52 protein-coding genes (1 of these 52 cut by a window edge) are annotated in these 55,258 nt (G+C 67.2%); 23 read left to right on the top strand and 29 right to left on the bottom strand.

From position 1 onward, the window contains the following. Both AC1RLU_RS22310 and AC1RLU_RS22305 read left to right on the top strand, forming a co-directional pair. Positions 1-793, top strand: the 3' portion of a protein-coding gene (locus AC1RLU_RS22310) for an ABC transporter ATP-binding protein (RefSeq protein ID WP_492798294.1). 197 nt of this gene lie to the left of the window's left edge; the window shows 793 of its 990 coding nt (coding positions 198-990); its start codon lies beyond the left edge, outside the window; it ends in the stop codon at positions 791-793. Then, the gene (locus AC1RLU_RS22305) at positions 786-1,790 is read left to right on the top strand and encodes an ABC transporter ATP-binding protein (protein WP_492798292.1); all 1,005 of its coding nucleotides are present in this window, start codon (positions 786-788) and stop codon (positions 1,788-1,790) included. Before AC1RLU_RS22310 ends, AC1RLU_RS22305 begins: the two co-directional genes overlap by 8 nt. A 4-nt stretch (positions 1,791-1,794) precedes the next feature. On the opposite strand, the gene AC1RLU_RS22300 is transcribed toward AC1RLU_RS22305, so the two are convergent. From AC1RLU_RS22300 to AC1RLU_RS22265, 8 genes are all read right to left on the bottom strand, one after another. Then, positions 1,795-2,226 carry an OsmC family protein gene (locus AC1RLU_RS22300; RefSeq protein ID WP_113587160.1) on the bottom strand — a complete coding sequence of 144 codons (432 nt, stop codon included), beginning with the start codon at positions 2,224-2,226 and terminating at the stop codon, positions 1,795-1,797. A 190-nt stretch (positions 2,227-2,416) separates the two neighbouring features. Then, positions 2,417-4,075, bottom strand: coding sequence for an OFA family MFS transporter (locus AC1RLU_RS22295; RefSeq protein ID WP_091858331.1), 1,659 nt, complete (start codon positions 4,073-4,075; stop codon positions 2,417-2,419). Positions 4,076-4,172: 97 nt separating this feature from the next. After that, positions 4,173-4,445: a formate dehydrogenase subunit delta gene (locus AC1RLU_RS22290; protein WP_091858328.1), complete on the bottom strand. Its 273-nt coding sequence runs from the start codon at positions 4,443-4,445 to the stop codon at positions 4,173-4,175. Then, complete coding sequence (gene fdhD / locus AC1RLU_RS22285; RefSeq protein WP_492798290.1) at positions 4,442-5,284, bottom strand: formate dehydrogenase accessory sulfurtransferase FdhD; 843 nt, start codon at positions 5,282-5,284, stop codon at positions 4,442-4,444. Before fdhD ends, AC1RLU_RS22290 begins: the two co-directional genes overlap by 4 nt. Further along, positions 5,271-8,153, bottom strand: a complete 2,883-nt coding sequence (fdhF, locus tag AC1RLU_RS22280) for a formate dehydrogenase subunit alpha (protein ID WP_492798288.1) — start codon at positions 8,151-8,153, stop codon at positions 5,271-5,273. Before fdhF ends, fdhD begins: the two co-directional genes overlap by 14 nt. Before the next feature lie 10 nt (positions 8,154-8,163). Further along, on the bottom strand, positions 8,164-9,744 hold the full coding sequence (locus AC1RLU_RS22275) for a formate dehydrogenase beta subunit (RefSeq protein ID WP_492798287.1): 1,581 nt from the start codon (positions 9,742-9,744) through the stop codon (positions 8,164-8,166). Beyond that, entirely contained in the window at positions 9,741-10,217 is a 477-nt protein-coding gene (locus AC1RLU_RS22270; protein ID WP_492798285.1) for an NAD(P)H-dependent oxidoreductase subunit E, read from the bottom strand. Before AC1RLU_RS22270 ends, AC1RLU_RS22275 begins: the two co-directional genes overlap by 4 nt. Positions 10,218-10,444: 227 nt before the next feature. Further along, on the bottom strand, positions 10,445-11,359 hold the full coding sequence (locus tag AC1RLU_RS22265) for a LysR family transcriptional regulator (protein WP_248309238.1): 915 nt from the start codon (positions 11,357-11,359) through the stop codon (positions 10,445-10,447). Between the two features lie 209 nt (positions 11,360-11,568). Here AC1RLU_RS22265 and AC1RLU_RS22260 point away from each other — a divergent pair, with 209 nt between their 5' ends. Further along, positions 11,569-12,600: an LLM class flavin-dependent oxidoreductase gene (locus AC1RLU_RS22260; protein WP_492798283.1), complete on the top strand. Its 1,032-nt coding sequence runs from the start codon at positions 11,569-11,571 to the stop codon at positions 12,598-12,600. 51 nt (positions 12,601-12,651) lie between these two features. Here AC1RLU_RS22260 and AC1RLU_RS22255 read toward each other — a convergent pair whose 3' ends face one another. Further along, positions 12,652-13,149, bottom strand: coding sequence for an Lrp/AsnC family transcriptional regulator (locus AC1RLU_RS22255; protein ID WP_061968714.1), 498 nt, complete (start codon positions 13,147-13,149; stop codon positions 12,652-12,654). Between the two features lie 228 nt (positions 13,150-13,377). On the opposite strand from AC1RLU_RS22255, the gene AC1RLU_RS22250 reads away from it, so the two are divergent. The 5 genes from AC1RLU_RS22250 (at position 13,378) to AC1RLU_RS22230 (ending at position 18,896) form a co-directional block, all read left to right on the top strand. Continuing rightward, a complete protein-coding gene (locus AC1RLU_RS22250) occupies positions 13,378-14,637 on the top strand; it encodes a 3-methyl-2-oxobutanoate dehydrogenase (2-methylpropanoyl-transferring) subunit alpha (RefSeq protein ID WP_091858827.1) in 1,260 nt (419 codons plus the stop codon). 4 nt (positions 14,638-14,641) lie between these two features. After that, on the top strand, positions 14,642-15,658 hold the full coding sequence (locus AC1RLU_RS22245; RefSeq protein ID WP_492798280.1) for an alpha-ketoacid dehydrogenase subunit beta: 1,017 nt from the start codon (positions 14,642-14,644) through the stop codon (positions 15,656-15,658). Further along, positions 15,658-16,956: a dihydrolipoamide acetyltransferase family protein gene (locus tag AC1RLU_RS22240; protein WP_492798278.1), complete on the top strand. Its 1,299-nt coding sequence runs from the start codon at positions 15,658-15,660 to the stop codon at positions 16,954-16,956. The genes AC1RLU_RS22245 and AC1RLU_RS22240 overlap by 1 nt, the downstream gene beginning before the upstream one ends. Before the next feature lie 10 nt (positions 16,957-16,966). Next, positions 16,967-18,364: a dihydrolipoyl dehydrogenase gene (gene lpdA, locus AC1RLU_RS22235; protein ID WP_492798277.1), complete on the top strand. Its 1,398-nt coding sequence runs from the start codon at positions 16,967-16,969 to the stop codon at positions 18,362-18,364. Between the two features lie 124 nt (positions 18,365-18,488). Further along, positions 18,489-18,896 (top strand): DUF983 domain-containing protein, encoded by a 408-nt coding sequence (locus tag AC1RLU_RS22230; RefSeq protein WP_492798275.1) that lies wholly within the window; start codon positions 18,489-18,491, stop codon positions 18,894-18,896. Positions 18,897-18,909: 13 nt separating this feature from the next. Here AC1RLU_RS22230 and AC1RLU_RS22225 read toward each other — a convergent pair whose 3' ends face one another. Further along, positions 18,910-20,268 carry an aminotransferase-like domain-containing protein gene (locus AC1RLU_RS22225; RefSeq protein ID WP_492798273.1) on the bottom strand — a complete coding sequence of 453 codons (1,359 nt, stop codon included), beginning with the start codon at positions 20,266-20,268 and terminating at the stop codon, positions 18,910-18,912. A gap of 169 nt (positions 20,269-20,437) precedes the next feature. On the opposite strand from AC1RLU_RS22225, the gene AC1RLU_RS22220 reads away from it, so the two are divergent. After that, positions 20,438-20,926, top strand: a complete 489-nt coding sequence (locus AC1RLU_RS22220) for an Lrp/AsnC family transcriptional regulator (RefSeq protein WP_113587173.1) — start codon at positions 20,438-20,440, stop codon at positions 20,924-20,926. A 153-nt stretch (positions 20,927-21,079) separates the two neighbouring features. Here the strand turns inward: AC1RLU_RS22220 and mgrA are convergent, their stop codons facing one another. The 3 genes from mgrA to AC1RLU_RS22205 form a co-directional block, all read right to left on the bottom strand. Then, entirely contained in the window at positions 21,080-22,102 is a 1,023-nt protein-coding gene (gene mgrA, locus AC1RLU_RS22215; protein WP_492798272.1) for an L-glyceraldehyde 3-phosphate reductase, read from the bottom strand. A gap of 95 nt (positions 22,103-22,197) precedes the next feature. Beyond that, positions 22,198-23,628, bottom strand: a complete 1,431-nt coding sequence (locus AC1RLU_RS22210; protein WP_492798270.1) for an aldehyde dehydrogenase family protein — start codon at positions 23,626-23,628, stop codon at positions 22,198-22,200. A 249-nt stretch (positions 23,629-23,877) separates the two neighbouring features. Continuing rightward, entirely contained in the window at positions 23,878-24,315 is a 438-nt protein-coding gene (locus AC1RLU_RS22205; protein WP_091858294.1) for an Lrp/AsnC family transcriptional regulator, read from the bottom strand. 128 nt (positions 24,316-24,443) lie between these two features. On the opposite strand from AC1RLU_RS22205, the gene ocd reads away from it, so the two are divergent. Further along, positions 24,444-25,502: an ornithine cyclodeaminase gene (gene ocd, locus AC1RLU_RS22200; protein WP_492798268.1), complete on the top strand. Its 1,059-nt coding sequence runs from the start codon at positions 24,444-24,446 to the stop codon at positions 25,500-25,502. Positions 25,503-25,690: 188 nt separating this feature from the next. Here the strand turns inward: ocd and AC1RLU_RS22195 are convergent, their stop codons facing one another. Together AC1RLU_RS22195 and ilvA are read right to left on the bottom strand one after the other, a co-directional pair. After that, positions 25,691-26,569 carry a LysR substrate-binding domain-containing protein gene (locus tag AC1RLU_RS22195; RefSeq protein WP_492798266.1) on the bottom strand — a complete coding sequence of 293 codons (879 nt, stop codon included), beginning with the start codon at positions 26,567-26,569 and terminating at the stop codon, positions 25,691-25,693. A 22-nt stretch (positions 26,570-26,591) separates the two neighbouring features. Beyond that, entirely contained in the window at positions 26,592-28,211 is a 1,620-nt protein-coding gene (gene ilvA, locus AC1RLU_RS22190; protein ID WP_492798590.1) for a threonine ammonia-lyase, biosynthetic, read from the bottom strand. A gap of 97 nt (positions 28,212-28,308) precedes the next feature. On the opposite strand from ilvA, the gene ggt reads away from it, so the two are divergent. Both ggt and AC1RLU_RS22180 read left to right on the top strand, forming a co-directional pair. Continuing rightward, positions 28,309-29,904 carry a gamma-glutamyltransferase gene (ggt, locus tag AC1RLU_RS22185; RefSeq protein WP_492798265.1) on the top strand — a complete coding sequence of 532 codons (1,596 nt, stop codon included), beginning with the start codon at positions 28,309-28,311 and terminating at the stop codon, positions 29,902-29,904. 89 nt (positions 29,905-29,993) lie between these two features. After that, positions 29,994-31,007: a Gfo/Idh/MocA family protein gene (locus AC1RLU_RS22180; RefSeq protein ID WP_492798589.1), complete on the top strand. Its 1,014-nt coding sequence runs from the start codon at positions 29,994-29,996 to the stop codon at positions 31,005-31,007. A gap of 9 nt (positions 31,008-31,016) precedes the next feature. Here AC1RLU_RS22180 and AC1RLU_RS22175 read toward each other — a convergent pair whose 3' ends face one another. The 5 genes from AC1RLU_RS22175 to pdxH form a co-directional block, all read right to left on the bottom strand. Further along, entirely contained in the window at positions 31,017-31,286 is a 270-nt protein-coding gene (locus AC1RLU_RS22175; RefSeq protein ID WP_348521636.1) for a hypothetical protein, read from the bottom strand. A gap of 183 nt (positions 31,287-31,469) precedes the next feature. After that, on the bottom strand, positions 31,470-31,913 hold the full coding sequence (locus AC1RLU_RS22170; RefSeq protein ID WP_091858284.1) for a TIGR02301 family protein: 444 nt from the start codon (positions 31,911-31,913) through the stop codon (positions 31,470-31,472). Further along, complete coding sequence (locus tag AC1RLU_RS22165) at positions 31,910-32,392, bottom strand: NUDIX hydrolase (protein WP_492798263.1); 483 nt, start codon at positions 32,390-32,392, stop codon at positions 31,910-31,912. The genes AC1RLU_RS22170 and AC1RLU_RS22165 overlap by 4 nt, the downstream gene beginning before the upstream one ends. A gap of 73 nt (positions 32,393-32,465) precedes the next feature. Beyond that, on the bottom strand, positions 32,466-33,188 hold the full coding sequence (locus AC1RLU_RS22160; protein WP_082617531.1) for an SDR family NAD(P)-dependent oxidoreductase: 723 nt from the start codon (positions 33,186-33,188) through the stop codon (positions 32,466-32,468). 67 nt (positions 33,189-33,255) lie between these two features. Beyond that, entirely contained in the window at positions 33,256-33,870 is a 615-nt protein-coding gene (pdxH, locus tag AC1RLU_RS22155; protein WP_091858281.1) for a pyridoxamine 5'-phosphate oxidase, read from the bottom strand. A gap of 124 nt (positions 33,871-33,994) precedes the next feature. Between pdxH and AC1RLU_RS22150 the strand changes: the two genes are divergently transcribed. The 5 genes from AC1RLU_RS22150 to AC1RLU_RS22130 all read left to right on the top strand — a co-directional run bounded on the left by AC1RLU_RS22150 (position 33,995) and on the right by AC1RLU_RS22130 (position 37,192). Beyond that, positions 33,995-34,465 carry an RT0821/Lpp0805 family surface protein gene (locus AC1RLU_RS22150; protein WP_492798261.1) on the top strand — a complete coding sequence of 157 codons (471 nt, stop codon included), beginning with the start codon at positions 33,995-33,997 and terminating at the stop codon, positions 34,463-34,465. A 152-nt stretch (positions 34,466-34,617) separates the two neighbouring features. After that, entirely contained in the window at positions 34,618-35,556 is a 939-nt protein-coding gene (locus AC1RLU_RS22145; protein WP_492798259.1) for a DnaJ C-terminal domain-containing protein, read from the top strand. A gap of 155 nt (positions 35,557-35,711) precedes the next feature. After that, positions 35,712-36,551, top strand: coding sequence for an enoyl-ACP reductase FabI (gene fabI / locus AC1RLU_RS22140; protein WP_061968686.1), 840 nt, complete (start codon positions 35,712-35,714; stop codon positions 36,549-36,551). A 72-nt stretch (positions 36,552-36,623) separates the two neighbouring features. Then, positions 36,624-36,878 (top strand): AbrB/MazE/SpoVT family DNA-binding domain-containing protein, encoded by a 255-nt coding sequence (locus AC1RLU_RS22135; RefSeq protein WP_492798257.1) that lies wholly within the window; start codon positions 36,624-36,626, stop codon positions 36,876-36,878. Next, positions 36,872-37,192 carry a type II toxin-antitoxin system PemK/MazF family toxin gene (locus AC1RLU_RS22130; protein ID WP_492798255.1) on the top strand — a complete coding sequence of 107 codons (321 nt, stop codon included), beginning with the start codon at positions 36,872-36,874 and terminating at the stop codon, positions 37,190-37,192. The genes AC1RLU_RS22135 and AC1RLU_RS22130 overlap by 7 nt, the downstream gene beginning before the upstream one ends. Positions 37,193-37,205: 13 nt before the next feature. On the opposite strand, the gene folK is transcribed toward AC1RLU_RS22130, so the two are convergent. From folK to folP, 3 genes are read right to left on the bottom strand one after another with little or no spacing between them, the layout of a single operon-like run. Next, a complete protein-coding gene (gene folK, locus AC1RLU_RS22125; protein WP_492798253.1) occupies positions 37,206-37,721 on the bottom strand; it encodes a 2-amino-4-hydroxy-6-hydroxymethyldihydropteridine diphosphokinase in 516 nt (171 codons plus the stop codon). After that, positions 37,711-38,085 (bottom strand): dihydroneopterin aldolase, encoded by a 375-nt coding sequence (gene folB, locus AC1RLU_RS22120; protein WP_061968682.1) that lies wholly within the window; start codon positions 38,083-38,085, stop codon positions 37,711-37,713. The genes folK and folB overlap by 11 nt, the downstream gene beginning before the upstream one ends. After that, positions 38,082-38,924: a dihydropteroate synthase gene (folP, locus tag AC1RLU_RS22115; RefSeq protein WP_492798252.1), complete on the bottom strand. Its 843-nt coding sequence runs from the start codon at positions 38,922-38,924 to the stop codon at positions 38,082-38,084. Before folP ends, folB begins: the two co-directional genes overlap by 4 nt. A gap of 150 nt (positions 38,925-39,074) precedes the next feature. On the opposite strand from folP, the gene AC1RLU_RS22110 reads away from it, so the two are divergent. Both AC1RLU_RS22110 and AC1RLU_RS22105 read left to right on the top strand, forming a co-directional pair. Next, positions 39,075-39,671, top strand: coding sequence for a histidine phosphatase family protein (locus AC1RLU_RS22110; RefSeq protein WP_061968679.1), 597 nt, complete (start codon positions 39,075-39,077; stop codon positions 39,669-39,671). Positions 39,672-39,910: 239 nt separating this feature from the next. Beyond that, positions 39,911-43,930: a Pls/PosA family non-ribosomal peptide synthetase gene (locus AC1RLU_RS22105; protein ID WP_492798250.1), complete on the top strand. Its 4,020-nt coding sequence runs from the start codon at positions 39,911-39,913 to the stop codon at positions 43,928-43,930. A gap of 13 nt (positions 43,931-43,943) precedes the next feature. Here AC1RLU_RS22105 and AC1RLU_RS22100 read toward each other — a convergent pair whose 3' ends face one another. Further along, complete coding sequence (locus AC1RLU_RS22100) at positions 43,944-44,729, bottom strand: pseudouridine synthase (protein WP_492798248.1); 786 nt, start codon at positions 44,727-44,729, stop codon at positions 43,944-43,946. Between the two features lie 375 nt (positions 44,730-45,104). On the opposite strand from AC1RLU_RS22100, the gene aroC reads away from it, so the two are divergent. Then, positions 45,105-46,223 (top strand): chorismate synthase, encoded by a 1,119-nt coding sequence (aroC, locus tag AC1RLU_RS22095; RefSeq protein WP_142114671.1) that lies wholly within the window; start codon positions 45,105-45,107, stop codon positions 46,221-46,223. A gap of 104 nt (positions 46,224-46,327) precedes the next feature. Next, positions 46,328-47,608, top strand: a complete 1,281-nt coding sequence (gene ribB / locus AC1RLU_RS22090; protein ID WP_492798246.1) for a 3,4-dihydroxy-2-butanone-4-phosphate synthase — start codon at positions 46,328-46,330, stop codon at positions 47,606-47,608. Between the two features lie 16 nt (positions 47,609-47,624). On the opposite strand, the gene AC1RLU_RS22085 is transcribed toward ribB, so the two are convergent. Further along, positions 47,625-48,554, bottom strand: a complete 930-nt coding sequence (locus tag AC1RLU_RS22085) for a histone deacetylase family protein (RefSeq protein ID WP_492798244.1) — start codon at positions 48,552-48,554, stop codon at positions 47,625-47,627. A gap of 222 nt (positions 48,555-48,776) precedes the next feature. Here AC1RLU_RS22085 and AC1RLU_RS22080 point away from each other — a divergent pair, with 222 nt between their 5' ends. Beyond that, a complete protein-coding gene (locus AC1RLU_RS22080) occupies positions 48,777-49,373 on the top strand; it encodes a L,D-transpeptidase (RefSeq protein ID WP_061968670.1) in 597 nt (198 codons plus the stop codon). A 136-nt stretch (positions 49,374-49,509) separates the two neighbouring features. Here the strand turns inward: AC1RLU_RS22080 and AC1RLU_RS22075 are convergent, their stop codons facing one another. The 4 genes from AC1RLU_RS22075 to AC1RLU_RS22060 form a co-directional block, all read right to left on the bottom strand. Next, positions 49,510-49,719, bottom strand: coding sequence for a hypothetical protein (locus AC1RLU_RS22075; RefSeq protein WP_113587189.1), 210 nt, complete (start codon positions 49,717-49,719; stop codon positions 49,510-49,512). 198 nt (positions 49,720-49,917) lie between these two features. Next, positions 49,918-51,294 (bottom strand): aspartate aminotransferase family protein, encoded by a 1,377-nt coding sequence (locus tag AC1RLU_RS22070; RefSeq protein ID WP_061968668.1) that lies wholly within the window; start codon positions 51,292-51,294, stop codon positions 49,918-49,920. A gap of 156 nt (positions 51,295-51,450) precedes the next feature. Beyond that, complete coding sequence (locus tag AC1RLU_RS22065) at positions 51,451-52,914, bottom strand: amidase (protein WP_492798241.1); 1,464 nt, start codon at positions 52,912-52,914, stop codon at positions 51,451-51,453. Between the two features lie 6 nt (positions 52,915-52,920). Next, positions 52,921-53,385 carry a MarR family winged helix-turn-helix transcriptional regulator gene (locus AC1RLU_RS22060; RefSeq protein ID WP_061968665.1) on the bottom strand — a complete coding sequence of 155 codons (465 nt, stop codon included), beginning with the start codon at positions 53,383-53,385 and terminating at the stop codon, positions 52,921-52,923. A 134-nt stretch (positions 53,386-53,519) separates the two neighbouring features. Between AC1RLU_RS22060 and AC1RLU_RS22055 the strand changes: the two genes are divergently transcribed. Further along, a complete protein-coding gene (locus AC1RLU_RS22055) occupies positions 53,520-55,148 on the top strand; it encodes a long-chain-fatty-acid--CoA ligase (protein ID WP_492798239.1) in 1,629 nt (542 codons plus the stop codon). Positions 55,149-55,258 lie beyond the last annotated feature (110 nt).

Here is a 55,258-nt window from a genome sequence, read left to right as displayed (position 1 = left end):
GGGCCGTATCGCCGGCGGCGAGATCCATCTCTCCGGCCAGCGCATCGACAACCTCCCGGCGGAGCCGATGCGCAAGCTGCGCGGCCGACGCATCGGCGCGATCTTCCAGGACCCGCTGACCTCGCTGCATCCCTTGCTCAAGGTCGGCGACCAGCTCGTCGAGACCATACTGACGCATCTGCCGGTCAGCCGGGCGGAGGCGCGCAAGCGCGCGCTCGACCTGCTCAAGGAGGTCGGCATCCCCGCCGCCGAGACGCGGATCGACCATTTCCCGCACCAGTTCTCGGGCGGCATGCGCCAGCGCGTCGTCATCGCGCTCGCGCTCTGCGCCGAGCCCTCGCTGATCATCGCGGACGAACCGACGACGGCGCTCGACGTCTCGATCCAGGCGCAGATCACCACTTTGCTGAAGCGGCTCTGCCGTGAGCACGGCACGGCGATCATGCTGGTCACCCACGACATGGGCGTCATCGCCGAGACGGCCGATCGCGTCGCGGTGATGTATGCCGGCCGCATCGTCGAGATCGGCCCCGTCGAGGACGTGACGCGCCGGCCAAGCCATCCCTATACCGCAGGCCTGATGGCCTCGATCCCGAGCGTCCATGTCCGCCACGAGCATCTCAACCAGATCGACGGCGCCATGCCGCGCCTCAATGCCATTCCGCCGGGATGCGCCTTCAATCCGCGCTGCGGCCGGGCGGAGGATTTCTGCCGCGAGCACAAGCCCGGCCTGCCTCTCTCGGGTCATGCCGCCGCCTGCCATTTCCCCCTGAAGGAGGCGGCCCATGCTTGAGCAGGTTTCGACGCTCGCCCCCGCCAAGGCAGCGGGTGACGACATCATTCTCGACGTCGCTGCCGCCTGCTGCCGCTTCGATGTGTCGGCGCCGGCTTTGTCCCGACTGTTCTCGCACGAGCCGCGGCGCATCCTGCGTGCGGTCGAGAACGTCTCCTTCACGGTCAGGCGTGGCACCACCTTCAGCATCGTCGGCGAATCCGGCTGCGGGAAATCGACGCTCGCCCGCATGGTCGTCGGCCTGCAGCGGCCGACCGAGGGCCAACTCAGCTTCCGTGATATTCGCCGTGCCGACGGCACCATCGGCCCGCCGCGCGTGCAGATGATCTTCCAGGACCCCTATGCCTCGCTCAATCCGCGCTGGCGCGTCGGCGACATCATCGCCGAGCCGATCCGCGAACTGAGGCTCAGGTCCGACGAGGCGGCGGTCCAGCAGCGCGTCGGCGACCTGCTGGAAGTGGTCGGCCTGTCGCGTACCGATGCGAGCCGTTATCCGCATGCCTTCTCCGGCGGCCAGCGCCAGCGCATCTCGATCGCCCGTGCGCTCGCGACAGAGGCCGATTTCCTCGTTTGCGACGAGCCGACCTCGGCGCTCGACGTCTCCGTGCAGGCGCAGATCCTCAACCTGATGGTCCGGCTGCAGAAGGAGTTCGGGCTGACCTATCTCTTCATCAGCCATAATCTCTCGGTCGTCCGGCACATGTCGGACGAGCTGGCGATCATGTATCTCGGCCGCTTTGTCGAGGCAGGCCCGGCCGAGCAGGTCTTCACCCGGCCGCAGCACCCCTATACGCGCCTGCTGCTCGACACGATCCCCGATGTCGAACGGCCGAACCGGGAGCGCCGGCCGATGTCCGGCGAGGTGCCGAGCCCGATCAATCCGCCGGCCGGCTGCACCTTCAATCCGCGCTGCGCCCAGGCCGCCGATCGCTGCCGCGTCGAGCGGCCGGAGCTGCGGCAACTGGGCGGGGTCAGCGTCTCCTGCCACTTCGCCTGAAGCGTTAGCTGACCAGCGTCGCTTCCAGCGTGATTGGCGCCTTGAACAGTTTCGAGACCGGGCAGCCGGCCTTGGCCTTGCCGGCCAGCGACTCGAAGGTCGCCTGGTCGGCGCCGGGCACCTTGCCTTTCAGCGTCAGGTGGATCGCGGTGATGGCATAGCCGTCCTCAAGCTTGTCGAGCGTTACCCGCGCCGTGGTGTCGAGCGCATCGGCCTTGAGATTGGCCTCGCCGAGGATCAGCGAGAGCGCCATGGTGAAGCAGGCGGCATGCGCCGCGCCGATCAGTTCCTCGGGATTGCTGCCGGGCTTGCCTTCGAAGCGGCTGGCGAAGCCGTAGGGATAGGCGTCGAGCGCCTTGGTCTCGGTCGAGATCGTGCCCTTGCCGTCCTTGATGCCGCCTTCCCAATGGGCCGAGCCGGTCTTGTTGATCGCCATGGTGCAGTCTCCTGTTGGCTGTGGGTTGCTTGCGGCGCCTGAATGCGTAGCCAGTCCTTCAGTAACGGCCGAGGGGGCATGCGGTTCGCCCGCGGCTGGTCGGGCGAAGCGTAGCAGCACTTCATGACGGCGAAAGGCCCGCGCCGGTTTCCCGACGCGGGCCTCGTGGGAGCCCTATCGCCTGCGCAACCTAACGGAACAGCGCCAGCGACTTCGACAGGGTGATCCAGACGCCCCAGGCGATCGGCAGGCCGACCACAGCCCAGGCGAGCATGGCCGTGCCGTCGAACCCGCCCTTGCCGATGCCGTAGGAGCCGTAGTGAGCTGCCCCGTCGACACTGGCCGACCGCTTCTGCAAGGCCGCGACCTCGGCATCCTTCATGAACCATTTGGCCGCGACGGGGCGGACCAGCAGGTTGCAGAGGAAGCCGAGCACCAGCATGCCGGCGAGGATGTACATGGTGCGGTCATAGACCTGCGCGCGCGGGACGCCGGCATTGATCTGCGCCTCGCGGATATAGTTCACCACGACCGGGCCGATGATGCCGGCGGTCGACCACGCCGTCAGCAGGCGGCCATGGATGGCGCCGACGAACTGGGTGCCGAACATGTCGGCGAGATAGGCCGGTACCGTCGCGAAGCCGCCGCCATACATCGACAGGATGATGCAGAAGAAGGCGACGAAGAGCGCCAGCGACCCGGCATGTGCCGCCCAGGGCGAGAGCGCATAGAGCAGGATGCCGAGCCCGAAGAAGGTGGCATAGGTCAGCTTGCGGCCGAGCTTGTCAGAGAGCGAGGCCCAGAAGAAGCGCCCGGCGATGTTGAACAGCGAGAGCAGGCCGACGAAGGCCGCCGCGATCGTGGCGATCTGCGTCTTCTGCCCGGCGTCGAGCGCCGCGAAGCCGATCTCCGGCTTGCCGATCAGCGAGCCCGCGAAGATCTCCTGCAGCATCGGCGAGGCCATGCCGAGCACGCCGATGCCGGCCGAGACGTTGAGCGTCAGCACCGACCAGATCAACCAGAACTGCGGTGTCTTATGCGCGTTCTGGAGATGCACGTGACCGGAGGTGATCATGGCGTTCTGCGTCGCCGGCGGGGTCCAGCCCTCGGGGCGCCAGTTGGCCGGCGGGATGCGGTAGCCGAAGGTACCGGCCATCATGAAGACGAAATAGATCGCGGCCATTGCGACGAAGGTCTGCCAGACGCCGACCGAGGCGGGCGTCTTGAAATAGTTCATCAGCATGTCCGCCAGCGGCGAGCCGATCATCGCGCCGCCGCCGAAGCCCATGATCGCCATGCCGGTCGCCATGCCGCGCCGGTCCGGGAACCATTTCACCAGGGTCGAGACCGGCGAGATATAGCCGAGGCCCAGCCCGATGCCGCCGATGACGCCGGAGCCGAGCCACAGCATCCAGAGCTGGTGCCAGTAGACGCCGAGCGCCGAGATCATGAGGCCGCCGCACCAGCACAGGGTCGAGACGAAGGCGGCCTTGCGCGGGCCGACGCGCTCGAGCCAGCCGCCCCAGATCGCGGCCGAGGAGCCGAGCAGCACGAAGAACAGCGTGTACATCCAGCCGAGATCGGCGACCTTCCAGTCGCAGGCCGTGGTGAACAGCGAGCCGATCAGGCCGACATCCGCGGCGCAGGCGACGGGCTTGGTGATACCGATCGCCTGGCTGAGCGGCAGCCAGAACACCGAGAAGCCATAGGCCATGCCGATGCACAGGTGGATGCAGAGCGCAGCTGGGGGCACGAGCCAGCGGTTGAAGCCCGGTTTGGCGATGGTCCTTTCGCGGTCGAGCAGGCCGATGCCGCCTCCCGCCTGTCCGATATCCTGTGCGACACTCATTCCCCGGTTCCTTTCCCCATGGCTTCGCTGTTCGGGCCAGGTAGGTTCCCGGCTCGTTGCACTCTCTCGATGCGCCGCCAGGGTGGCGGCTTACGCGCTATCCTCCGCGCCCCGGCCTGATCCGCGGCAGGGCTTGCCGCAGCAGGGGCGGGAGGTCCTCCGGCCGGTCCGCGAAGGCGGCGAGGAAGTCCCCGCGCATGCGCCCGGTCCAGAACTGGTTGATGTGGTCGGCGATGGAGGCGATGGCCTCCGCTTCCGGATAGGCCTTGAAGAAATCGGCGATCTGCCCGGCCATGCGCAGGAGCTTCGCGACGTTCTCCGCGTGGTGATCGGCCGCGGTGGGTTCTGTGGTCAGGCCGGCCTCCGTCATCGGGCAATGGTCTCGGATTCGGGCGCGAGCGCACCGGTGAAGACGATGCAGCCGTCGCGGCGCGCGACCGCGGCAAGCGTCAGGCCGAGATGCCGGGCACGCTCGATGGCGAGCGAGGTCGGCGCCGAGATCGCGACCAGCGTGCCGGCGCCGAAGATCGCGGCCTTCTCGACCATTTCGAAGGAGGCGCGGCTGGTGACGAGCAGGAAGCCCTCGCTGGCATCCGCCCCTGCGCGGAGCCGTGCGCCGATCAGCTTGTCGAGCGCGTTGTGGCGGCCGACATCCTCGCGCACGGCCAGGATCGTGCCGGAGGCATCGCACCAGGCGGAGGCATGGACGGCGCGGGTGAGCTGGCTCAGCGGCTGGTGCTTGTCGAGTTCAGCAAGTGCTGTCTCGATTGCCGCGGCGGATACGGCGCGGGACGCTCGCGTCGCCGCATCGGCCATCGGGATCTCCTCGATGGTCTCGACGCCGCAGAGCCCGCAGGAGGTCCGGCCCGAGAGGTTGCGCCGCCGCGCCAGATGCTCGCGAAAGCGGCCCGGCGCAAGCTCGACGGTGACGATGACACCTTCGTCCTTCGGTTCGACGGCGACGCCGCGGATCTCGGAGGCGTCTCGAACGATGCCCTCGGTCAGGCTGAAGCCGGTGACGAAATCCTCCAGATCCGACGGGCTCGCCATCATCACCGCATAGGGCATGTTGCCGTAGACGATGTTGATCGGTGTCTCGACCGCGACCTCGATCTCGCGCGCATCCTCCCGCGCCGCGCCGAAGCGCAGCGGCTCGGCCGTGACGGCGGCCGAGGCCGGCGGCTGGGCGGGCGGATTACTCCGCGGCATCGGGCAGGCGTTCCGCGATCCGGCGCAAGGTCACGTCCTCTTCGAAATTCTTCTCCTGCCAGGCGGAGTAAGCATTGGTGCGCCGGACGTCGACGGCAGTCACCTTGTATTCCGGACAGTTCGTCGCCCAGTCCGAATAATCGGTGGTGATGACGTTGGCACCGGTCTTGGCATGGTGGAAGGTGGTGTAGACCACGCCCGGCTGCATGCGCTCGGAAATGATCGCTCTCAGCGCGATATCGCCCGAGCGGCTGGCGAGCGCGACGAGGTCGCCGTCGCGGATGCCGCGGCTCTCGGCGTCGAAGGCGTGGATCTCGAGCACATCCTCGTCATGCCAGGCGCCGTTCTCGGTGCGCCTGGTCTGCGCGCCGACATTGTATTGCGAGAGGATGCGCCCGGTGGTGAGCAGCAGCGGGAAGCGCGGCCCGGTCCGCTCGTCGGTCGGGACGTATTCGGTGATCATGAACTTGCCCTTGCCGCGCACGAAGCGGTCGACATGCATCAGGGGCGTGCCGGTCGGGGCCTTGTCGTTGCAGGGCCACTGCACCGAGCCGAGCTTGTCGAGCTTGTCGTAGGAGACGCCGGCGAAGCTCGGGGTGAGGCGCGCGATCTCGTCCATGATCTCGCCCGGATGGCCATAAGCCATCTCGTAGCCCAGCGCCCGCGCCAGCTCGATCGTGACCTGCCACTCGTCCTTGCCGGACAGCGGCGCCATCACCTGCCGCACGCGGTTGATGCGCCGCTCGGCATTGGTGAAGGTACCGTCCTTCTCCAGGAAAGAGGCGCCCGGCAGGAAGACATGGGCGTATTTCGCCGTCTCGTTCAGGAAGATGTCCTGGATGACGACGCATTCCATCGAGGCCAGGCCCGCCGTGACGTGCTTGGTGTTGGGGTCGGACTGGGCGATGTCCTCGCCCTGGACATAGAGGCCCTTGAAGGTGCCCTCGACGGCCTCGTCGAGCATGTTGTTGATGCGCAGGCCCTGCTCGGGGTCGAGCGGCACGCCCCAGAGCATCTCGAAGACCTGGCGGGTCGAGTCGTCGGAGACGTGGCGATAGCCCGAGAACTCGTGCGGGAAGGAGCCCATGTCGCAGGAGCCCTGGACATTGTTCTGGCCGCGCAGCGGATTGATGCCGACGCCGTCGCGCCCGATATTGCCGGTCGCCATGGCGAGGTTGGCCATCGCCATCACCGTGGTCGAGCCCTGGCTGTGCTCGGTGACGCCGAGCCCGTAATAGATCGCGCCATTGCCGCCGGTGGCGTAGAGCCGAGCCGCAGCACGCACATCCGCCGCCGGCACGCCGGTATATTGCTCGCTCATCTCCGGCGAATTCTCCTCGCGGGCGACGAAGCGGGCCCAGTGCTCGAAATCGCCGAGATCGCAGCGCTCGCGCACATAGGCCTCGTCGATCAGCCCTTCGGTGACGACGACATGGCTCAGCGCATTGAGCAGCGCGACATTGGTGCCGGGCTTGAGCGGCAGGTGGTAATCCGCCTTGATATGCGGAGACTGCACCATGTCGATCCGGCGGGGATCGGCGACGATCAGGCGGGCGCCCTCGCGGATGCGCTTCTTCATGCGCGAGGCGAAGACCGGATGGCCGTCGGTCGGGTTCGCGCCGATGACGAGGATGACGTCGGACTTGGCGACCGACTTGAAGTCCTGCGTGCCGGCCGAGGTGCCGAGCGTCGTCCTGAGGCCATAGCCGGTCGGCGAATGGCAGACGCGGGCGCAGGTATCGACATTGTTGTTGCGGAAGGCGGCGCGCACCAGCTTCTGGACGAGGAAGACCTCCTCGTTGGTGCAGCGCGACGAGGTGATGGCGCCGACCGATTCACGGCCGTACTTGCCCTGGATGCGCTTGAACTCGGACGCCGCGTAATTGATCGCCTCTTCCCAGGAGACTTCGCGCCACGGGTCCGTGATCTTCGCCCGGATCATCGGCTTGGTCATGCGGTCGGTATGGGTCGCATAGCCCCAGGCGAAGCGGCCCTTGACGCAGCTATGGCCCTCGTTCGCCTTGCCGTCCTTGTAGGGCACCATGCGGATGACGCGGTCGCCCTGCATCTCGGCCTTGAACGAGCAGCCGACGCCGCAATAGGCGCAGGTCGTGATCACCGAATGCTCGGGCTGGCCGTGCTCGATGACCTTGTTCTCCATCAACGTCGCCGTCGGGCAGGCCTGCACGCAGGCGCCGCAGGAGACGCATTCCGAACCAAGGAAATCGGTCGGCCCCGCCGCGACGCGGGAGTCGAAGCCGCGCCCGGTGATCGTCAATGCGAAGGTGCCTTGCACCTCCTCGCAGGCGCGGACGCAGCGATTGCAGACGATGCATTTCGAGGGGTCGTAGGTGAAATAGGGGTTGGACGTATCCTGCGCGAGCCAGTTCTCGTTGACCGCGCCGTCCTTGCCCTTGGCGAAGACGTGGTTCTCGCCCTCGTAGCCATAGCGCACCTCGCGCAAGCCCACGGCGCCGGCCATGTCCTGCAATTCGCAGTCGCCATTGGCCGAGCAGGTCAGGCAGTCCAGCGGATGGTCGGAGATGTAGAGCTCCATCACGCCCTTGCGCAGGCCTGACAGGTTCTCCGATTGGGTGCGGACAATCATTCCGTCTTCTGCCGGCGTCGTGCAGGACGCGGGCGTGCCGCGCCGCCCCTCGATCTCGACGAGGCAGAGCCGGCAGGAACCGAAGGGTTCGAGCGAGTCGGTGGCGCAGAGCTTGGGGATCTTGGTGCCCAGGTTCATCGCGGCCGCCATCACCGAGGTGCCGGCCGGCACCGTGACGCTCTGGCCGTCGATGCTCAGCGTCACCGTCTTCTCGGAGAGCCGGATCGGCGTGCCGTAGTCGATTTCCTTGATCAGGCTCATCTCAGCCTCCTCACTCGGCCGCCAGAGCAATTTCTTGCCGTGGGCTGGGAGTACGGTCGAAATCCTCGGGGAAATGGTCGAGCGCGCTCAGCACCGGCATGGGGGTCAATCCGCCCATGGCGCAGAGCGAAGCGTCGATCATCAGCTTCGAGAGATCGCGCAGCACGGCGATGTTCTTCGGCACCTCGGTGCCCGCGATGATGCGGTCCATCACCTCGACGCCGCGCGTTGCGCCGATGCGGCAGGGCGTGCACTTGCCGCAGGATTCCTTGGCGCAGAACTCCATCGCGAAGCGCGCCTGCCGGGCCATGTCGACGCTGTCGTCGAAAACGACGATGCCACCATGGCCGAGCATTGCCTTCATCGCGGCCAGCGCCTCGTAATCCATCTGCACATCGAGCTGCCCGGCCGTAAGATAGGCGCCGAGCGGCCCGCCGACCTGCACCGCCCGGATCGGCCGGCCCGAGAGCGTGCCGCCGCCCATATCCTCGATGATTTCGCGCAGCGAAATGCCGAAGGCGAGCTCGATCAACCCGCCGCGCCTGACATTGCCGCCGAGCTGGATCGGCAGCGTGCCGCGCGAGCGGCCCATGCCGTAATCCGCATAGGCCTGAGCGCCATGGTCCATGATCCAGGGCACGGCAGCGAAGGAGAGCACGTTGTTGACGACGGTGGGCTTGCCGAACAGGCCCTGCAACGCCGGCAGCGGCGGCTTGGCACGGACGACGGCGCGCTTCCCTTCGAGGCTTTCGAGCAGCGAGGTCTCCTCGCCGCAGATATAGGCGCCGGCCCCGAGCCGGACTTCGAGATGGAAGGCGTGCTGCGAGCCCAGCACCGAGGCGCCGATCAGCCCGGCGGCTTCCGCCTTCAGGATCGCGCGCTGGAGGGTGCGATGGGCATGCGGGTATTCCGAGCGCAGGTAGATGTAGCCGCGCGTCGCGCCGACCGCGATCGCGGCGATCGTCATGCCCTCGATCACCAGATAGGGGTCGCCTTCGAACAGCATGCGGTCGGCGAAGGTGCCGCTGTCGCCCTCGTCGGCGTTGCAGACGATGTATTTCTGGTCGGCCTTGGCGTCGTGGACGGTCTTCCACTTGATGCCGGTCGGGAAGCCCGCGCCGCCGCGCCCGCGCAGGCCGGAGGCCTTCACCGCCTCGACGATCTCGCCTCCCGTGAGAGCGAGGGCCTTTTCCAGCCCCCTGAAGCCGCCATGGGCGCGGTAATCGGCGATCGAGAGCGGATCGATGACGCCGACGCGCTCGAAGGTGAGGCGCTGCTGGCGCTGCATCCAGTCGAGCTCGTCGGTCTTGCCGAGGCGCAAGGCGTGGACGCCGCCCGAAACAAGGCCGGCATCGAAAAGCGAGGGCACGTCCTTCGCCGCGACCGGCCCATAGGCGATCCGCCCCTCGGCTGTCTCGACCTCGACCAGCGGCTCCAGCCAGAGCATCCCGCGCGAGCCGTTACGGACGATCTCGACGGAAAGCCCACGCGCAGCCGCTTCGCTGGCGACGGCCTGCGCAACGGCCTCCGCACCGACCGACAGGGCGGCGGCATCGATGGGGACGAAGATGCGGACCGGGGTGGCGCTCATGAATGCGCCCTTCCGTGCTGGCAGAGCCCGGCGATGCGGGCGGCATCGACGCGCCCGATCAATTCGCCATCGACCAGGGCGGAAGGCCCGAGCGCGCAATTGCCGAGACAATACACCGTTTCGACGATGGCGTCGCCGGCATGGTGCTCGTCGACCGCGATGCCATGCTTGGCGGAGAGTTCTTCGACGACGCTCTCGCAGCCCAAAGCCTGGCAGGCCTCGGCCCGGCAGAGCTTGACGATGCGGGCCGGCTGCGGGGCGGTCTTGAAATCGTGATAGAACGAGATCGCGCCATGGACCTCGGCGCGCGACAGGTTCAAGGCCTCGGCGATCAGCGGCACGGCCTGCGGGTCGACATAGCCGAACTCGTCCTGAAGGGCATGCAGCATCGGCAGCGTGGCGCCTTCCAGATGCGCCAGCCCCGCGACGATCGTGCGTGCGCTGTCCTGATCCCAGGCCGGATAACCCGCCATCTTTCCTCCATAGGCCCGGTTCGCCGGGCGCTCGTTAAGGGGAGGGTGGTTGAAACTGGAATGATTTCAAATCGTTTCTTTCAACCGTATGATAGTTTATGGCTATCAATCGGTGCGATATGAAGCTGCCTTTCCTCAGGGGATGGCTTGCGGCGCCTCGAAAGTTGCACCAAGCGCCGGTTTTGCGCTGCACAATGCTGCGGTGCTTCTACGACGATAGGCGAAGTCTATCGTACGATGGGCCGCCGCGGCAGCCCGGCATCGGTCACGGGCTTCGTCATCATCAGCAGGTTGCGGGCAAGCGGCGCCACCGGCTGACGGTCCGCCACGATCAGCCCGATCGTGCGCTGCGCCTCCGGCTCGACCAGCGACAGCGCCCTCGTGCCGAGCGGAACGCCGAAGAACTCCAGCAATTGCAGCGAGACGATGCTGGCGACGCCCTGGATGCCGGCATGCGAACACAGGTTGAAGATCGAGTTGGTCTCGATCATCGGCCGCGGCGCGGTGCCGACCGAGCGGAAGATGCCGTCGATGATGCGCCGGTTCTGCATGTCGCCGGTGAGCAGGCAGAGCTTCTGCTCGGCCGCTTCGGCCCAGGTGATGGTATCGCGCGCGCCAAACGGTCCATCCTCGCGCGTCAGCAGCACATAGGATTCCTGATAGATCGGCTTGGAGATCACCCGGTCGAGCGGCTCGTTGTCGAGATAGGTCAGCCCGACATCGAGCTCGAAATCGTCGATGCCCTGCTGGATCTCCTGCGAGGTCAGCGAGAGCACGGTGAGCGACACCGCCGGGTAGCGCTCCGAGAAGGGCGCGGTGATATGGGCGATCATCGGCAAGGCGGTCGGGATCGCGCCGAGCCGGATCCGGCCGGAGACGCCCTCGCGGAGTTCGGCGATCGAATCCTTCATCACCTCGGCCTCGGCCAGGATGCGCCTGGCATGGGCGAGCACGACCTCACCCTCCTTGGTGAAGCCCTGGAAGCGCCGCCCACGCTCGACGATCATCACGCCGAGCTCCTCTTCCAGCTGCACGATCGCGGCCGAGAGCGTCGGCTGCGAGACATGGCAGGCCTCGGCCGCGCGGCGAAAATGCTTCTCGCGGGCGAGCGCGTCGAGATAGACCAGCTGGCGAATGATCATGGCGTCGGCTCGGAGGCGGCGGAGGTCGCCGCGCATCCGAGCATCGGCAGAGTTCGCTGCCGTTGCAAGCGAGGCGGTTGCATTCGTGCAAACAGCCTGTTGCTGCCGGGGCAACGCCTGAAGAATTGCGCTGCGGCAATCCCGACCCTAACTCCCGGAAGCCGGGATGGCCGGCAGGCAAAGGGCTGCGCCGCAGCCTCGGGATGATCATGGCACAGGAACTGGAATTCGGGCTCGACACCTTCGGCGACGTCACCAACGGGGCGGACGGCAAGCCGCTGCCGCATGCGCAGGTGATCCGCAATCTCGTCGACGAAGCCGTCCTGGCCGACGAGATCGGTATCGACTTCATTGGCGTCGGCGAGCATCACCGCGCCGATTTTGCGGTCTCCTCGCCGGAAACGGTGCTGGCCGGTATGGCCACGCGCACCAGCCGGATCAAGCTCGGTTCGGCCGTCACCGTGCTGAGCTCGGACGATCCGGTCCGCGTCTTCCAGCGTTTCGCGACGGTCGATGCGCTCTCGAACGGGCGCGCCGAGGTCATCCTGGGGCGCGGCTCCTTCACCGAGTCCTTTCCGCTTTTCGGGCTGGACCTGCGCGATTACGAGAAGCTGTTCGAGGAGAAGCTCGATCTCTTCGCCGGCCTGCTGCCGCAGGAGCCGTTGACTTGGCAAGGCTCGATCCGCCCGCCGCTGACGGACCAGCTCGTCTATCCGCCGGTGGAGAACGGCCCGCTCAAGACCTGGATCGGCGTCGGCGGCAGCCCGGAATCGGTGGTCCGCGCGGTACGCTACGACCTGCCCTTGATGCTCGCCATCATCGGTGGCGACCCGTTGCGCTTCAAGCCGTTCGTGGACTTGTACCACCGCGCCTATGGCCAGATCGGCAAGCCGGCCAAGCCCGTCGGCGTGCATTCGCCGGGCTACATCGCGGCGACCGACGAGCAGGCGAAGGAGGAGTTCTTCCCGGCCTACAAGCAGATGCGCGACCGCATCGGCGCCGAGCGCGGCTGGCCGCCCATGGGCCGTGACGAGTTCGAGCAGGAGGTCGCGCGCGGCTCGCTCTATCTCGGCTCGCCCGAGACCGTGGCTCGCAAGATCGCCGCGACGGCGAAGGGGCTGGGCATCGCCCGCTTCCAGCTCAAGTACAGCGCGGGCCCGCTGGCGCATGAGAAGGTGATGGAGTGCATCCGGCTCTACGGCGAGAAGGTCGTGCCGCTGGTGCGGGAGATGCTGGCTTGAAGCATTCCCGAAGGCCGTCATTCTCGGGGCAAGCCCGAGTGTGACGGCCGCTCACCCCACGACCTTCAGCGGATCGACTGACAACGTCCGCTTCAGCGCCCTGAGCCCGAACGTCGTCCGCGTCTGCCGGACACCCGGAATGCGGTAGATCGTTCCGCGCAGGAAGCGCTCGTAATGGTCGGTGCCGCTGACCACGACCTTGGCGAGATAATCGTACTCGCCGGTCACCAGATGCGCCTCGACCACCTCCGGCGCCCGGCTCAGCGCCTCGCCGCATTGGTCGAGCACCTTGTCGTCATGCTTGTCGAGCGTGATCTCGACGAAGACGATGTTGTTGTAGCCGAGTGCCTTGTGGTCGAGCAGCGCGACATATTTCTCGATCGCGCCGGACTCCTCCAGCCGCTTCACCCGCGTCCAGCACGGGGAGGGCGAGAGCCCGACCTTCTCGGCCAGCGCCTGCGTCGTCAATCGCCCGTCATCTCGCAACGCAGCGAGAATCTTGCGATCGATCAGATCGAGAGCAGGACCATTCTGGCTCTTTTTGTTCATCGGACGATCATTCTGAGAATGGGGTGAATGGCAGGTGTTTCTTCTGCCCGATTTCGCCGTTTCCGGCAAATTCGGAATGAACCTCCGAACCGACATCGCTAGCGTTGGTTGCAAGGGGAACGATCGCCGGCCGGCTGTGCGCCTTGCCGCATCTCTGAAGAGCGCCACAGGCGCTTGCGGGATGTGTGCGAAGGCGGAATGCTGGTGGCGTCAGGGATGGAGGCGCTCATGAGCAGCGACAAGTCAGGCCAGGCGCCGGCAGCAACCCAGCCACTGCAGTTCCATGTCCCCAAGCCGGCGAGTCGTCCGGGCGAAAAGCCTGACTTCTCCCATGTCGTGATCCCGAAGGCAGGCTCCGTCGCGCGGCCACCCGTCGATGTCGACCCCAAGGACATCCGCGATCTCGCCTATTCGATCATCCGGGTGCTCAACCGCGAGGGCGAGGCGGTCGGCCCCTGGGTGCCCGATCTCTCGCATGAAGACCTGATCCGCGGCCTTCGCCACATGATGACGCTGCGCACCTTCGACGGGCGCATGCAGATGGCGCAGCGCCAGGGCAAGACCTCGTTCTACATGCAGCACACCGGCGAGGAAGCGGTGAGCTGCGCCTTCCGCATCGCGCTCCAGCCAGGCGACATGAACTTCCCGACCTATCGCCAGGCCGGGCTCCTGATCGCACACGACTACCCGCTCGTCGACATGATGTGCCAGATCTACTCGAACGAGCGCGACCCGATGAAGGGCCGGCAATTGCCGGTGATGTACTCCTCCAAGGAGCACGGCTTCTTCTCGATCTCCGGCAATCTCGCGACGCAATACGTGCAGGCCGTCGGCTGGGCGATGGCCTCGGCGATCAAGAACGACACCCGCATCGCAGCCGCCTGGATCGGCGACGGCTCGACCGCGGAATCGGATTTCCACGCCGCGCTCGTCTTCGCCTCGACCTACAAGGCCCCCGTCGTCCTCAACGTCGTCAACAACCAGTGGGCGATCTCGACCTTCCAGGGCATCGCGCGCGGCGGCTCCGGCACCTTCGCGGCGCGCGGCCTCGGCTTCGGCATCCCGGCTTTGCGCGTCGACGGCAACGATTACCTCGCGGTCTATGCGGTCGCGCAATGGGCGGTCGAGCGCGCCCGCCGCAATCTCGGCCCGACGCTGGTCGAATACGTCACCTATCGCGCCGGCGCCCATTCCACCTCGGACGACCCCTCCGCCTACCGCCCCAAGCACGAATCCGACGACTGGCCCTTGGGTGATCCGCTGATCCGCTTGAAGCAGCATCTGATCGCGGTCGGCGCCTGGTCGGAGGAGCGCCACAAGCAGGCGGAGGCGGAGATCCTCGCCACCGTCATCGCCGCGCAGAAGGAGGCCGAGAGCTTCGGCACCTTGCATTCCGGCGGCAAGCCCTCGGCGCGCGACATCTTCGAGGACGTCTATGCCGAGCTGCCGCCGCATCTGCGCCGCCAGCGCCAGCAGATCGGAGTCTGACGCGATGGCACGCATGACGATGATCGAGGCGATCCGTTCCGCGATGGACGTCTCCATGGGCCGTGACGACGATGTCGTGGTCTTCGGCGAGGATGTCGGCTTCTTCGGTGGCGTCTTTCGCTGCACCCATGGGCTGCAGCAGAAATACGGGATGTCCCGCTGCTTCGACGCGCCGATCAGCGAGGCGGGCATCGTCGGCACCGCGATCGGCATGGCCTCCTATGGCCTGAAGCCCTGCATCGAGATCCAGTTCGCCGACTACATGTACCCGGCCTATGACCAGATCGTCTCGGAAGCCGCGCGCCTGCGCTATCGTTCGGCCGGCGATTTCACTTGCCCGATGGTGATCCGCATGCCGACCGGCGGCGGCATCTTCGGCGGCCAGACGCATAGCCAGAGCCCGGAAGCGCTCTTCACCCATGTCTCGGGCCTGAAGACGATCGTCCCGTCCAACCCGTACGACGCCAAGGGCCTGCTGATCGCCGCGATCGAGGACCCCGACCCGGTGATCTTCCTGGAGCCGAAGCGGCTCTATAACGGCCCCTTCGACGGCCATCACGATCGCCCGGTCACGGCCTGGTCGAAGCATGAACTAGCCGAGGTGCCGGAGGGCCATTACACCGTGCCGCTCGGCAAGGCGGTGACGCGGCGCGAGGGCTCGGCCGTCACCATCCTCGCCTATGGCACCATGGTCCATGTCGCGCTGGCGGCGGCCGAGGATACCGGTATCGACGCCGAGGTGATCGACCTGCGCACCCTCGTCCCGCTCGATCTGGAAGCGATCCTGGCCTCGGTCCAGAAGACCGGGCGCTGCATCGTGCTGCACGAGGCGACCCTGACCTCCGGCTTCGGTGGCGAGCTTGCGGCGCTGGTGCAGGAACACTGCTTCTACCATCTGGAAGCGCCGGTGATGCGCGTCACCGGTTGGGACACGCCCTATCCGCATGCGCAGGAATGGGACTATTTCCCCGGCCCCGCCCGCCTCGGACAGGCGCTGCGCGACATCATGGAGGCACGCTGATGGCCGAGCGCATCATCAAGCTGCCGGATGTCGGCGAGGGCATCGCGGAAGCCGAGCTCGTCGAGTGGCACGTCAAGGTCGGCGACATCGTCCGCGAGGACGACCTGCTCGCTGCCGTGATGACCGACAAGGCGACGGTCGAGATTCCCTCGCCGGTCGAGGGCGAGGTCACCTGGGTCGGCGCCGAGGTCGGTGACACCGTCGCGATCGGCTCGGCCATCGTGAAGCTGAAGGTCGCGGGTGAGGGTGCCGCGGCCGAAGAGCCCGCCGAGGAAGCGCCGGCCGAAAAGCCGGCTCCTGTCGCCGCGCCGGCCAAGGCCGAAAAGCCTGCCGCGACGGCGGCCCCCGCCAAGCCGGCCGCACCGCCTCAGCCAGCCCCCAAGCCCGTGCGCGCCAGCGCCGCCCCCGCCCAGCGCCGCGCGCCGGGCGAGAAGCCGCTCGCTTCGCCGGCCGTGCGCCTGAAGGCGCGCGAGGCCGGGATCGATCTGCGCCAGGTCCAGGGCACGGGCCCTGCCGGCCGTGTCTCGCATCAGGATATCGACGCCTTCCTGCTGCGCGGCCCGGAGCCCGCCCGTGGCGGTGGGCTCGTCGAGCAGAGCGCCGTCACCGAGGTCAAGGTTGTCGGCCTGCGCCGCCGCATCGCCGAGAAGATGGCGCTGTCGAAGTCGCGCATCCCGCACATCACCATCGTCGAGGAGATCAATGTCTCGCCGCTGGAGGACCTGCGCGCGACGCTGAACAAGAAGCCGACGCCGGAGCGGCCGAAGCTGACGCTGCTGCCCTTCCTGATGCGCGCCATGGTCAAGGCGCTCGCCGAGCAGCCGGCGCTGAACGCGCTCTATGACGACGATGCCGGCATCGTGCGCCAGCATGCCGCGATCAATATCGGCATCGCCACGCAGACGCCGACCGGCCTGATCGTGCCGGTGGTCAAGCATGCCGAGGCGCGCGATCTCTGGGGCTGCGGCATCGAGCTCGCCCGCCTCGCCGAGCGCGGCCGCGACGGCACCGCGACGCGCGACGAGCTCACCGGCTCGACCATCACCATCACGTCGCTCGGTGCGCTCGGCGGCATCGCGACCACGCCGGTGATCAACTATCCGGAAGTCGCCATCGTCGGCGTTAACAAGATGGTCGTGCGCCCGGTCTGGGACGGCACCACCTTCGTGCCGCGCAAGATGATGAACCTCTCCTCCAGCTTCGATCACCGCGTCATCGATGGCTGGGACGCCGCCGTCTTCGTGCAGCGGCTGAAGGAGCTGCTGGAGAACCCGGCCACGCTCTTCGTGGACATCTGAGGAGCGTGCCATGACCGAGATCACCTGCAAGCTCCTCGTCATCGGCGCCGGCCCCGGCGGCTATGTCTGCGCCATCCGCGCCGGCCAGCTCGGCATCGATACCGTCATTGTCGAGAGCACCAAGCTCGGCGGGTCCTGCCTCAATGTCGGCTGCATTCCCTCCAAGGCGATGATCCATGTCGCTGAGGAATTCGAGAAGGCGGCCGAGGCCGCCGCCGGCAAGACGCCCTTCGGCCTGACTGCGGCCGAGCCGAAGCTCGACCTGAAACAGGCGGTGGCCTGGAAGGACGGCATCGTCCAGCGCCTCAACAACGGCGTCGCCGGCCTGTTGCGCAAGGCCAAGGTCAAGATCGTTCATGGCAAGGCCCGTTTCCGCGACGGCAAGACCGTGGTGGTCGAGACCGAGACCGGCCCGAAGACGATCCAGGCGGAGGCCATCGTCATCGCGACCGGCTCCGCCCCGGTCGAATTGCCCTTCCTGCCCTTCGGCGGCAACGTGATCTCCTCGACCGGCGCGCTGGCGTTGACGGAGGTTCCCAAGCGCCTCGTCGTGGTCGGCGGCGGCTATATCGGGCTGGAGCTCGGCACTGCCTTCGCGAAGCTCGGCGCCAAGGTCACGGTGGTGGAAGCGCAGGACAAGATCCTGCCGCTCTACGATGCCGAACTGACCGGCCCCATCTCCAAGCGCCTGACTGCGCTCGGTGTCGAGGTTCTCACGGGCGCCAAGGCGCTCGGCCCGACACCCAAGGGCGATGGCCTGCGCATCGAGACGGCGGACGGCAAGGAGCGCAGCCTGCCTGCCGACAAGATCCTGGTCACGGTCGGCCGCAAGCCGGTCACCGATGGCCTCGGGCTCGAAAATCTCGTGCTCGACATGGACGGCCGCTTCATCCGCATCGGCGAGCGTTGCGAGACGGCGATGCGCGGCATCTACGCCATCGGCGACGTCACCGGCGAGCCGATGCTGGCGCATCGCGCCATGGCACAGGGCGAGATGGTGGCGGAGATCGTCGCCGGCCTGCCGCGTGCCTGGGACAAGCGCGGCATCGCGGCGATCTGCTTCACCGATCCCGAGATCGTCTCGGTCGGCCTCTCGCCGGATGAAGCCAAGCGCGCCGGCCACGAGCTCAAGATTGGCCAGTTCCCCTTCGCAGCCAATGGCCGCGCCATGACCCGGCATGGCGAAGCCGGTTTCGTGCGCGTCGTGGCGCAGGCCGGCAGCGAACTGGTGCTCGGCATCCAGGCGGTCGGACAGGGCGTCTCGGAATTGTCGGCGGCCTTCGGGCTCGCGATTGAGATGGGCGCGACCCTGCAGGACATCGCCGGCACGATCCACGCCCATCCGACGCTGGGCGAGGCCTTCCCGGAAGCCGCGATGAAGGCGCTGGGTCACGCGCTGCATATCTGAGCGCTCCCCGCGACCGATCCGCGCAGGCAGTCAGCTAAGATGCATACAATCTTGACATTGTCTGTATCGAGGACGATCTGAAGGACGACGCCAAATGAACGGCGCCGTCCCGAGGAGACATTCCATGTCCGGCGAGCACTGGCCGCCACTCTCTCCGCTCCAGACCGGCCTGCGCGGCCGCTGCCCGCGCTGCGGGCAGGGCAAGATGTTCGAGGGCTTCCTGAAGCTGAAGCCGAAATGCGAGAATTGCGGCCTGGACTATGCCTTCGCCGACCCCGCTGACGGCCCGGCCTTCTTCGTGATGATGTTCCTCTGCATCCCGGCCGTGGCGTTCCCGCTCTGGCTGGAATTGAGCTACAACCCGCCGACCTGGGTGCATCTGGTCACGACATTGCCGCTGATCCTGGCGACCTGCATCCCGCCCTTGCAGCCGCTCAAGGGCTGGCTGATCGCCTCGCAATATTTCCACAAGGCGGAGGAGGGCCGGCTCGCCCGCGCGGTGCCGCAGGACAAGCCGGTCGCCTCCAACTGAGCCAGCCGGGCGCTCAGCCTCCGTCGCGGATCAATCCGGCGAGCAGGCCGAGCGCTTCCGCCAGCCGCGCCCGTTCCGGAACCGCACCCAGCGCAATCCGGATCGCATCCGGTGCCACGCCACCCGTACTGAAGGCATCGGCCGCCATGACGCCGAGTCCGGCCTCGCGGGCGCGCTCGATCAATCGGTCGCGCGCCCAATGGGCGGGCAGGGGCTGCCAGACATGCAGGGCATGCGGATGAGCCTGCATCGTCTCGGGTAGGATCCCCCGCGCCAGCGCTTGCCGTTCAGCCGCCTCGCGCCGCACGCCATCCAGCAGGTCTTTCGCCGCGCCGATCCTGATCCAATGCGCCGCGAGCGCCGTCATCAGAGGGGCGGGCATCAGCGCTGTCGCCCGTAATGCGGCGAGGAACGGCGCGCTGTCCGCGCCCTCCGGCATGACGACGAAGGCTGTGCGCAGGCCGGGCGTCAGCACCTTCGACAAAGTTGCGACATGCCATGTCCGCTCGGGCGCCAGCGCGGCCAGCGGCACGGGCGCATCGCCCGCGAGCAGGCTGTAGGGGTCGTCCTCGATCAGGGTGAGATCACGCTTGCGGGCGACGGCGATGAGGTCGATGCGGCGCCTTTCCGGGATCGTGATGCAGGTCGGATTCTGCAGCGTCGGCGTCAGCGCGAACAGCCTCGCGTCGTAGCGGCCGGCGGCCTCGTCGAGCGCATCCGGGAGCGGGCCGTTTTCATCGCTTGCGACCGGAGCCATCGCGAGCCCGCATTGCCGCGCCGCGCCGATCAGGCCGGGATAGGCCAGCGGCTCCATCAGGATCGTCTCGCCGGGCCGGGCCAAGAACGAGAGAAGGGCGCTGAGCCCGGTCTGGGCGCCGGGAACCACGGCGATGCGCTGCGGGGAAACCGTGCCCATCAGAGGCGCGAGCCATGCCGCACCGGCTGCGCGCTCCGCGAGAGAGCCGGCCCCGCCATGATAGTTCATCAACTGGTCGGCATCGCTGCGCGCCAGGATTTCGGCGATGCCGCGCTGCATCAGCTCACCCAGCCGCAGCCCCTTCGGCGCCGGGGGGATCGTCATGCTGAGGTCGAGCGGCGGGCCTTCCTGTTCCTGTCGCGCCGAGATGAAGGAGCCGCGCCCCGTCACCGCGTCGATCAAGCCGCGCTCGCGGGCCTCGCCGAAGGCGCGGGTTACGGTCGTGAGATCGACGGCGAGGTGCTCGGCGAGCCGGCGCTGTGGCGGCAACCGGTCGCCGGGCCGCAATAGCCCGGTCGCGACGGCCCCTTCGAGCTGCGCGACGATCTGGAGATAGCGCGGCCCGGCCGCCGGATCGAGCTGGGCGGTCCAGGAAAGCCCGTCATTGTCGACCATCGCTGAACTGGCTTCCATACATTCGGTGGATTGTAGGTATCGCATAGCGCGGCCGGGCTCCCCACGCCAGTGCCATGCCGTCGCCGCTGTTCGTTTCCGCGGAGATGCCGGTGGTCGTGCTTGGCCTCTCCTGTCATAGAGCGATCTCAGCCGGGACCGGAGACAGGGCATGGCACGCCTGCGCCTCGATGCGCTCGACCGCAAGATCATCGCGGAATTGCAGATCAATTCGCGCCTCTCGGTGCAGGATCTGGCCGAGCGGGTGGGGCTTTCCGCTTCGCCCTGCGCCCGCCGCATCCGCATCCTGGAGGAAGCGGGCGTCATCACCGGCTATGCCGCGATCATCGATCAGACCAAGGTCGGCCTGCCGATCAGCGTCTTCGTCTCGATCAAGCTGGAGCGCCAGCGCGAGGACGAACTCGACCGCTTCTCGCAGGCCGTGGCGCGCTGGCCCGAGGTGGTCGACTGCTACCTGATGACCGGCCAGCGCGATTATCTCCTGCGCATCGTCGTGCGCGACCTGCCGGCCTATGAGCGCTTCCTCAAGGACAAGCTCACCCGCCTCGACGGCGTCGCCTCGATCGAGTCGAGCTTTGCGCTCGGGCAGGTGAAGCGCTCCAGCGCGCTCCCGATCGCGGCGGTGCCGGAGGAGGATTGAGCGCGCGATCCGGCTGACGGCAGGGCTGCCGTCATGGTCGGGCTTGTCCCGACCATCCACGTCTTCGCTGGTCACAGACCGTGTTCAAGACGTGGATGCTCGCCACAAGGGCGAGCATGACGCTGGTGTCTTTTAGAGAAGGGAGCGAACGCCCTACCGCTCCGCCGAAGCCGCCCAGATATTGATCCCGCCATCGACGGCATACTTGTCGATCGCCGCCAGCTCTTCTGCCGAAAACTCCGGGTTCTTCAGTGCGGCCACGCAATCCGTCACCTGCTCCGGCCGGCTCGCGCCGATCAGGGCGGAAGTGACGCGCCCGCCGCGCAGCACCCAGGCGATCGCCATCTGGGCGAGACTCTGCCCGCGCGCGGCCGCGATCTCGTTCAGCGCCGCGATGCTCCTGAGATTGGCCTCGCTCAGGAAGCCGTCGCGGAAGGAGGGCGCCTTCTTGTCGGCGCGGCTGCCGGCGGGCACGCCCTTCAGGTACTTGTCGGTCAGCATGCCCTGCGCCAGCGGCGAGAACACGATCGAGCCGATCCCCTCGGCATCGAGCGTGTCGAGCAACCCGTCCTGCTCGATCCAGCGGTTGAGCATCGAATAGCTCGGCTGGTGGATCAGGCAGGGCGTGCCGAGCCGGCGCAGGATCGCGGCCGCCTCCTGCGTGCGCTTCGCGTTGTAGGAGGAGAGGCCGACATAGAGCGCCTTGCCCTGGCGCACGATGGCGTCGAGCGCGCCCATCGTCTCCTCCAGCGGCGTGTTGGGGTCGAAGCGGTGCGAATAGAAGATGTCGACATAGTCGAGCTTCATCCGCTTCAGGCTCTGGTCGAGGCTGGAGATCAGGTATTTGCGGCTGCCCCATTCGCCATAGGGGCCCGGCCACATCCGGTAGCCGGCCTTGGTCGAGATCACGAGCTCGTCGCGATAACCCGCGAAATCCTGGCCCAGAATCTCGCCGAAGGCGGTCTCGGCCGAGCCGGGCGGGGGCCCGTAATTATTGGCGAGGTCGAAATGGGTGATGCCGAGGTCGAAAGCCGTGCGGCAGATCTCGCGCATATTGGCGTGGCTGCCGGTCTCGCCGAAATTCTGCCAGAGGCCGAGCGAGAGCGCCGGCAATTGCAGCCCGCTGCGGCCGCAGCGGTTATAGCGCATCGCGTCATAGCGGTTCGGATTGACCATGGTTCGGCCCTCTCAATCGATTGAAACGGAGAATAAAATGAAGGCCCGGCGGCTTTGGGTCCACCGGGCCTCGTTGTCGTCAGGTCGCGATACGATCAGGCTGCGGCGTATCCCACCGTGCCCTTGATCTCCAGGAATTCCTCGAGGCCGAAATCGGCGTATTCGCGGCCGTTGCCGGACTGCTTGTAGCCGCCGAAGGGCGCGCCCGCGTCCCAGGCCGGATAGTTGATGTAGACATTGCCCGCGCGCATCTGGCCCGCGATCTTGCGGGCGCGCTCCTGCGAGCCCGACTGGACATAGGCAGCCAGGCCGTAGGGCGTGTCGTTGGCGCGCGAGACCACCTCGTCGTCGCTCTTGTAAGGCAGGATCGAGAGGACGGGGCCGAAGATTTCCTCGCGGGCGATCGTCATCTCGTCGGTGACGCCGCCGAACACGGTCGGGCGCACATAGTAGCCGCGGTTGAGCCCTTCCGGACGGCCGGCGCCGCCGGTGACCAGCGTCGCGCCTTCCTTGATGCCGGCCTCGATCAGGCGCTGGATCTTGTCGTACTGGACCTCGCTGACGACGGGGCCGAGGAAGACGCCATCCGCCGAGGGAGCACCGACCTTGAGCGGCTCGGCCACCTGCTTGGCGATGGCGAGGGCCTCCTCATGCAGCTTCTCCGGCACGAACATCCGGGTCGGCGCGTTGCAGGACTGGCCGGAGTTGCGCATCACGCTCTCGACGCCGAGCTTCACCGACTTCTTCAGGTCGGCATCATCCAGGATGATGTTGGCCGACTTGCCGCCGAGCTCCTGATGCACGCGCTTGACGGTATCCGCGGCCGCCTTGGCAACGAGGATACCGGCGCGCGTCGAGCCGGTGAAGGAGACCATGTCGACGCCCGGATGGCGCGAGATGGCTTCGCCGACCGTCGGGCCGTCGCCGTTGACGAGGTTGAACACGCCCTTCGGCACGCCGGCCTCTTCCATCGCTTCCGCGAAGATGATGGCGTTGAGCGGTGCGATCTCGGAGGGCTTGAGCACCATCGTGCAGCCGGCGGCGAGCGCAGGCGCGACCTTGCACATGATCTGGTTCAGCGGCCAGTTCCACGGCGTGATCATGCCGACGACGCCAATCGGCTCCTTGGCGATCAGGGTGGTGCCGCGCAGCTCCTCGAATTCGAAGTTTTCGAGAGTCTCGATCATCTTGGCGAGATGGGCGGTGCCCATCGCCGCCTGCGCCCGGTGCGCCAGCTCCTTCGGCGCGCCCATCTCGCGCGAGAGGATATTGGCGATGTCGTCGTAGCGCTTCTTGTAGGCCTCGGCGAGGCGGCGCATCAGGGCGAGGCGATCGGCCTTCGAGGTCGCAGCGAAGGCCGGGAAGGCGGCGCGGGCAGCAGTGACGGCCTTGTCGACATCGGCCTGCTCGCCGAGCGCGATCGTGGCGAAGACCTCTTCGTTCGACGGGTCGATCACGCCGAGCGTGCGATTGCCGGACGGCTTCACCCACTGGCCGTCGATATAGAATTCGAGCTCATGCGCCATGTCTGGTCTCCTGCCTTGGTCTTGGCCCAAGACGCGGACAGCCTGCCGGGAAACGGCCGATCATCCATGCCCCGAGCGGGAACTGTGGTTGTCCGACGCGAACGGGCGGCCTTGCGCGATCATGCATCGCCGGCCGCCACCAACGCTGTATCTGACGAGGCATAACGTTAGGGGGCGGATGCGCGCCTGTCACGGGGCGCCGCGTCGCGTTTGCGGATGGCGGCCATGCAGTGGCGCTTCTTGTGGGGGCTAGAGCCGCGCCTTGACGCTGCGCGGCGTCGCCAGCAGCAGGCTGGTCTCGCTGTTGGTCACGCCGGGGATCATGCGGATATGCCTGAGCACCTGGTCGAAGGCGATCAGGTCGGAGGTGCCGAGCTCGACCACGAGGTCCCAGTTGCCGTTGGTGGTGTGGATGCTGGAGACCTCGGTGAAGCCGGAGAGCGCATCGATCACCGAATCCGCCGCCTGCCCGGCGATCTCGATCATCGTGATGCCGCGTACGGGTAAGTCGATGGCGTCCGAGCGGAGGATCACGGTGAAGCCGATGATCTCGCCGGATTGCTCCAGCTTCTCCAGCCGGGCCCGCACCGTCGCCCGCGTCAGGCCGAGATCGGCGGCGAGGTCCGAGATGCTGCGCCGTCCGTCATGGCGCAGCAGGGTGATGAGCTTGCGGTCGAGATCGTCCATTGCTCGAAATGGATAGATGACTTTGTCATATCGATCAATCTTGGCGCCGATCTGGTCGTTTTGGCTTCTATCGCCTGCCGCCGAAAACAGGGACAATCGCTCCTTCAACGAGAACAGCGCGGGGACCCATGATTCAGCAGCTCAACGTCGTGCCTTTCGTCAGCGTCGACCACATGATGAAGCTGGTCCATGCGATCGGTATCGAGCGGATGCTGTCCGACATCGCCGGCTATATCGAGGATGATTTCCGGCGCTGGGAGATCTTCGACAAGACACCGCGGATCGCCTCGCACAGCCTCGAAGGCGTGATCGAATTGATGCCGACCAGCGACGGCAAGCTCTACGGCTTCAAATACGTCAACGGCCACCCCAAGAACATGAAGGCGGGCCTCCAGACCGTCACTGCCTTCGGTCTGCTGTCGGACGTGGCGACCGGCTACCCCGTGCTGCTCTCGGAGATGACCATTCTCACGGCCCTGCGCACGGCGGCGATGTCGGCGGTGGCGGCGAAGCATCTCGCGCCGAAGAATGCCGCGACCATGGCCATCATCGGCAACGGCGCCCAGTCCGAATTCCAGGCCTTCGCCTTCCGCGCGATCCTCGGCATCGAGAACCTGCGGCTCTACGATGTCGATCCGGCTGCGACCGAGAAATGCGCCCGCAATCTCGCGCGGCACGGCTTCAGGATCACGCGCTGCGCCACGGCGATGGAAGCGGTCGAGGGCGCCGAGATCGTCACCACCGTCACGGCCGACAAGCAATACGCGACGATCCTGACCGACAACATGGTCGGCGCCGGCATCCACATCAACGCAGTCGGCGGCGACTGCCCCGGCAAGACGGAGATCCACCGCGACGTGCTGCTGCGCTCCTCGATCTTCGTCGAGTACCCGCCGCAGACCCGCATCGAGGGCGATATCCAGCAGCTCGACGCCGATCACCCGGTCGAGGAGCTCTGGAAGGTCATCACGGGAGCGGCTCAGGGCCGCACCGATAGCAGCCAGATCACGATGTTCGACTCGGTCGGCTTCGCGATCGAGGATTTTTCGGCGCTGCGCTATGTCTATGAGCGCATTCGCGAGGCCGGCACCTATGTCGATCTCGACCTGATCGCCGATCCCGATGATTCCCGCGATCTCTTCGGCATGCTGATGCGCGCTGCGCCGGGTTCCGCGGCGGCAGCCTGAGCTTCAGACTCGATTGTCATTCCGGGGCTTCGCGTAGCGAAGAACCCGGAACCCACGACTGGGTGAGCCCTTCCCAAACGGGCGTGGAATGTCGCACCCAGTCGTGGGTTCCGGGTTCGCGCCTGCGGCGCGCCCCGGAATGACAAGGGTGGCGCCGATCGGGAGCGCTCGGTGATCCCTCGCGCGACCTAACCCGTTTGACTGAGCGCGAGGAACGCTGCCGCTGCCTTGGCGAGGTAGCGTTCCTTGTGGCGCAGCGCGAGGAAGCGGCGCTTCGGCAGCGGCAGCGCCACGGTGGCGAGGCGTCCGGCGGCGATGGCGTTGGCGGCGACGAGTCGCGAGATCGCGGTCGCGCCCGCGCCGGCCGCAACCGCGGCGCAGATCGCCTCGTTGGACGGCAGTTCCAGCGCCACGCTGAGGTCGTCTGCCGCGAGGCCGAGTCCCGGCAGCGCCGCCTCGAACATCGCCCGTGTTCCCGAGCCTGCTTCGCGAAGGACCCAGCCGCCTTGCGACAGCTCTTCGGGCGAGGGTGTAGCCTGCGCCCAGGGATGGCCAGCCGGCACGACGATAACGAGTTCGTCTTCGTCGACCTCGGTCATGGAGAGGGCCGGGTCGTCGATCTCGCCTTCGATGAAGCCGAGATCGGCCACGCCGTCACGGATGGTGGCGCTCACGGTTTCGGTATTGCCGATCGCCAGCGAGACGGCGATGCCGGGATGTTCCCGGCGAAAGCGCTGGATCACCGGCGGCAGCCAGTAATTCGCGACGGTCTGGCTCGCCACCAGCGCAAGCGAGCCGCGCGCCAGCCCCGAGAGATCGGAGAGCACCGCTTCGGCAGCTGTCGCTCGCGCCAGCACGGCGCGGGCCTCGATCAGGAAGAGCTTGCCGGCCTCGGTCAGGGCGATGCGCCGGCCGATCCGGTCGAACAGCTTGGTCGCATAGCGCGCCTCCAGCGTCGTGATCGCGGAACTCACCGCCGATTGCGTGAGGTTGAGGGCCCGCGCGCCTTGCGTCAGGTGCTCGCGCTCGGCGACGGCGACGAAGATGCGCAGCTGTTCGAGCGTCATGCTTCCACCTTAAGCCGATTATTCACGGCGCCGGCATCTCCGCCAGGAACGACAGATAGGCCGGGTTGTCGCTCTCGCTCCAATAGGGATAGCCGAGCGCATCGAGTCGCTTCGCGAGCTGGCCGCGCTGGGCCGGCGGGATCTGGATGCCCGCGAGGATGCGGCCGTAATCGGCGCCGTGGTTGCGGTAATGGAAGAGCGAAATGTTCCAGTCCGCCGAGAGGCTGTTGAGGAATTTCAGCAGCGCGCCCGGCCGTTCCGGGAACTGGAAGCGGAAGATCAATTCGTCGCCGAGCCCCGGCGCCTTGCCGCCGACCATGTAGCGGATATGCAGCTTGGCCAGCTCGTTGTCGCTCATGTCGAGCACGGGGTATCCATGCTCGGTCAGCATCGCGATGATCTGGCGCTTCTCGGCATCGCCCTCGGAGAGCTGCACGCCGACGAAGATGCGCGCGGCCTTCGGATCGGAATAGCGATAGTTGAACTCGGTGATGGCGCGCCGGCCGAGCAATTCGATGAAGGCGCGATAGGCGCCGGGTTTTTCCGGGATTGTCACCGCCAGAAGCGCCTCGCGGTGCTCGCCGATCTCGGCCCGCTCGGCGATATGGCGCAGGCGGTCGAAATTCATGTTCGCGCCGCTGTTGATCGCGATCAGCGCGCCTGTGCGCTTGCCCTCGCGTGCCGCATAGGCCTTGAGGCCGGCGAGGCTGACGGCGCCGGACGGTTCGGCGATGGCGCGTGTATCCTCGAAGATGTCCTTCACCGCGGCGCAGATCTCGTCGGTCGAGACGGTGATCACCTCGTCGAGCAGTTCGCGGCAGAGCCTGAAGGTCTCCTCGCCCGCCTGCCGCACCGCGACGCCGTCAGCGAAGAGCCCGACCTGATCGAGCACGACGCGCGTCCCCGCTGCGATAGCACCGGCCATGGAGGCGGCATCTTCCGGTTCGACGCCGATCACCTTGATCTCGGGCCGCAGGAATTTGGCGTAGACCGCGACGCCGGCTGCGAGCCCGCCGCCGCCGATCGGCACGAAGATTGCCTCGATCGGCTCGGAATGCTGGCGCAGGATCTCCATGCCGACCGTGCCCTGGCCGGCGATGACGTCCGGATCGTCATAGGGATGGACGAAGGTCAGCCCCTTCTCAGCTTCGAGCTTGCGGGCATGGCCATAGGCTTCGTCGAAATTCTCGCCATGCAGCACGACGCGCCCGCCGAGGCTGCGCACCGCCTGAACCTTGATGTCCGGCGTGGTGCGCGGCATCACGATGGTCGCCTTGATGCCGAGCTTCTTCGCCGCCAGCGCCACGCCCTGCGCGTGGTTGCCGGCCGAGGCGCAGATCACGCCGCGCTCGGCCTCGATGGCGGAAAGCCCGGCGATCTTGTTGTAGGCGCCGCGCAGCTTGAACGAGAAGACGGGCTGCAGGTCCTCGCGCTTCAGCAGGGCGCCGCCGCCGATGCGGGCGGACAATCGCGGCAGCGGGTCGAGCGGGCTTTCGATCGCGACGTCATAGACGCGCGCCCCGATGATCTTGCGGATGTAGTCTTGCATGGCCGGCCCGTCCTTCCCGGTCGCGATAGCCCTCCGCGCCGGGATGTCAATCGCGACAGTTGCGTGCGGCGAGGGGCAGGTGGCGTCGGCCATGCGCGAGGCGGGATTGCCAAGCCCCCGGCCGGCGCGCGAAAGCGTTGAGGGAAACAAGGCGCCGCGCAGCGACGGCGCCGCAGAGGTGGAGACGAGCATGAGCTGGGGCAATCGCGATTTCATGGTGCCGGGCCGCCCGGTTGCGGTCGGTGACCGCGGCATGGCGGCGACCTCGCATCCTGCCTCGACGCTGGCCGCTGTCGATATCCTGCGCGCCGGCGGCAACGCCATCGATGCCGCCATCGCGGCGGTGGCCGTCCAGGCGGTGGTCGATCCGCATATGACCGGCATCGGCGGCGACTGCTTCGCGATCTACGCGCCGGCCAATGGCAAGATGGTTGCGATCAACGGCTCGGGCCGCTCGGCCGCCAAGGCCGACCTCGGCTGGTTCCTCAGCCAGGGCATGACGTCGATCGCAGCGGATTCGCCCCATGCGGTTACGGTGCCTGGCGCCATCGACGCCTGGTGCCGCCTCGTCGCCGACCATGGCAGCAAGAGCCTCGACGAGATCTTCTCAGCCGCGATCCGCGCCGCCGAGGAAGGCTTCGTGGTGACGCCGCGCGTCGCGCTCGACTGGGCCAAGGCCCGTGGCCGTATCGAGAAGCACGGCCTCGGCAACGCCGTCTACCTGCCGGGCGGCAATCCCCCGGCCGTCGGCGACAAGATGGTCCATCCGGCGCTCGGCAATATGCTGCGCCGCATCGCCCGCGAGGGCCGTTCGGCCTTCTACGAGGGCGAACTCGCCGAGGATATGGTCGGTGTGCTCCGTGCCGCCGGCAGCCTGATCGGGCTTGATGACTTCGCCGCCTCGAAGCCGGATTATGTCGATCCGATCGGCGCCGATTATCGCGGCCACCGCCTCTGGGAATGCCCGCCGAACGGCCAGGGCATCGCCGCGCTCCTCATCGCGCGCATCCTTGAAGGCTTCGACATGAAGGACGAGAAGCTCAGCGAGGCCGACCGCATTCATCTCCTCGCCGAAGCCAGCAAGGCCGCCTATCGCCAGCGCGACGCGCTGGTCGCCGACCCGGCTGTCAGCCCCTTCGACACGGACGCCTTCCTGTCCGACCCGTTCGTCGGCCGCATCCGCAAGGAGATCAGCCTGGAGAAGGCGGCGAAGCCCGAAGCCTTCGACATGCCCCTGCACAAGGACACGATCTATCTCTGCGTCGTCGACGGTGACGGCAACATGGTGTCCTTCATCAACTCGCTGTTCTCTGCCTTCGGCAGCGGCATCTATGCGTCGAAGGCCGGCGTGATGCTGCAGAACCGCGGCTCGGGCTTCCGCCTGATCGAGGGCCATCCCAACGCCATCGCCCCGCGCAAGCGCCCGTTCCACACGATCATTCCGGGCATGCTGGCCAAGGACGGCAAGCCGATCATGCCGTTCGGTGTGATGGGCGGCCAGTACCAGTCGACCGGCCATGCCCATTTCCTCTCCGGCATCCTCGACCGCGGTTTCGACCCGCAGCAGGCCTCGGATGCGCCGCGCAGCTTCGCCTATGACGGCAAGCTCTCGCTGGAGACGACCATTCCCGCGAGCGTCGCCGCCGATCTCAAGGCGCGCGGCCATGACGTGGTCTGGTCCGAGGAGCCGCTCGGCGGCTGCCAGGCGATCTGGGTCGATCACAAGCGCGGCGTGATGTTCGGTGCCTCCGATCATCGCAAGGACGGCTTCGCGCTCGCCGTCTGAGGAACCTGCCCTTAACGCCCCTCCGCTATCGCTCGTCGCCAGCGAGGGAGGGGCGCTTGGCGCAGGACAAGCCATTCGGCTGGGGGATCATGGGCACCGGTGCCATCGCCGGGCTCTTCGCCGCCGATCTCGACCTGCTGCCGCAGGCGCGCATCGTTGCTGCTCATTCGCGCTCCCTTGAGAAGGCGCAGAGCTTTGTCGCGCGCTTCGACGGGGCGAAGGCCTATGACGACGAAGCCGCTTTTCTCGCCGATCCCGCGATCGATGCGGTCTATATCGCGACGCCCAACCATCTCCACGCCGCGCAGGCGCTGAAGGCCATCGCCGCCGGCAAGGCGGTGCTGATCGAGAAGCCGATCGCGTTGGCGAGTGATGATGTCGAGGCGATCGCGCAGGCGGCAGGCAAGCGCGGCGTCTTCGCGATGGAAGCCCTGTGGAGCCGTTTCCTGCCGGCGGTGCACCGGGCGCGAGAGCAGATCTCCGCAGGCCGTATCGGTGCAATCCGGCGCATCCGGGCCGATCTCTCCTATCTCCATCCCGAGGAACCGGGCAGCCGCTTCTACGATCCGGCTCTCGGGGGTGGAGCTGCCTTCGATCTCGGCGTCTATCCGGTGTCGCTGGCCCTGCATCTGCTCGGCGAGCCGGAGGCCGTGAGGGGAAGCTGGCTCGCCGCCGGCGCCGGCGTCGACCGGCGCAGCAGCTTCCGGTTGGACTATCCGACGGCGGTCGCGGAACTCTCCTGCGGTTTCGACCGGAACGGAGCGAACCGGCTCCTGATCGAGGGCGAGGCCGGCGGGCTCATTCTCGAGGCGCCATTCCTGAAGGTGCAGCGGTTGTCGTGGTATGCCGATGCCGACAAGGCAGTCGCGGCTTACGATCGCGGGCCTGGTAGCCTGGCGCGTCTGCTCGACCGCTTGCCTCAGTCAGGGCGGCTCAGCGAAAGCTTCGCCTTTCCCGGCAATGGCCTTCAGTTCCAGGCGCAAGCCGTGATGGCGGCAGTGCGTGCGGGGAAGAGCGCCAGCGCGCAGATGCTGCTCGGCGAAAGCGCGGCCGTGCTGCGGATCATCGAGGCGGTAAGGGCCGGGCCGGCGGGGGCGGCCTGACCGGTTTGTTCAGTGCCGCGTGCCGCAGGTGAAGGCGCCGCAGCGGACCTTGTCGGCCAGCGTCTCGGCGAAGGTGGCGGTCGCGTCCTCGCCATAGGTCTCGACCAGCGTGCGAAGCGCTGCGAACAGCGCGGCATGGGCCATGGCGTCGGGATCGAGCCCGTCCTGCTGCGCCTCGTTGAACGCGTCCTCGACATAGCCATAGGCAACGCGGCGGACGTCGCCATGGTCCTCGGCGAGATTCGGGTCGAGCATCGTGTCGTCTGGCTGGATCGGCATCGAAACGGGACTCTTCAGCCTTCTGTCTGGCGCGAATCGCGGCGGTTTTGCCCCGGATCGCGACGGTTGGGCGATGCCCAAGACATAAGCCGTGCCAGAGCGGCACGCTACCATGGCCTTTAAGAAAGGTTAACGCGACCGGAAGAATCCGGTGGAAGTGCGCATTCCGGCAACAGCTGTTGCCTATCCGCCATAGCGCCCGGCGAGCGCGCGCGACAGCACCTCGCCTTCGGCTGCAAGTCGGGAAGAAGCCTCCTGGCTTGCCTCGGTACAGGAGCGATGGGTCAGGGAATAGGCCTTGAAGCCGCGATTGAAGGCTGAGGTTAACCGGTCGCGGCGCTGCGGCGTCCGGCCCTCGGCCTCGATCAGCGCGCTCATCCGCGCGCGCCAGTCCTGGGCCTCCCGCCCGCCGCAGAGCGTCCGGAGATAAGCCAGGGAACCCATGATCTCGGAGAGCTGCAGGAGCTGCGGCTCATAGGGCGGAGCGGTCGGTTCCGGGGCAGGCTGCTCGGCAGGCTTGGCTGCGGGCGGCTTCGCGGCCGGCTGTGACCGCTGCTGCGCCGCGGCCGCCATCGGCAGCAGCAGGAGCGCAACCAGAAGCGCCGAATGGCGAAGCCCGATTCTCATGGTGCGGGGATATCCGCGATGAAGAGCTGGTGGGCGCGGCGCAGCACGTCGCCGAGCTCGCGCGTCGTCGCCAGCCCGCCGAGCTTCAGCGGGTCGGCCCACATCACCGCGCCCGCCTCAGGCCCCGTCCGCGGTTCGCCGGAGAGCCACTCGCCAACGAAGGAAGCGACGACGAAATGATGCGTCACGGCGCCCTTTGCATCGCGGCCGAAGATCTCGACATGGCGGTTGAAGCCAAGGATGCGGGCGGCTACGCCGACCTCTTCCTCCAGCTCGCGCAGGGCCGCTTCTTCAAGCGTCTCGCCGGCCTCGACCTTGCCGCCCGGAAGCGACCAGAGACGGTCGGCTGGAGGTTTCGTCCGTGTCGCCAAGAGCACCTTTCCGTCGCGGAAGACGGCGACGGAAGCCGCCAGCACCGGCCGGGCCGCGGCCCGGCCGGGCGTCGGGAAGCGGATGACCTGGCCGCCATCTCCCATCATGGCGCCGGGTTTTTGTTGGGTCGCATTTTCTTCACGCGAACCGGTATCCACTTCGCTTGAAAATGCTCACGCATCAAACGTGCTGCCCGCCATTGATGTGAAGCTCCGAGCCGGTGACGTAGCTCGACTGGTCGGTGCAGAGGAAATAGATCGCCTTGGCGACCTCGTCGGTCTTGCCCAGGCGCTTCATCGGCAGGGTCGCGACGATCTTCTCGGTACCCGGCGAGAGGATGGCGGTATCGATCTCGCCGGGCGAGATCGAGTTCACGCGGATGCCGAACGGCCCGAAATCGGCCGCCATCTCGCGGGTGAGGCTGGCGAGAGCCGCCTTGGAGGTGGCGTAGGCGGCGCCCGCGAAGGGGTGCACGCGCGAGCCGGCGATCGAGGTGACGTTGACGATCGCGCCCTTCGCTACGGTGAGCTCGTCGAGCAGGCCGCGCGCCAGCATGATCGGCGCGAAGAAATTGACCTGGAAGACCTTGTGCCAGTCGTTGAAGGAGGTCGTGGCGGCGCCCAGCCGCTCGCCCTTCGGGCCCTTCGGCGAGATGCCGGCATTGTTGACCAGCGCGTTGAGCTTGCCGCCCTCTGCCGCGAGGCGCTTCTTGATCTCGGCGATGCCGCGCATCGTGTCCTCGGGGTCGCCGAGATCGATCTGGACATGGTCGTCGGCGCCCGACGGCCAGGGGCATTTGTCGGAGAAGGCCTGGCGCGAGCAGGACAGGATGCGCCAGCCCGCCATGGCGAACTGCATCACTGTGGCATGGCCGATGCCGCGGCTCGCCCCGGTCAAAAGCATGACCGGGCGTTTGCCGGCTTCGGTCTTCGGGAAATCGAACTTGGGCATCGCCATGGGGCAGGTGTCCTCAGGGGTAGAAGCGCGTCTTCGTCCAGGACGCGTCGGGCGCGTCGCGGCGGAAGATGATGCGGTCATGCAGGCGGAAGGCGCCGTCGCGCCAGAACTCGATATAGGTTGGGGTGATGCGAAACCCGCGCCAGTAGGGCGGACGCGGAATCTCGCCGATGCCGAATTTCAGCGTATAGCTCGCGACAGCCTTCTCGAGCGCGAAGCGGCTTTCCAGCGGGCGCGACTGCTGCGAGGCCCAGGCGCCGATCCGGCTGTCGCGCGGGCGGGACTGGTAATAGGCATCCGATTCGGCATCGCTGACGAGCGTCACCGTGCCGCGGATGCGGATCTGCCGGCGCAGGCTTTTCCAGTGGAACAGGGCGGCGGCCTTGGGCTGGCCGAGCAGTTCCTGGCCCTTCTGGCTTTCGGTGTTGGTGTAGAACACGAAACCGTCCGGTCCGTGGCCCTTGAGCAGCACCATGCGGCTGTTGGGCATGCCCTCGGCATCGACGGTCGAGAGCGCCATGCCGGTCGGGTCGTTCGGCTCGGATTTCGTGGCCTCGTCCAACCACTTCTGGAACAAGGCGAAAGGCTCGTTTTCCTCGGTGAAGTCACCGCTCGTTAACGGTTGCACGTTCTAATCCTCGGTCAGTGGAAATGGGCGTCGGGCGAGCGCAGAAGTGATCCGGATTCGGGCGGCTGGTTTATATAGGGCAGGGGCGGGGGCGTTCCAAAGCCTCAACCGTTGCGCAGCCCCCATGCGCCCGCTGGCTGCCGCGGTGCTGCTGGGGCTGTTCGGCGCCGGCTGTTCGGTCTCCTTCCCCATCCTCGGCCTGTCGAGCAAGAGCGAGGACGAGGTTGCCGCGACCTCGGCGATGACGACCTCCTCGGTCCTGCCGGCGCGTGGCGGCGACCGCGCCAGTGCGCTTGCGGGCCTGTCCTCCGAGCTCGGGCCGGAAGACATGCGCCGCGCCGACGGGGCGATGGCCGTGGCGCTCGATCCCCAGGGCAACGGCGCTCCTGTTTCCTGGGACAATCCCCAAAGTGGCATCAAGGGCTCCTTCATCCCGGTCGGTGGCCCTTTCCTGCGCTCCGACGAAATCTGCCGCGCCTTCATCGCCAGCGTCGAGACGCAAAGCCGGCCGGTCAAGTTGCAGGGCACGGCCTGCCGCCCTTCGGGCGGCGAGTGGGCGGTCAAGGACATGGAGCCCTGGAAGGGCCTGGGCTGAAGCTTTTCACCTGGCTTGCCTTGCCGCGAGGCCGGGTGCAGAACGGCCCCCGCCAGGTGTTGCGCACACGCCACACCGCCCCCACATTGGGCGAGGCGGACGGCTGGCGGTTCTCGCGCCGGCCGTTCGACTTTGTCTGAAAGAGGTTTTGGATGCGCGATCCCTATCAGGTTCTGGGCGTTGCCCGCGGCGCGAGCGATGCGGAGCTGAAGAAGGCCTTCCGCAAGCGCGCCAAGGAGCTGCACCCGGACCGCAACCGGGACGACCCGAAGGCGCAGGACAAGTTCTCCGAGCTCAACGCCGCCTATGAAATCGTGGGCGACGAGACCAAGCGCAAGCAGTTCGACCGCGGCGAGATCGACGCCGAGGGCAAGCCGCGCTTCCAGGGCTTCGAGGGCATGGGCGCCGGCCGGGGCGGGCGCAGCGGCGGCTTCGAGTTCAATTTCGGCCAGGGCGGCGGCGGCCATCCCTTCGGCGGTCGCGGCGGCCCGGGCGGGGGCGGGGGCGATGCCGGCTTCGACGCCTCCGACATCTTCTCCTCGCTCTTCGGCGAGGCCGGCCGGCGCGCCCGCGGCAAGCCCGAGCCGCAGAAGCCGCCGGAGCAGAGTTTCACGCTGGAGGTCACGCTGGCGCAGGCCGCGACCGGCGGCACGCGCCGGGTCAAGCTGCCGGGCGGGCGCGAGGTCGAGATCACCATCCCCGTGGGGGTGAGCGACGGCAAGGTGATGCGCCTGCGCGGGCTCGGCCAGATCGATCCGTACTCCGGCGAGGCCGGCGATGTGATGATGACCATCAAGGTCAAGCCGGATTCCCGCTTCGCGGTCGATGGCAACGACCTGCGCACCCGCGTCGCGGTGCCGCTGGCCAAGGCCGTGCTCGGCGGGCCGCTGCATGTGCCGACGCTGACCGGCGCGGTCGAGATGAACATCCCGCCGCTGACCGGCACGGCCCGGCAGTTCCGCCTGCGCGGCAAGGGCCTGAAGGGCGAGAAGGGCGCGGTCGGCGATCTCTTCGTCGCCATCGATATCGAGATGCCGGCGAGCGACGCGGAGCTGACGGCGCTGATGAAGGGGCGGGACGAGGCGAACTGAGCCGGCTCGGGCGCCGTTGCAGCCGAAAACGAGCCGCGCGGGCTACGGATCGCCGCCTTATGCGTGATTCAGCCGTGGAGGCGGGCATCAAAGCGGTTCCCGTTTCCCTGCGACTGTTCTAAGAGACCTGCTCATCGTTCATCTGCGGGTTTCCCATGCCTGATTCCAACGCCGTTTCGCCGACCGCCAATCTCCTGAAGGGCAAGCGCGGGCTCGTGATGGGCGTCGCGAACAACCGGTCCATCGCCTGGGGCATTGCCAAGGCGGCAGCCGATGCGGGCGCTGAACTCGCCTTCACCTATCAGGGCGACGCGCTGAAGAAGCGGGTCGAGCCGCTCGCCAAGGAACTCGGCGGCCATGTCGTCGGCCATTGCGATGTCACCGACGGCGCGACCATCGACGCGGTCTTCGCCGAGGTCGAAAGGCTCTGGGGCAAGCTCGACTTCGTCGTCCACTGCATCGCCTTCTCCGACAAGGACGAATTGACCGGCCGCTATGTCGAGACCACCGAGGCGAATTTCTCCAAGTCGCTGCTGATCTCCTGCTATTCCTTCACGGCGATCACCCAGCGCGCCGAGAAGCTGATGCCCGATGGCGGCTCGCTGCTGACGCTGACCTATTACGGCGCCGAGAAATGGATGCCGCATTACAACGTCATGGGCATCGCCAAGGCGGCGCTGGAATCGAGCGTGCAGTATCTCGCCGCCGATCTCGGCCCCTCAAAGATCCGCGTCAACGCGATCTCGGCCGGCCCGATCAAGACGCTGGCGGCCTCCGGCATCGGCGATTTCCGCTACATCCTGCGCTGGAACGAGTACAACTCGCCGCTGCGCCGCACCGTCACCATCGAGGAGGTCGGCGAGACCGCGGTCTTCCTCGTCTCCGACATGTCCCGCGGCATCACCGGCGAGATCATGCATGTCGACGCCGGCTACCATGTCGTCGGCATGAAGGTGCCGACCGCGCCGGACATCTCCCTCGACAAGGGCGAGTGAGAGACCGAGTCTGGTTATAACATTGTTGTAACCAGCCGGCGCGGCGCCTATATTGGCTTCCTGGAGGAAGCCATGCGCAGCGCGGTCAAGAAGATCGGCAATTCGGCGGGCATCGTCATTCCGAAGCCCCTTCTGGCAGAGATCGGGGCCAAGGCCGGGGACGGAGTCGAACTGACCGTCGAGCAAGGCCGCATCATCATCGAGCCGGTGCAGACGCGGGCTCGCGCAGGCTGGGCCGAGGATGCCAAGCGCCTCGCCGAAGTGGGGGATGACGCGCTGGTCTGGCCGGAATTCGGCAATGCCGAGGATGCCGAACTGACATGGTAAAGCGCGGCGAGATCTGGCTCGCCACGCTCGACCCAACAGTCGGCAGCGAAATCCAGAAGACGCGGCCCTGTCTCGTCATCTCGCCGCCGGAAATCCACGATCATCTGCGCACGGTCATCGTCGCACCCATGACCTCAAAGAGCCGTCCGGCCGGCTTCAGAGTTCCGATCTCCTTTCAGGGTACCGATGGGTTGGTCTTGCTGGAGCAGAGCCGTGCCCTCGACAAGACCCGGCTGATCAAGCGGCTGGGATCGGCCCCGCCGGCAACGCTCAGTCGTGCGCTAGCTGTCCTGCGAGAGCTCTACGAGGATTAACTTGCCCGGTGGCTCACGCCGCCAGCAGAGCCTTCAAACGATCCGTCGCGATATCGTCGCGGCGGATCGTTTCGTCTGTGGCCGCCGCCAGCAGCTCGGTGACGCTGCGCCCGCCGATCAGGCGCTGCGGCAGGATTTCGGCCAGCGGCGTCAGCACGAAGGCGCGCTCGGGGATGCGCGGATGCGGGATCTGCAGGCGCGCCTGGTCGATGATCGCGTCGCCATAGGTCAGGATGTCGATATCGAGCGTGCGTGGCCCCCAGCGCTCGCGGCGTTCCCGGCCGCCGGCGCGCTCCAGCTCCAGGCAGAAGGCGAGCAGGTCCTGCGGCGGCAAGGAGGTCTCGACCAGCGCGGCCATATTGAGGAATTCCGGCTGGTCGGTCTTGCCCCAGGGCGGCGTGCGATAGATCGAGGATAGCTGGCCGAGCGTGATGTCGGGATGCGCGCGCAGCCCCTTCAGCGCCGCGGCGAAGGCCGCGACGGGGTCGCCGATATTGCCGCCGAAGGCGAGTGCGGCCTCAACCTTCACGCTGGAACCTCAGCTGGATGCCAACCGAGCCGAGCGTCGCCGGGATCGGCGGCGCCGGCTTGCGCAGGGTGACCTCGACGGCCTCGATCGTCGGGAAGGCATCGAACAGCGCCAGTGCGACGGCGCGCGCCGCGCCTTCCAGCAGGTGGTAGCGGCGGGCCGTGAAGGCTTCGGCGACGATCGCGACGGCGCGGCCGTAATCGACGGTGTCCGTGAGGCGATCGCTGGCGGCGGCGGCGCGCAGGTCGACATCGAGCACGAGGTCGATGACGAAGCGCTGGCCGAGCCGCTCCTCCTCCGAGAAGAAGCCGTGATAGGCGTAGATGTCGAGTTTCTCGATCAGGATGCGGCCGGTTTCGCTCACAGGTCTGCTTTCATGCTGTCTTCGATGGCGGCCCAGGTCTTGAGCGCGTCGATATGCGGGGCAACGTCATGGGCGCGGATGATGGCGGCGCCGCGGCTCGCGCCATAGAGATGCGCGGCGATGCTGGCGGCGAGCCGCTCGGCCGGAACCTCCCGGCCGGTGATGCGCCCGAGCGTCGATTTCCGGGAGGCGCCGAGCAGGACCGGGCAGCCGAGCACGGCGAGCCGGTCGAGATGGCGGATCAGGTCGAGATTCTGGCGTGCGGTCTTGCCGAAGCCGATGCCGGGATCGACCACGATCTGGCTTCGCGGCAGGCCGGCTTGCGTGGCGATCGTGATCGAGCGCTCGAGGAAACGCAGCACCTCCTCGAAGATGTCGAGCGAGGCGTCGATCGTGTCGCGGTTATGCATCAGGATGATCGGCGCGCCGGCTCGCGCCGCGACCTCGGCGATGCGCGGATCGCGCTGGGCGCCCCAGACATCGTTGACGATCGAGGCGCCGGCTGCGAGCGCCGCTTCCGCCACGTCGGCCTTGTAGCTGTCGATCGAGATCGGCGTGTCGATCCGCGCCTTCAACCCGACGATGACCGGCAGCACGCGCGCCATCTCGGTCGCGGCATCCACGGTGGCGTGGCCGGGCCTTGTCGACTCGCCCCCGATATCGACGATGGCCGCGCCTTCCGCGGCGAGGCGCGCGCCATGGGCGATCGCCGCCTCGGCATTCTTCAGCAATCCGCCATCCGAGAAGGAATCGGGCGTGATGTTGACGATACCCATGACGAGCGGCGTCGCGGAAAGCGCGAGGCTGCGGCCGTCGGGCAAGGTGAGGGCAGGGGACATGCGGTTCCGCTGGTGATTGGCAAGGGCGCTATACACAGGCCGTGTAAATTCGGCCACAGAAAGCGGCCAATTGTCGCCATCGGCTGAAAGCATGGCTGCGGGCGGCGCAAGGGCTTTGACCCTGTCCGCGGCAGCGTGCAGAAGCCCCGCATGGTCCCGCTCTCGCTGCCTCACCGTCTCATCCTCGTCCGCCATGGCGAAACCGACTGGAATCGGGAAGGCCGGCTGCAGGGTGGTCAGGACATCCCGCTGAATGATCTCGGTCGCCGCCAGGCCGCCGAGGCCGCCGGTCGGTTGAAGGCGTTGGAGCCGGCTTACGCCGATCTCGCCTATATTGGCTCGCCGATGCAGCGGGCGCGCGAGACCATGGACATCCTCCGCCGCGAACTCGCCCTGCCGGCCGGCGAATACCGCATCGACGACCGCCTGCGCGAATTGACCTTCGGCGAATGGGAAGGTTTCACCTGGCGCGACGTCCGCAAGGCCGAGCGCGAGCAGGCGCATCTGCGCGAGCGCGACAAATGGGGCTTCGTGCCGCCGGGTGGCGAGAGCTACCGCATGCTGGCCGAGCGCGTGCGGCCGGTTCTCGAAGGATTGCAGCGCGAGACGGTGATCGTCAGCCATGGCGGCGTGGCGCGGGCGGTGCTCGCCCTGGTCGGGGCGGTGGCGCCGCGCGAGGCCTCGATGGTCGAGATCTGGCAGGGCAAGCTGCTCGTCGTCAGCGGGAACAAGGCCGACTGGCTCTGAGTTAGCACGCAGCCGGGCCGTGGCATTCATGGCCCGTTCACCCGTGATTTTGCAGGGAGAATATGCTAGCGAGACAAGCGTGATGCGGCGGCCTGCCCGGTCGGGGGGCTCACGCGGATGTCGCGATGCACAGGCGACGATTCCGGTTTTCTTCACGAGGTGCGTGATAAGGCGCCAGAGGGCCGAGGGCAGGACCTGCCGCGGCATCAGCGACGGGCCTTTCAGCGCAGCGGGGCGCGATGAACGATATGACGAAGCTGTCGGCGGCGTCTGACGCGGCTGCTGCCAACACACTCGCCATGCTGGCAGGCGAGAAGCGTCCCGATCTGATTCGGGACGAGGTGCTGGCCGAGATTTTCGCAGCGACCGCCGCGCTGCGCCCTGACCATCCCGCCCTCACGGATCTCGAGCGGCGCCTGAGCTATGCCGAGGTCTGGGCTGCCGCTGGCCGGCAGGCACGCGGCCTCCAGCTCGCGGGCATCGGCCCGGGCGACATGGTCGGCCTGTGGATGCCGCGCGGCATCGACCTTCTTGTCGCGCAGATCGCGATCACGCGCGCCGGCGCGGCCTGGATTCCCTTCGACGCGGAGGCGCCGGTCGAGCGCATCGCGACCTGCCTCGACGATGCCCAGGCCAAGGGCATCGTCACCTGCACCGGCTGGGCCGGTCGGGCCGAGGCGACGGAGCGCGCCGTCTGGACCCCTGAAGGTCTTGCCGCCGGTGCTGACGGAACCGAGCCGCCGGCGCGACCGGCCGGCCTGACCGCCGATCATCCGGCCTATCTGATCTACACCTCGGGCTCGACGGGCACGCCCAAGGCGATCGTCATCAGCCACCACAACATCTGCCATTTCCTGCGCTCCGGAAACGCGCTCTACGGCTTCGGGCCGGACGATGTCGCTTTCCAGGGGGCGTCGGTCGCCTTCGACCTGTCGATGGAGGAGATCTGGACGCCCTATCTCGTCGGCGCGACCCTGTTCGTCGCCTCGCCCGAGATGATGGGCGATGCCGAGAAGCTGCCGGCGATCCTCAACGAGGCCGGCGTCACCATCATCGACACCGTGCCGACGCTGCTCGGCATCCTGCCGGCCGACGTGCCCTCGCTGAAACTGATCTTGCTCGGCGGCGAGGCGCTGCCGCCCGCGATCGTGCAGAAATGGTCGAAGCCCGGCCGGCGCATCCTCAACACCTATGGCCCGACCGAAGCGACCGTCGTCGCGACGGCGGCTGAGGTCGTCCCCGGCGAGACCGTGACCATCGGCAAGCCGATCCCGAACTACACGGCTTACGTCGTCGGCGAGGACATGCGTCTCGTCCAGCCGGGCGAGCAGGGCGAATTGCTGATCGGCGGCCCAGGCGTCGCCAAGGGCTACCATGGCCGGCCGGAGCTGACGGCCGAGAAGTTCATCGCCAACCCCTTCGCCGGAGTTGCGGGCGGGGGCGATCCCATCCTCTACCGCTCGGGCGACGCGGTCAGCCTCGACGCCGACGGCAACATCGTCTTCCACGGCCGCATCGACGACCAGATCAAGATTCGTGGCTTCCGCGTCGAGCTCGGCGAGATCGAATCGAAGCTCGCCGACGAACCCGGCGTCGGGCAGGCCGCGGTCGTGCTGCGCACGGATGACGGCATCGAGCGGCTCGTCGCCTTCGTCGTGCCGGAGCCCGGTGTCGCGGTCGACGGCCCGGCGCTGCGCGCGGCCCTGCGCGAGAAACTGCCGCCCTATATGGTGCCCGCGCATTTCGAGGCGGCGGGCTCGCTGCCGCGCATGGTCTCCGGCAAGGTCGACCGCAAGATGCTCAAGGCGGCGCCGCTGACGGCGCCGAGCGCCGATGGCGAGCAGGAGCCGCCGCGCAATGCCACGGAAGCCGCGCTGCTGGAGGCGGCCAAGCGCGTGCTCGGCACGGCGAGCCTGCCGCTGGAAGCCGATTTCTTCATCGATCTCGGCGGCCACTCGCTGCTCGCCGCCCGCTTCATCTCGATCGTGCGCGAGACCCCGGCCTATGCCGGCATCACGCTGCAGGACGTCTATGGCGCCCGCACCTTGCGGGCGATGGCGGCGCTTCTCGACGAGCGCGGCGTCGCGGTGGCCGAGGACCTATCCTTCACGCCGCCGCCCTTCCTGCGGCGCTTCCTCTGTGGGCTTGCGCAGGCGGTGGCGCTGCCGGTCATCATCGGCCTGGCGACCGCGCAATGGCTCGGCGTCTTCGTCACCTACATGATCCTCTCGGGCGAGGACCTGCCGCTGCTCGGCCAGATCTTCGCGCTGCTCGGCGTCTATGTTGCGATCATCGTCGTGACAGGCCTGATTGCCATCGCCCTGAAATGGCTCGTGCTCGGCCGGACGAAGCCGGGCGTCTATCCGCTCTGGGGCGTCTATTATTTCCGCTGGTGGTTCGCCGCCCGCGTCGCCGGGCTGGTCCACATCAAGTGGCTGCAGGGCACGCCGGTGATGCGCTTCTACTGGCGTCTGCTCGGCGCCAAGGTCGGGCGCGACGTCATCATCTCCGATTACGAGGCCGGCGCCATCGACCTGATCGAGATCGGCGACTTCACGACCTTCGGCTCCAAGACCACCTTCGCCAATGGCGAGGCGATCGGCGACAAGCTGGTGATCGGCCGCATCACCATCGGCAAGGACGTCTCGGCCGGCGCCTCCGTGGTGCTCGGCCACGATTCGGTAATCGGCAACCACGCTGAAATCGGCGACCTGACAGCCATTCAGCCCGGAGCCCATGTCGGCGAAGCCGAGATCTGGGACGGCACGCCCGGCCGCAAGATCGGCACGGTCGATCTCGCCGCGCTGCCGCCGCAGGCCGAAGCCTCGGCGGGCCGCCGCGCGCTCATGACGGCCTTCTACATCCTGATGCTGGTGGTGCTGCCGCCGGTCAGCCTGCTACCGATCTTCCCGGCCTTTTGGCTGTTCGACAAGATCGACTACTTCATCGCCGGCTGGACCGATATCAGCTATCTCTGGTTCCTGCCGATCCTGACCTGGCCGACTGCGATCGGCCTGATCGCCTTCACCGTGCTGCTGATGGCTGCCTTGCGTTGGGCGATCCTGCCGCGCGTGACCTCGGGCTCCTGGTCGATCCATTCCGGCTTCTACGCCCGCAAATGGACGGTCGCCCTGGCGACCGAGGTGACGCTGGAGACGCTCTCCTCGCTCTTCGCCACCATCTATATGCGTGCCTGGTACCGACTGATGGGCGCCAGCATCGGCAAGGGCGCGGAGATCTCGACCAATCTCTCGGGACGCTATGACCTGACCGGCATCGGCGCAGGCAACTTCATCGCCGACGAGGTCGTCTTCGGCGACGAGGACATGCGCCGCGGCTACATGCGCCTCGACGCGACGCGCACCGGTGATCAGGTCTTCGTCGGCAATGACGCGGTGGTGCCGCCGGGCGCCGTCATTCCCGATCGCGTGCTGATCGGCATCAAGTCCAAGCCGCCCGCCAATGATCGCATGCAGCCGGGCGATACTTGGTTCGGCTCGCCGCCGATCCGTCTGCCGACGCGGCAGAAGGTCGATCTCGGCGCCGACTGGACCTACAAACCCTCCTTCGCCAAGCAGTTCGGGCGCGGCGTCTTCGAGGCGCTGCATACCTCCTTCCCGGCGATGCTGTTCATCACCTTCGGCACGATCGCGGTCGACATGGTCTTGCAGCAGAAGATCAACGAGGGCGATTGGTTCGGCCTCGTGCTCTCCTTCATGGGCGTTGCCATGGCGATCGCCATCGTCCAGGCGCTGATCTGCGCCGCCGTGAAATGGCTGATGATGGGCGTCTACAAGCCCGTGATGAAGCCGATGTGGTCGTGGTGGGCGATGCGCACCGAGGCGGTCGCGGTGATGTACTGGGGCCTCGGTGGCAAGGTGCTGTTCGACTACCTGCGCGGCACGCCCTTCCTGCCCTGGTTCCTGATGCTGTTCGGCGCGAAATACGGCAAGGGCGTCTGGCTCGACTCGACCGATATCACCGAGTTCGACTGCATCAAGGTCGGCGATTTCTGCACGGTGAACGCCCATTCGGCGCTGCAGACCCATCTCTACGAGGATCGGGTGATGAAGGTCGGGCGCGTGCGGCTCGGCAAGGGCGTCTGCGTCGGCGCCGGCGCGACCGTGCTCTACGACACCCATGTCGGCGACTACGCCCAGATCGGCTTGCTCACCGTGATCATGAAGGGCGAGAACCTGCCGGCGCATACGCGCTGGGAGGGCGCCCCGGCAGCGCCGGCGAAGGGGCCGGCGCACTGACGGAGCCGGCTGCTCAGGCCATGTTGATGCGAAGCTTGCCGACGGGATAGCCGGCAAGCGGCAGTGTGGTTTCCTCAGGGGCCAATTCGCGGACGGCGCCCTTGGCGAGATCGCCGAGTTCGAGTTCGCCGATCCTGACCCGGACGAGGCGCAGCACCGCGGCGCCGGCCGCTTCGACGATCCGCCTGATCTGCCGGTTGCGGCCCTCGTCGATCACCATCTCGACCCAGGCATTGCGCTCCCCGCAGCGCAGCAGGGCGGCCGAACGGATCGACAGCACCTCGTCTCCATCGACCGCTCCCTCTCTCAGCCTGGCCATGAAGGCGTCGTCCGGCACGCGGTCGATCTGGACATGGTAGGTCTTGTCGACCCCGGAGGCGGGATCGAGGATACGCTGCGCCCAGCGCGTGTCGTTGGTCATCAGCAGCAGACCCTCGCTCGCCATGTCCAGGCGCCCGACCGGGGCGAGATGCGGCAGGTCTTTGCCCTCCAGGCAGGCATAGACGGTCTGGCGCCCTTCCGGGTCGCTTGCGGTCGTCACCATGCCGCGCGGCTTGTTGAGCATCAGATAGATCCGCCGCACCGCCGTCACCGGCTGGCCGTCGACCGTCAGCCGCGCCCGCTGCGGATCGATACGCAATTCGACCTGCCGCACGCTGCGGCCGTCGACCGTGACGCGCCCCTCGCGCACCAGCTTCTCGGCCTGTGTCCGCGAGCAATAGCCGAGCTTGGACAGCGCGCGGGCAAGGCTGACGCTGGCCGTCGATGCCGGCGCTGGGCGCCTGCGGAGAAATCTCATGATGAGTCTGGCCGTTGATCGCAGTGCCCTGAACAGGACTGGCCGCGCTCGAGTGGTCGCGGCGGGCCAATGCTGGGGCAGCGGGGCGGCTTCGTCGCGGAAGCCCGTCTATGTCGGAAAACATGTGGCGCGACGCCTGCAATCAGGCCGGTCGTCGCCGGATCGACCCCGAAGCGGCCCTGTCGGGCAGCTCGGGGCTAGGCTCCCGCGATGATGGGGCTCCCGGGGCGCCAGGAGCGCGAGGGGCAGGACGTCCGGCTCATGGCTGCGTTGAAGCGGCCAGGGCAGGCCTTGTCAATGACCATCGCGCCCCTTGCGGGGTTTCGCCGCGCGCCGATCCGGCTTAAGAGCCGGTAGGAAACGTATCGGGCTCCCATGTCGCATAACAGCTTCGGCCACCTCTTCCGCGTCACCACCTTCGGCGAGAGCCATGGCCCGGCCATCGGCTGCGTCGTCGACGGCTGCCCGCCGCTGCTGCCGTTGACCGAGGCGGATATCCAGGGCGATCTCGATCGCCGCCGGCCCGGCCAGTCGCGCTTCACCACGCAGCGCCAGGAGCCGGACCAGGTCCGCATCGTCTCCGGCGTCTTCGCCCGCGAGAGCGACGGCGTGCAGGTCACGACCGGCACCTCGATCGGGCTGATGATCGACAATGTCGACCAGCGCTCGAAGGATTATTCCGAGATCAAGGACAAGTACCGGCCGGGCCACGCCGACTACACCTATGACGTCAAATACGGCATCCGCGACTATCGCGGCGGCGGGCGCTCCTCGGCGCGCGAGACGGCGATGCGGGTCGCCGCCGGCGCCATCGCCCGCAAGGTCGTGCCGGGCATGATCGTGCGCGGCGCCCTCGTGCAGATGGGGCCGCACAAGATCGACCGCGCCAACTGGGATTGGGACGAGATCGGCCGCAACCCGTTCTTCTGTCCCGACGCCAAAGCCGCGGCCTTCTTCGAGAGCTATCTCGACGGTGTCAGGAAATCCGGCTCCTCGATCGGTGCCGTGCTGGAGATCGTCGCCGAGGGCGTGCCGGCGGGGCTGGGCGCGCCGATCTACAGCAAGCTCGATTCCGAGATCGCCGCGGCGCTGATGAGCATCAATGCGGTCAAGGGCGTCGAGATCGGCGAGGGCTTTGGCGCGGCCGAGCTTTCCGGCGAGGCCAACGCCGACGAGATGCGCGCCGGCAATGACGGGCGCCCGCTCTTCCTCTCCAACCATGCCGGCGGCATTTTGGGCGGCATCTCGACCGGCCAGCCGATTGTCGCGCGTTTCGCGGTGAAGCCGACCTCGTCGATCTTGGCGACGCGCGCGACCGTGACGCGCACCGGCGGCGAGGCCGAGATGTTCACCAAGGGCCGCCACGACCCTTGCGTCGGTATCCGCGCCGTACCGGTCGGCGAGGCGATGGTCGCCTGCGTGCTGGCCGACCAGTATCTGCGCCATCGCGCACAGGTCGGCGTCGTCGAGCCGCGCTGGCCGTTCCAGGAGTGAGGCGGAACGGCTTTTGCCGCTGCGTCGCATCTTGCATTTCAGCAATACTGAAAATGCATTGATCGTTCATTGCAGGTGAAGTGGCGCCGTATTAGTTTCACGGCATGAAGCTCGACGTCTGGCTCCGGCAGAACAAGATCGCACGCAGCGCCTTTGCCAGGCAGGTCGACCTGTCGCCGGCCAGCGTCACCGCGCTCTGCAATGATCCGGCCGCCTGGATCTCCCGCGAAAGCGCCGAGCGCATCACCGCCGCCACCGGCGGCGCCGTCACCCCCAATGATTTCCTCGGCCTGTCCGGGCCGCGCGAGGCTGCCATGTCCAATAATGTCGCCGAGACCATCGAAGCCTTTGCCCGTGGCGAGATCGTCATCGTCACCGATGACGACGATCGCGAGAACGAAGGCGATCTCATCGTCGCCGCCTCGCTCTGCACGCCGGAGAAGATGGCCTTCATCATCCGCAACACCTGCGGCATCGTCTGCGCGCCGCTGACCGCGGGCGAGGCCCGGCGCCTGCGCCTCGATCCGATGGTCTCGTCGAACGATGCCCCGCTCGGCACGGCCTTCACCATCACGGTCGACGTCAAGCACGGGCTGACCACCGGCATCTCGGCCGAGCAGCGTAACAACACGGTCCGCGCGCTCGCCAACGGCAATATGGGCGCTGCCGATTTCGTCCGCCCCGGCCATGTCTTCCCGCTCATCGCCAAGGATGGCGGCGTGCTAATGCGCTCCGGCCATACCGAGGCCGCGGTCGACCTGTGCAAGCTCGCCGATCTCCCGCAGGTCGGCGTCATCTGCGAGCTCGCCAATGACGACGGCACGGTGATGAAGGGCGCGCAGATCACCGCCTTCGCCGAGAAGCACGGTCTCAAGCAGATCACCGTCGCGGACCTGATCGCCTATCGCCAGCTGCGCGAGAAGCTGGTCGAGCGCGTGCATTCCTTCCCGGTCAAGACCGAGTTCGGCGATGTCACCGGCCATGTCTATGTCACGCCTTTCGACAGCACCCAGCATTTCGCCTTCGTCATGGGCAAGCTCGGCGACGGCGAGAAGGTGCCGGCCAGGCTGCACCGCGCCGACGTGGTGGCCGACGTGCTCGGTGGCGCCGGCTCGATCCAGTGCGCGCTGCGGCGCTTCCAGCAGGAAGGCAAGGGCGTGCTGATCTACCTGCGCGACGGCAGCGCCGGCGTGCCGATCAAGAGCGTCGACGAAGAAGGTTCGGACGAATTGCGGATTCAGCAATGGCGCGAGGTCGGTCTCGGTGCGCAGATCCTGCGCGATCTCGGCGTCCGCTCGATCGTGAATCTGGCCTCCTCGCCGCGTTCCTTCGTCGGCCTCTCCGGCTTCGGCATCGAGATCGCCGAGACGTCGCCGCTGGAATAGGCGGCGCTTCGGGCGTTCAGCCCTCCATCAGCGCCGAGACATGGGCGGCGGTCGATTTCGCAAGAGCGTCGAGATCGTAGCCGCCCTCCAGCACCGAGACGATGCGGCCTCCGGCATGGCGGTCAGCAGCCTCCATCAGCTTCGAGGTTGCCCAGGCGAAATCAGCCTCGCGCAGGTTGAGGTCGGCGAGCGGATCGCGCCAATGCGCGTCGAACCCGGCCGAGATCACCACGAGATCGGGGCGGAACGCATCGATCCGCGGCAGGATCGCGGTCTCGAAGGCCTCGCGGAATTCGTCGGAGCCGTCCCCGGCCCGCAAGGGGGCGTTGACGATCGTGCCTTGCGCACCGCGCTCCGAGGCCGCGCCGGTGCCGGGATAGAGTGGCATCTCGTGCACGGAGGCGTAGAGCGCGCTGGCATCGTCCCAGAAGATGTCCTGCGTGCCGTTGCCGTGATGCACGTCCCAGTCGACGATGGCGACACGCTCGGCCCCATGCGCCTTCTGCGCGTGGCGCGCCGCGATAGCGGCATGGTTGAAGAAGCAGAAGCCCATCGCGTGTTCGCGCTCGGCATGGTGGCCGGGCGGGCGCATCGCGACGAAGGCGTTGCGCGCCTTGCCGGCCATCACCTCGTCGACGGCCGCGACCGCGCCGCCGACACCGCGCAACGCCGCCTCGATCGTACCGGGCGACATCAGCGTATCCGCATCGACCTGCACGAACCCGGCCGCAGGCGCGGAGGCGATCAGCGCCTGCGCGTAGGATGCCGGGTGGCACAGCGCCACCTGGTCGAGCGTGCCGAGCGGCGCTTCCAGCCGAATCAGTGCCGCGAAGCGCTCGGCTTCCAACGCCTGTTCGACCGCCTTGATCCTGTCGGCGCATTCGGGGTGGCCCGCCGGCATTGCATGCGCACGGCTTGCCGGGTGGGTGAAGAGCAGGGTCGTCAAGAGCCGTTATCCGCGCGCTGGAGCGGGCCAAAGGGTCATGCGTGGCCGGTTTGCCACGCCAAGCCGCCTTCCGAACGCCTGAAAGGGAACCGGATTGCGCCATCGCCGTTTGAGGCCTAGTGCTTCGCCGGACGGCCGCTTTTGGATAAGCGCTGGGCCGATACGAAGCGTTAACGTTCGATTCATCATAAAGGCTGCCTTCGGGTCGGCTCGGTGGGGACTATGAAGAAGACCGTTTTCGTAGCACTGGCGCTGTCAGCCCTGCTCGGCGCCTGCCAGTACAAGAGCGTCAGCGCGCCGGAGCTGTCAGCCCGCGATGCCGAATATATCGCGCTCGTCCCCAAGTTCGACACCTACCTGCCCTATCTCCCTTACGAGATCGCCGATCCGACCGGGCAGGCGCCCGGTACGGTCTATGTCGATACGAAGGAGAAGTTCCTCTACCTCGTCCTCCCCAACAAGAAGGCGATCCGCTACGGCGTCGCCACCGGTGACGAGGCTTTTGGCTGGACCGGTGAGGCTGTGGTGCAGCGCAAGGCGGAATGGCCGCGCTGGACGCCGCCGGCCGAGATGGTCAAGCGCTGGCCGCATCTGAAGCCGGTTGCGGGTGGGATGAATGGCGGGCCGGAAAACCCGCTCGGCGCCCGCGCGCTCTATCTCTACCAGAACGGCCACGACACGCTCTACCGCATCCACGGCACCAACGAGCCGGAGACGATCGGCCGCTCGGCCTCGTCCGGCTGCATCCGGATGCGCAATATCGACGCGATCGACCTCTTCAACCGCGTGCCGGTCGGCGCGAAGGTCATCGTCGTCTGATCGCATCGAACATGTCGGAGATTTCAGCGGGCGGTCTTCGGGCCGCCCGTTTTCGTTGAGGCACCTCCCGCCCAAGAAAAAGGCCGGTGGGAGCAAGCTCCGCACCGGCCAAGTCATGGGTCTCGAAGGGGAGGTTTCAGTCGTGGAAACCGTGGCGGAGAACGCCGGGCAAATCGGCCTTGCGTGCTTCGCCGTGCTGTTTCAACGCAGGCGCGGCCTGTCGGGTTCCCGCGGCGACCGCCCGAATTGCGATCGGGCGGAAGCGGGAGGCATAGGTCGCCCGCGCCGTGGCGTCATGGAAACCCTTGCGGGCCGGTGTCGGGGCGTGCGTGTCGCGTTGAAACATGGCTCCTGACTCAGCTGATGACCTCATGCCGGCGGCTCGCGCCGGCCGGTCTTGCCTGTCTGACGGCGGATCGGGACGGCGCCGGGGCGCCTCTGTGATCTGTTCGTGGCGTTTTCGGGCTGATCCGCCACATTGCTGAACATGGAAAAGGCCGGGCGTCACCGCCCGGCCTTCCGTCGTTTCAGCGCTGAACGGCTGTCAGGCCAGCAGGCCTTCCGCCTTGGCCCAATTCAGGGTCTTGTCGAGGGCGCGTTCGCAGCGATTGAACATTTCCTCGATCTCGGCCTCGTTGATCACGAGCGGCGGGCAGAAGGCGAGGCGATCGCCCATGGCGCGGGTGATGAAGCCCTCCTCCAGCGCATAGGCGACGGCCTTGGCGCCGACGCCCTTCTTGCCTTCGAACGAGGCCTTGGTCTGCTTGTCCTTGACCAGCTCGGCGCCGCCGATCAGGCCGACGCCTTTGGCTTCGCCGACGAGCGGATGCTCGTTCAGCTTGTTCAGGCGGCGCAGGAAGGTCGGCGAGACCTTCTCGACATGCTCGACGATTCTGTCGCGCTGGTAGATCTCCAGCGTCTTGACCGCGACGGCACAGCCGACCGGATGGCCGGCATAGGTGTTGCCGTGGCCGAAGGTACCGATCTTGCGGCTCTGATCGACGAGCACGTCATAGATCTTGTCGTTCATCATCACGGCGCTGAGCGGGAAATAGGCCGAGGTGATCTGCTTGGCGAGCGAGATCGAGTCGGCGTTCATGCCGTAGGTTTCGGTGCCGAACATCTTGCCGGTGCGGCCGAAGCCGGTGATGACCTCGTCCGAGATGAACAGCACGTCGTACTTGGCGAGCACGGCGTTGATCTTCTCGAAATAGCCCTCCGGCGGGATGATCGCGCCGCCGGCGCCCATCACCGGCTCGGCGATGAAGGCGGCGACCGTGTCCGGCCCCTCGCGCAGGATCATCTCTTCAAGCTCGGCGGCGAGGCGCGACGAGAAGTCCTGCTCGCTCTCGCCGGGCTCGGCGAAGCGGTAGTGATGTGGGCAGGAGGTGTGCAGGATGCCGGGCAGCGGCAGGTCGAAATCGATATGGTTGTTCGGCAGGCCGGTCAGCGAGGCCGAGGCGACGGTGACGCCGTGATAGCCCTTCAGCCGCGAGATGATCTTCTTCTTCTGCGGCCGGCCGAGCGCGTTGTTCAGATACCAGACGATCTTCACCTGGGTGTCGTTGGCGTCGGAGCCGGAGGCGCCGTAGAACACCTTGGAGATCGGAACCGGGGCGATCTCCTTGAGTTTTTCGGCGAGCTCGATCGCCGGGTCATGGCTGCGTCCACCGAAGATATGGGTGAAGGGCAGCTTCTTCATCTGCTCATAGGCGGTCTCGACCAGTTCCTGGTTGGAATAGCCGAGCGAGGTGCACCAGAGCCCCGCCATGCCCTCGATATATTCCTTGCCGGTGGAGTCGTAGACATAGATGCCCTTGCCGCTCTCCAGGATCAGCGGGCCCGTCTGCCGATGCGTGGCGAGGTTGGTATAGGGATGGACGAGGGTCTCGATATCCCTGACGGCGACATTCGACAGCATGATGGGCTCCCGGTTCTGTTTAATATTCTTGCCAACATACGCTGATATGGTTGCAAATGTTGAGCGAATTTGACGCAGGGGACAGTAGACTCTGCCGCGGGGCGAGGGAAACGGAAAGGCCTCGCCTCAGGCGGGTGCAACCGCCCTCCGGGCGGTTCAGTTTGCGAGCGGCGGCGGCGTGAACCGCCCGCCCAGTTCTTCCAGCATCGCCCCGACGGCAATGGCGGTGCGATCCTCGCCGAAGGGCGCGATGATCTGGACGCCGAGCGGCAGGCCCTCGCGCGACCGCATGACCGGGGCCGACAGGGCCGGCAGGTCCGCCCCGGTGGCAAGCGCGGCCCAGAGCAGGAAGTCGAGATAGGGCCGCGGCTCGCCGTTCACGATCAGGCGGCGGGCATGGATGTCGGGGTCGTGATCATGCGGGATCGCGGCGACGGGGGCCGGCGGGCAGAGCACCACGTCGTAGCGCGAAAAGAAGCTGGCCCATTGCCGCTTCTGGGCGAGGCGGCGCTGGCTGACCTGCTGGTAGAGGCCGGGCGTCATCCGGGCGCCACGTGCTTGCAGGGCCTGGTGCGACAGGTCGTTCGGGCTGAAGCGTGCGGCCTGCGCCTGGATGCGGGCGCGCACCTTCGGCGGCAGGCCATAGGCGACGACGGCATGGTTCAGCAGCGCATAGATCTCGAACGCGTCCGCGAAGCGGATAGAGGGCCGCGCCGTCTCGTCGACGATGGCGCCGGCCTCGGCCAGGCGGCGCGCCGCCTCGCGCACGGCATCCGCGACCTCGCGGTCGACCGGCGCGAAGGGATCGTCGGCCCAGAGCGCGACGCGCAGGCCCTTCGCGCCGGTCCGACGCGGCTCAGGCAGCGCGGGCGTGGGCAGGGCCGTATCGCGAGGCCCGGCGATCACCGGCAGGATCAGGTCGAGATCCTCGGTGGCGCGGGTGATCGGGCCGGCGACCATCAGATCGACATTGCGCAGGGTGCGGCGCTCCGGCGGTGGCGGGATCGCGCCCCAGGTCGAGACCAGCCCCCAGCTCGTCTTGAGACCGAAGACGCCGCAGGCATGGGCCGGCCAGCGGATCGAGCTGCCGAGATCGGAGCCGAGCTCGAAGGCGCTCATCCCGGTCGCGACCGCGACCGCCGCCCCGCCTGACGATCCGCCGGGCGAGCGCGTCTCGTCCCAGGGGTTGTTGGTGACGCCATGGGCCGGGTTGTAGCTCTGGAAATCGCCGGAAAAGACCGGGACGTTCGTCTTGCCGATGATGACCGCTCCGGCGGCGCGCAGCCTTGCGACCGCGGCGGCATCCTCGGTCGGCACGCGCTCGCGATAGGCCGGCAACCCGCCGGAGGAGGGCAGGCCGGCGACGTCGAATGCATCCTTGATCGTGATCGGCAAGCCTTCTAGCGGGCGAGCGGTGCCGCTGGCGATGCGCTCATCCGAGGCTTTCGCCATTGCACGAGCGGCCTCGCGATCCTCGGCCACGATCGCGTTGAGGCGCGGGTTCAGCGCATCGATGCGGGCGAATGTCGCTTCGAGAAGATCGGTGGCGCTGAAGCGGCGGGCGAGCAGGGCCTCACGCAAGCGCGTGGCGGATGCGGTCAGGTCGATGCCATCAGCCATGGCCGCTCACTCGGCGTCGACGGCGCGGGCGAAATCGCGCCAGAGCAGCACCAGTCGGTCGAGTTCGACGAGATCGTCCGTTTCCAGCTTGCCGAGCGTGTTCGCGACGAAATCGCGCTGGGCGGCGATGCCGGCTTCGGCGAGCCGGCGGCCTTCCGGCGTCAGGTGCATGGCATAGGAGCGCCGGTCGCCAGCGATGGCGCGCCGCTCGACCAGCCCGGCCTGCACCAGCCTGTCGACCAGCCCGGAGACATTGCCCTTGGTGACGTAGAGCCGCTCGGCCAGTTCGCTCTGGCTGATGCCCTCCTGCTCGGTCAGGGTCGAGAGAAGGTCGAATTGCGGGATCGAGAGGCCGAGCGCGCGGATACGGGCCGTCATCTGCATGAGCATGCGCTGATGCAGCCGCATGAAGCGGAACCAGACCCGGTCCGGTTCCGTCGCGGCCTGCTGCACGATCTTCGGTGCGGTCATGGCGTTTCCCCCCGCTCTTGAAGGATCAGGCCTAAACCATCTGGCGGGCGCAGGCGAGCCTCCGATGGGATGACTTCCCTTTCGCGGGAGCGCGCCGCTATCCTCCGGGCAAACGGATTTGGGAGGATAAGCGCATGCTCGGCCTGATGCAGGACTGGCCCCTTCTGCTCCACCGCATCATCGACCACGCCGCCGTCCAGCACGGCACCCGCGAGGTGGTCAGCCGCGCCGTCGAGGATGGCTCCTTGAGACGGCGCAGCTATGCCGAGATCCGCAGCCGCGCGTTGAGCGTGGCGAAGCGCCTGCAGCGACAGGGCATCACGCTGGGCGACCGCGTCGCGACGCTGGCCTGGAACAGCGACCGCCATCTCGAGCTCTGGTACGGCATCAGCGGCATCGGCGCGATCACGCACACGGTCAATCCGCGGCTCTTCCCCGAGCAGATCGCCTGGATCGTCAACCACGCCGAAGACCGCCTGCTCTTCCTCGACCTGACCTTCGTGCCGATGGTCGAGGCGATCCAGGACAAGCTGCCGACGATCGAGCGCTATGTCGTGCTGACCGATGCCGCGCATATGCCGCAGACCAGCCTGAGGGGCGCTGTCGCCTATGAGGATTGGCTGGCCGAGGTCGATGACGATTTCGCCTGGGGCCGCTTCGACGAGAACACGGCGTCGGGGTTGTGCTACACCTCGGGCACGACCGGCGGGCCGAAGGGCGTGCTCTATTCGCATCGCTCGAACGTGCTGCATGCGATGACCTGGGCGACGCCGGATTATCTCAACCTGTCGTCGCGTGATTCGGTGATGCCTGTCGTGCCGCTGTTCCACGCCAACAGCTGGTCTCTGGCTTATTCCGCACCGATGACCGGCGCCAAGCTGGTGATGCCCGGCGCGAAGCTCGACGGCCCCTCGCTCCATGCCCTGCTGGAGGGCGAGGGCGTGACCATGACCGCGGCGGTGCCGACCGTCTGGCTCGGCCTGCTACAGCATCTGGAGGCGACGGAGGGTAAGCTCTCGACGCTGAAGCGCGTCGTCATCGGCGGCTCGGCCTGCCCACGCGCGATGACCGAGACCTTCGAGCGGAAATACGGCGTCACCGTCGCCCATGCCTGGGGCATGACCGAGATGAGCCCGCTCGGTTCCTTCTGCTCGGTGAAACCCGTCTACGAGCATCTGGAGGGCGACGCGCTCTACGATCTCAAGGTCAAGCAGGGACATCCCGGCTTCACGGTGGAATTCCGCCTGACCGACGATGCGGGGCGGGATCTCCCCTGGGACGGCAAGACGTTCGGCCGGCTCAAGATGCGCGGGCCCGCCGTGGCGAAAGCCTATTATCGGCGCGAGGACGAACCGACCCTCGACGAAGAGGGCTTCTTCGACACCGGCGATGTCGGCACGATCGACCCTGCCGGCTACATGCAGATCACCGACCGCTCGAAGGACGTGATCAAGTCCGGCGGCGAATGGATCTCCTCGATCGACCTCGAAAACCTCGCCATCGCTCATCCCGATGTGGTGGAAGCGGCGGTGATCGGCGTCGCCCATCCGAGATGGGACGAGCGGCCGCTGCTGGTGATCGTACCGAAGCCCGGCCGCGCGCCAGGCAAGGACGAAATGCTCGCCTTCATGACTGGCAAGATCGCGAAATGGTGGCTGCCGGACGATGTCGTGCTGGTCGAGGCGATCCCCCACACGGCGACCGGCAAGATCCAGAAGACGGCGCTGCGCGAGATGTTCAGGGATTACCGGCTGCCGGGGTGATGTGCGGCCAGCGCCGCATTCCTGAAACGCCAACGGCGCCCGTTGAGGGCGCCGCGCGTGTCGTGTTCGAGGATGTTCGCAGGCTTGGTGGCCTCAGAACTCCTCCCATC

The organism is Allobosea sp. GW822-FHT05A11, assembly GCF_058800455.1.
This window is presented reverse-complemented; position numbering and strand designations above follow the sequence as displayed.

What these genes read in the sequence shown, in the direction of transcription:
- AC1RLU_RS22305 (WP_492798292.1), top strand. Translation starts at nt 786, where the DNA reads ATGCTTGAGCAGGTTTCGACGCTCGCCCCCGCCAAGGCAGCGGGTGAC.
- AC1RLU_RS22300 (WP_113587160.1), bottom strand. Translation starts at nt 2,226, where the DNA reads ATGGCGATCAACAAGACCGGCTCGGCCCATTGGGAAGGCGGCATCAAG.
- AC1RLU_RS22295 (WP_091858331.1), bottom strand. Translation starts at nt 4,075, where the DNA reads ATGAGTGTCGCACAGGATATCGGACAGGCGGGAGGCGGCATCGGCCTG.
- AC1RLU_RS22290 (WP_091858328.1), bottom strand. Translation starts at nt 4,445, where the DNA reads ATGACGGAGGCCGGCCTGACCACAGAACCCACCGCGGCCGATCACCAC.
- fdhD (WP_492798290.1), bottom strand. Translation starts at nt 5,284, where the DNA reads ATGCCGCGGAGTAATCCGCCCGCCCAGCCGCCGGCCTCGGCCGCCGTC.
- fdhF (WP_492798288.1), bottom strand. Translation starts at nt 8,153, where the DNA reads ATGAGCCTGATCAAGGAAATCGACTACGGCACGCCGATCCGGCTCTCC.
- AC1RLU_RS22275 (WP_492798287.1), bottom strand. Translation starts at nt 9,744, where the DNA reads ATGAGCGCCACCCCGGTCCGCATCTTCGTCCCCATCGATGCCGCCGCC.
- AC1RLU_RS22270 (WP_492798285.1), bottom strand. Translation starts at nt 10,217, where the DNA reads ATGGCGGGTTATCCGGCCTGGGATCAGGACAGCGCACGCACGATCGTC.
- AC1RLU_RS22265 (WP_248309238.1), bottom strand. Translation starts at nt 11,359, where the DNA reads ATGATCATTCGCCAGCTGGTCTATCTCGACGCGCTCGCCCGCGAGAAG.
- AC1RLU_RS22260 (WP_492798283.1), top strand. Translation starts at nt 11,569, where the DNA reads ATGGCACAGGAACTGGAATTCGGGCTCGACACCTTCGGCGACGTCACC.
- AC1RLU_RS22255 (WP_061968714.1), bottom strand. Translation starts at nt 13,149, where the DNA reads ATGAACAAAAAGAGCCAGAATGGTCCTGCTCTCGATCTGATCGATCGC.
- AC1RLU_RS22250 (WP_091858827.1), top strand. Translation starts at nt 13,378, where the DNA reads ATGAGCAGCGACAAGTCAGGCCAGGCGCCGGCAGCAACCCAGCCACTG.
- AC1RLU_RS22245 (WP_492798280.1), top strand. Translation starts at nt 14,642, where the DNA reads ATGGCACGCATGACGATGATCGAGGCGATCCGTTCCGCGATGGACGTC.
- AC1RLU_RS22240 (WP_492798278.1), top strand. Translation starts at nt 15,658, where the DNA reads ATGGCCGAGCGCATCATCAAGCTGCCGGATGTCGGCGAGGGCATCGCG.
- lpdA (WP_492798277.1), top strand. Translation starts at nt 16,967, where the DNA reads ATGACCGAGATCACCTGCAAGCTCCTCGTCATCGGCGCCGGCCCCGGC.
- AC1RLU_RS22230 (WP_492798275.1), top strand. Translation starts at nt 18,489, where the DNA reads ATGTCCGGCGAGCACTGGCCGCCACTCTCTCCGCTCCAGACCGGCCTG.
- AC1RLU_RS22225 (WP_492798273.1), bottom strand. Translation starts at nt 20,268, where the DNA reads ATGGTCGACAATGACGGGCTTTCCTGGACCGCCCAGCTCGATCCGGCG.
- AC1RLU_RS22220 (WP_113587173.1), top strand. Translation starts at nt 20,438, where the DNA reads ATGGCACGCCTGCGCCTCGATGCGCTCGACCGCAAGATCATCGCGGAA.
- mgrA (WP_492798272.1), bottom strand. Translation starts at nt 22,102, where the DNA reads ATGGTCAATCCGAACCGCTATGACGCGATGCGCTATAACCGCTGCGGC.
- AC1RLU_RS22210 (WP_492798270.1), bottom strand. Translation starts at nt 23,628, where the DNA reads ATGGCGCATGAGCTCGAATTCTATATCGACGGCCAGTGGGTGAAGCCG.
- AC1RLU_RS22205 (WP_091858294.1), bottom strand. Translation starts at nt 24,315, where the DNA reads ATGGACGATCTCGACCGCAAGCTCATCACCCTGCTGCGCCATGACGGA.
- ocd (WP_492798268.1), top strand. Translation starts at nt 24,444, where the DNA reads ATGATTCAGCAGCTCAACGTCGTGCCTTTCGTCAGCGTCGACCACATG.
- AC1RLU_RS22195 (WP_492798266.1), bottom strand. Translation starts at nt 26,569, where the DNA reads ATGACGCTCGAACAGCTGCGCATCTTCGTCGCCGTCGCCGAGCGCGAG.
- ilvA (WP_492798590.1), bottom strand. Translation starts at nt 28,211, where the DNA reads ATGGCCGACGCCACCTGCCCCTCGCCGCACGCAACTGTCGCGATTGAC.
- ggt (WP_492798265.1), top strand. Translation starts at nt 28,309, where the DNA reads ATGAGCTGGGGCAATCGCGATTTCATGGTGCCGGGCCGCCCGGTTGCG.
- AC1RLU_RS22180 (WP_492798589.1), top strand. Translation starts at nt 29,994, where the DNA reads ATGGGCACCGGTGCCATCGCCGGGCTCTTCGCCGCCGATCTCGACCTG.
- AC1RLU_RS22175 (WP_348521636.1), bottom strand. Translation starts at nt 31,286, where the DNA reads ATGCCGATCCAGCCAGACGACACGATGCTCGACCCGAATCTCGCCGAG.
- AC1RLU_RS22170 (WP_091858284.1), bottom strand. Translation starts at nt 31,913, where the DNA reads ATGAGAATCGGGCTTCGCCATTCGGCGCTTCTGGTTGCGCTCCTGCTG.
- AC1RLU_RS22165 (WP_492798263.1), bottom strand. Translation starts at nt 32,392, where the DNA reads ATGATGGGAGATGGCGGCCAGGTCATCCGCTTCCCGACGCCCGGCCGG.
- AC1RLU_RS22160 (WP_082617531.1), bottom strand. Translation starts at nt 33,188, where the DNA reads ATGCTTTTGACCGGGGCGAGCCGCGGCATCGGCCATGCCACAGTGATG.
- AC1RLU_RS22150 (WP_492798261.1), top strand. Translation starts at nt 33,995, where the DNA reads ATGCGCCCGCTGGCTGCCGCGGTGCTGCTGGGGCTGTTCGGCGCCGGC.
- AC1RLU_RS22145 (WP_492798259.1), top strand. Translation starts at nt 34,618, where the DNA reads ATGCGCGATCCCTATCAGGTTCTGGGCGTTGCCCGCGGCGCGAGCGAT.
- fabI (WP_061968686.1), top strand. Translation starts at nt 35,712, where the DNA reads ATGCCTGATTCCAACGCCGTTTCGCCGACCGCCAATCTCCTGAAGGGC.
- AC1RLU_RS22135 (WP_492798257.1), top strand. Translation starts at nt 36,624, where the DNA reads ATGCGCAGCGCGGTCAAGAAGATCGGCAATTCGGCGGGCATCGTCATT.
- AC1RLU_RS22130 (WP_492798255.1), top strand. Translation starts at nt 36,872, where the DNA reads ATGGTAAAGCGCGGCGAGATCTGGCTCGCCACGCTCGACCCAACAGTC.
- folP (WP_492798252.1), bottom strand. Translation starts at nt 38,924, where the DNA reads ATGTCCCCTGCCCTCACCTTGCCCGACGGCCGCAGCCTCGCGCTTTCC.
- AC1RLU_RS22110 (WP_061968679.1), top strand. Translation starts at nt 39,075, where the DNA reads ATGGTCCCGCTCTCGCTGCCTCACCGTCTCATCCTCGTCCGCCATGGC.
- AC1RLU_RS22105 (WP_492798250.1), top strand. Translation starts at nt 39,911, where the DNA reads ATGAACGATATGACGAAGCTGTCGGCGGCGTCTGACGCGGCTGCTGCC.
- AC1RLU_RS22100 (WP_492798248.1), bottom strand. Translation starts at nt 44,729, where the DNA reads ATGAGATTTCTCCGCAGGCGCCCAGCGCCGGCATCGACGGCCAGCGTC.
- aroC (WP_142114671.1), top strand. Translation starts at nt 45,105, where the DNA reads ATGTCGCATAACAGCTTCGGCCACCTCTTCCGCGTCACCACCTTCGGC.
- ribB (WP_492798246.1), top strand. Translation starts at nt 46,328, where the DNA reads ATGAAGCTCGACGTCTGGCTCCGGCAGAACAAGATCGCACGCAGCGCC.
- AC1RLU_RS22080 (WP_061968670.1), top strand. Translation starts at nt 48,777, where the DNA reads ATGAAGAAGACCGTTTTCGTAGCACTGGCGCTGTCAGCCCTGCTCGGC.
- AC1RLU_RS22075 (WP_113587189.1), bottom strand. Translation starts at nt 49,719, where the DNA reads ATGTTTCAACGCGACACGCACGCCCCGACACCGGCCCGCAAGGGTTTC.
- AC1RLU_RS22070 (WP_061968668.1), bottom strand. Translation starts at nt 51,294, where the DNA reads ATGCTGTCGAATGTCGCCGTCAGGGATATCGAGACCCTCGTCCATCCC.
- AC1RLU_RS22065 (WP_492798241.1), bottom strand. Translation starts at nt 52,914, where the DNA reads ATGGCTGATGGCATCGACCTGACCGCATCCGCCACGCGCTTGCGTGAG.
- AC1RLU_RS22060 (WP_061968665.1), bottom strand. Translation starts at nt 53,385, where the DNA reads ATGACCGCACCGAAGATCGTGCAGCAGGCCGCGACGGAACCGGACCGG.
- AC1RLU_RS22055 (WP_492798239.1), top strand. Translation starts at nt 53,520, where the DNA reads ATGCTCGGCCTGATGCAGGACTGGCCCCTTCTGCTCCACCGCATCATC.